Annotated in this window: 54 protein-coding genes (2 of these 54 only partly in view); 23 read left to right on the top strand and 31 right to left on the bottom strand. The window is 71.4% G+C overall.

Features of this window, described 5'->3' with window-relative positions; all coding sequences use genetic code 11:
- From ABZ930_RS21385 to ABZ930_RS21355, 7 genes are all read right to left on the bottom strand, one after another.
- On the bottom strand, positions 1-248 hold the 5' portion of the coding sequence (locus tag ABZ930_RS21385; RefSeq protein WP_361549975.1) for a hypothetical protein. It extends 82 nt beyond the left edge of the window; the window shows 248 of its 330 coding nt (coding positions 1-248); the start codon lies at positions 246-248; the stop codon falls past the left edge of the window.
- 45 nt (positions 249-293) lie between these two features.
- Positions 294-1142 (bottom strand): class II fructose-bisphosphate aldolase, encoded by an 849-nt coding sequence (locus ABZ930_RS21380; RefSeq protein ID WP_361549973.1) that lies wholly within the window; start codon positions 1140-1142, stop codon positions 294-296.
- A gap of 97 nt (positions 1143-1239) precedes the next feature.
- Complete coding sequence (locus ABZ930_RS21375) at positions 1240-2013, bottom strand: DeoR/GlpR family DNA-binding transcription regulator (protein WP_361549971.1); 774 nt, start codon at positions 2011-2013, stop codon at positions 1240-1242.
- The gene (locus ABZ930_RS21370; protein WP_361549969.1) at positions 2003-3022 is read right to left on the bottom strand and encodes a D-2-hydroxyacid dehydrogenase; all 1020 of its coding nucleotides are present in this window, start codon (positions 3020-3022) and stop codon (positions 2003-2005) included. The genes ABZ930_RS21375 and ABZ930_RS21370 overlap by 11 nt, the downstream gene beginning before the upstream one ends.
- Entirely contained in the window at positions 3019-3879 is an 861-nt protein-coding gene (locus tag ABZ930_RS21365) for a carbohydrate ABC transporter permease (RefSeq protein WP_361549967.1), read from the bottom strand. The genes ABZ930_RS21370 and ABZ930_RS21365 overlap by 4 nt, the downstream gene beginning before the upstream one ends.
- A gap of 54 nt (positions 3880-3933) precedes the next feature.
- Positions 3934-4887: a sugar ABC transporter permease gene (locus tag ABZ930_RS21360; RefSeq protein WP_361549965.1), complete on the bottom strand. Its 954-nt coding sequence runs from the start codon at positions 4885-4887 to the stop codon at positions 3934-3936.
- A 29-nt stretch (positions 4888-4916) separates the two neighbouring features.
- On the bottom strand, positions 4917-6218 hold the full coding sequence (locus ABZ930_RS21355) for a sugar ABC transporter substrate-binding protein (RefSeq protein WP_361549963.1): 1302 nt from the start codon (positions 6216-6218) through the stop codon (positions 4917-4919).
- Between the two features lie 214 nt (positions 6219-6432).
- Here ABZ930_RS21355 and ABZ930_RS21350 point away from each other — a divergent pair, with 214 nt between their 5' ends.
- Positions 6433-6759, top strand: a complete 327-nt coding sequence (locus ABZ930_RS21350) for a hypothetical protein (RefSeq protein WP_361549961.1) — start codon at positions 6433-6435, stop codon at positions 6757-6759.
- 10 nt (positions 6760-6769) lie between these two features.
- On the opposite strand, the gene ABZ930_RS21345 is transcribed toward ABZ930_RS21350, so the two are convergent.
- Together ABZ930_RS21345 and ABZ930_RS21340 are read right to left on the bottom strand one after the other, a co-directional pair.
- Positions 6770-7528, bottom strand: a complete 759-nt coding sequence (locus ABZ930_RS21345; RefSeq protein WP_361549959.1) for a DeoR/GlpR family DNA-binding transcription regulator — start codon at positions 7526-7528, stop codon at positions 6770-6772.
- A 192-nt stretch (positions 7529-7720) separates the two neighbouring features.
- Positions 7721-8338, bottom strand: a complete 618-nt coding sequence (locus tag ABZ930_RS21340) for a hypothetical protein (RefSeq protein WP_361549957.1) — start codon at positions 8336-8338, stop codon at positions 7721-7723.
- 171 nt (positions 8339-8509) lie between these two features.
- On the opposite strand from ABZ930_RS21340, the gene ABZ930_RS21335 reads away from it, so the two are divergent.
- The 7 genes from ABZ930_RS21335 to ilvD all read left to right on the top strand — a co-directional run bounded on the left by ABZ930_RS21335 (position 8510) and on the right by ilvD (position 17098).
- On the top strand, positions 8510-9493 hold the full coding sequence (locus ABZ930_RS21335) for a hypothetical protein (RefSeq protein WP_361549955.1): 984 nt from the start codon (positions 8510-8512) through the stop codon (positions 9491-9493).
- Between the two features lie 61 nt (positions 9494-9554).
- Positions 9555-10757, top strand: a complete 1203-nt coding sequence (locus ABZ930_RS21330) for a saccharopine dehydrogenase C-terminal domain-containing protein (RefSeq protein WP_361549953.1) — start codon at positions 9555-9557, stop codon at positions 10755-10757.
- Between the two features lie 92 nt (positions 10758-10849).
- Positions 10850-12016: an SIS domain-containing protein gene (locus ABZ930_RS21325; protein WP_361549951.1), complete on the top strand. Its 1167-nt coding sequence runs from the start codon at positions 10850-10852 to the stop codon at positions 12014-12016.
- A 23-nt stretch (positions 12017-12039) separates the two neighbouring features.
- Positions 12040-12993: a BadF/BadG/BcrA/BcrD ATPase family protein gene (locus tag ABZ930_RS21320; protein WP_361549949.1), complete on the top strand. Its 954-nt coding sequence runs from the start codon at positions 12040-12042 to the stop codon at positions 12991-12993.
- An 81-nt stretch (positions 12994-13074) separates the two neighbouring features.
- The gene (locus ABZ930_RS21315) at positions 13075-14448 is read left to right on the top strand and encodes a hypothetical protein (protein WP_361549947.1); all 1374 of its coding nucleotides are present in this window, start codon (positions 13075-13077) and stop codon (positions 14446-14448) included.
- Between the two features lie 33 nt (positions 14449-14481).
- On the top strand, positions 14482-15330 hold the full coding sequence (locus ABZ930_RS21310; RefSeq protein ID WP_361549945.1) for a fumarylacetoacetate hydrolase family protein: 849 nt from the start codon (positions 14482-14484) through the stop codon (positions 15328-15330).
- 121 nt (positions 15331-15451) lie between these two features.
- Positions 15452-17098, top strand: a complete 1647-nt coding sequence (gene ilvD / locus ABZ930_RS21305; protein ID WP_361549943.1) for a dihydroxy-acid dehydratase — start codon at positions 15452-15454, stop codon at positions 17096-17098.
- 145 nt (positions 17099-17243) lie between these two features.
- On the opposite strand, the gene ABZ930_RS21300 is transcribed toward ilvD, so the two are convergent.
- Positions 17244-18113: an alpha/beta hydrolase gene (locus ABZ930_RS21300; RefSeq protein WP_361549941.1), complete on the bottom strand. Its 870-nt coding sequence runs from the start codon at positions 18111-18113 to the stop codon at positions 17244-17246.
- Positions 18114-18177: 64 nt separating this feature from the next.
- Here ABZ930_RS21300 and arr point away from each other — a divergent pair, with 64 nt between their 5' ends.
- The gene (gene arr / locus ABZ930_RS21295) at positions 18178-18588 is read left to right on the top strand and encodes an NAD(+)--rifampin ADP-ribosyltransferase (RefSeq protein ID WP_361549939.1); all 411 of its coding nucleotides are present in this window, start codon (positions 18178-18180) and stop codon (positions 18586-18588) included.
- Positions 18589-18608: 20 nt separating this feature from the next.
- Here the strand turns inward: arr and ABZ930_RS21290 are convergent, their stop codons facing one another.
- From ABZ930_RS21290 to ABZ930_RS21270, 5 genes are all read right to left on the bottom strand, one after another.
- Positions 18609-20504 carry a S9 family peptidase gene (locus ABZ930_RS21290; RefSeq protein WP_361549937.1) on the bottom strand — a complete coding sequence of 632 codons (1896 nt, stop codon included), beginning with the start codon at positions 20502-20504 and terminating at the stop codon, positions 18609-18611.
- Between the two features lie 74 nt (positions 20505-20578).
- Positions 20579-21349, bottom strand: a complete 771-nt coding sequence (locus ABZ930_RS21285) for a DUF3159 domain-containing protein (protein ID WP_361549935.1) — start codon at positions 21347-21349, stop codon at positions 20579-20581.
- A gap of 155 nt (positions 21350-21504) precedes the next feature.
- The gene (locus ABZ930_RS21280) at positions 21505-22155 is read right to left on the bottom strand and encodes a helix-turn-helix domain-containing protein (protein WP_361549933.1); all 651 of its coding nucleotides are present in this window, start codon (positions 22153-22155) and stop codon (positions 21505-21507) included.
- Between the two features lie 143 nt (positions 22156-22298).
- On the bottom strand, positions 22299-23048 hold the full coding sequence (locus ABZ930_RS21275) for a helix-turn-helix domain-containing protein (RefSeq protein ID WP_361549931.1): 750 nt from the start codon (positions 23046-23048) through the stop codon (positions 22299-22301).
- A 62-nt stretch (positions 23049-23110) separates the two neighbouring features.
- Positions 23111-23650, bottom strand: coding sequence for a GNAT family N-acetyltransferase (locus ABZ930_RS21270; RefSeq protein ID WP_361549929.1), 540 nt, complete (start codon positions 23648-23650; stop codon positions 23111-23113).
- 236 nt (positions 23651-23886) lie between these two features.
- Here ABZ930_RS21270 and proP point away from each other — a divergent pair, with 236 nt between their 5' ends.
- Positions 23887-25353, top strand: a complete 1467-nt coding sequence (gene proP, locus ABZ930_RS21265) for a glycine betaine/L-proline transporter ProP (RefSeq protein ID WP_361549983.1) — start codon at positions 23887-23889, stop codon at positions 25351-25353.
- 124 nt (positions 25354-25477) lie between these two features.
- Positions 25478-26452 carry a helix-turn-helix domain-containing protein gene (locus ABZ930_RS21260; protein WP_361549927.1) on the top strand — a complete coding sequence of 325 codons (975 nt, stop codon included), beginning with the start codon at positions 25478-25480 and terminating at the stop codon, positions 26450-26452.
- Between the two features lie 34 nt (positions 26453-26486).
- Here ABZ930_RS21260 and ABZ930_RS21255 read toward each other — a convergent pair whose 3' ends face one another.
- From ABZ930_RS21255 to ABZ930_RS21240, 4 genes are all read right to left on the bottom strand, one after another.
- A complete protein-coding gene (locus ABZ930_RS21255; protein WP_361549925.1) occupies positions 26487-27089 on the bottom strand; it encodes a GPP34 family phosphoprotein in 603 nt (200 codons plus the stop codon).
- Between the two features lie 96 nt (positions 27090-27185).
- Complete coding sequence (locus ABZ930_RS21250; protein ID WP_361549923.1) at positions 27186-29072, bottom strand: cellulase family glycosylhydrolase; 1887 nt, start codon at positions 29070-29072, stop codon at positions 27186-27188.
- A 132-nt stretch (positions 29073-29204) separates the two neighbouring features.
- Positions 29205-30377, bottom strand: coding sequence for a hypothetical protein (locus ABZ930_RS21245; protein WP_361549921.1), 1173 nt, complete (start codon positions 30375-30377; stop codon positions 29205-29207).
- A 227-nt stretch (positions 30378-30604) separates the two neighbouring features.
- Positions 30605-31729, bottom strand: a complete 1125-nt coding sequence (locus tag ABZ930_RS21240; RefSeq protein WP_361549919.1) for an NADH:flavin oxidoreductase — start codon at positions 31727-31729, stop codon at positions 30605-30607.
- Positions 31730-31891: 162 nt separating this feature from the next.
- Here ABZ930_RS21240 and ABZ930_RS21235 point away from each other — a divergent pair, with 162 nt between their 5' ends.
- From ABZ930_RS21235 to ABZ930_RS21225, 3 genes are all read left to right on the top strand, one after another.
- Positions 31892-32185, top strand: a complete 294-nt coding sequence (locus ABZ930_RS21235) for a hypothetical protein (RefSeq protein ID WP_361549917.1) — start codon at positions 31892-31894, stop codon at positions 32183-32185.
- 62 nt (positions 32186-32247) lie between these two features.
- Positions 32248-32772, top strand: a complete 525-nt coding sequence (locus ABZ930_RS21230; RefSeq protein ID WP_361549915.1) for a GNAT family protein — start codon at positions 32248-32250, stop codon at positions 32770-32772.
- Between the two features lie 77 nt (positions 32773-32849).
- Positions 32850-33869 (top strand): YdcF family protein, encoded by a 1020-nt coding sequence (locus tag ABZ930_RS21225; RefSeq protein WP_361549913.1) that lies wholly within the window; start codon positions 32850-32852, stop codon positions 33867-33869.
- An 18-nt stretch (positions 33870-33887) separates the two neighbouring features.
- Here the strand turns inward: ABZ930_RS21225 and ABZ930_RS21220 are convergent, their stop codons facing one another.
- Positions 33888-35702 carry an FAD-dependent oxidoreductase gene (locus tag ABZ930_RS21220; RefSeq protein WP_361549911.1) on the bottom strand — a complete coding sequence of 605 codons (1815 nt, stop codon included), beginning with the start codon at positions 35700-35702 and terminating at the stop codon, positions 33888-33890.
- Between the two features lie 192 nt (positions 35703-35894).
- Between ABZ930_RS21220 and ABZ930_RS21215 the strand changes: the two genes are divergently transcribed.
- Positions 35895-36932: an SMP-30/gluconolactonase/LRE family protein gene (locus ABZ930_RS21215; protein WP_361549909.1), complete on the top strand. Its 1038-nt coding sequence runs from the start codon at positions 35895-35897 to the stop codon at positions 36930-36932.
- Positions 36933-36962: 30 nt separating this feature from the next.
- On the opposite strand, the gene ABZ930_RS21210 is transcribed toward ABZ930_RS21215, so the two are convergent.
- The 5 genes from ABZ930_RS21210 to ABZ930_RS21190 all read right to left on the bottom strand — a co-directional run bounded on the left by ABZ930_RS21210 (position 36963) and on the right by ABZ930_RS21190 (position 42903).
- Positions 36963-37541: a helix-turn-helix domain-containing protein gene (locus ABZ930_RS21210; protein ID WP_361549907.1), complete on the bottom strand. Its 579-nt coding sequence runs from the start codon at positions 37539-37541 to the stop codon at positions 36963-36965.
- A gap of 56 nt (positions 37542-37597) precedes the next feature.
- Entirely contained in the window at positions 37598-38425 is an 828-nt protein-coding gene (locus ABZ930_RS21205; protein ID WP_361549905.1) for an aldo/keto reductase, read from the bottom strand.
- A gap of 53 nt (positions 38426-38478) precedes the next feature.
- The gene (locus ABZ930_RS21200; protein WP_361549903.1) at positions 38479-39894 is read right to left on the bottom strand and encodes an NAD-dependent succinate-semialdehyde dehydrogenase; all 1416 of its coding nucleotides are present in this window, start codon (positions 39892-39894) and stop codon (positions 38479-38481) included.
- Between the two features lie 208 nt (positions 39895-40102).
- The gene (locus tag ABZ930_RS21195) at positions 40103-41281 is read right to left on the bottom strand and encodes a PP2C family protein-serine/threonine phosphatase (RefSeq protein WP_361549901.1); all 1179 of its coding nucleotides are present in this window, start codon (positions 41279-41281) and stop codon (positions 40103-40105) included.
- Between the two features lie 146 nt (positions 41282-41427).
- Positions 41428-42903 carry an MFS transporter gene (locus ABZ930_RS21190; protein WP_361549899.1) on the bottom strand — a complete coding sequence of 492 codons (1476 nt, stop codon included), beginning with the start codon at positions 42901-42903 and terminating at the stop codon, positions 41428-41430.
- A gap of 140 nt (positions 42904-43043) precedes the next feature.
- On the opposite strand from ABZ930_RS21190, the gene ABZ930_RS21185 reads away from it, so the two are divergent.
- Positions 43044-44132, top strand: coding sequence for a glutamate--cysteine ligase (locus ABZ930_RS21185; protein ID WP_361549897.1), 1089 nt, complete (start codon positions 43044-43046; stop codon positions 44130-44132).
- Positions 44133-44159: 27 nt separating this feature from the next.
- Here the strand turns inward: ABZ930_RS21185 and ABZ930_RS21180 are convergent, their stop codons facing one another.
- Positions 44160-44606: a DUF1772 domain-containing protein gene (locus ABZ930_RS21180; RefSeq protein WP_361549895.1), complete on the bottom strand. Its 447-nt coding sequence runs from the start codon at positions 44604-44606 to the stop codon at positions 44160-44162.
- Positions 44607-44697: 91 nt separating this feature from the next.
- Between ABZ930_RS21180 and ABZ930_RS21175 the strand changes: the two genes are divergently transcribed.
- On the top strand, positions 44698-45276 hold the full coding sequence (locus ABZ930_RS21175; RefSeq protein WP_361549893.1) for a TetR/AcrR family transcriptional regulator: 579 nt from the start codon (positions 44698-44700) through the stop codon (positions 45274-45276).
- Between the two features lie 5 nt (positions 45277-45281).
- Here ABZ930_RS21175 and ABZ930_RS21170 read toward each other — a convergent pair whose 3' ends face one another.
- Positions 45282-46190, bottom strand: coding sequence for a helix-turn-helix transcriptional regulator (locus ABZ930_RS21170; protein WP_361549891.1), 909 nt, complete (start codon positions 46188-46190; stop codon positions 45282-45284).
- A gap of 219 nt (positions 46191-46409) precedes the next feature.
- Between ABZ930_RS21170 and ABZ930_RS21165 the strand changes: the two genes are divergently transcribed.
- Both ABZ930_RS21165 and ABZ930_RS21160 read left to right on the top strand, forming a co-directional pair.
- Positions 46410-47384, top strand: coding sequence for an aldo/keto reductase (locus tag ABZ930_RS21165; RefSeq protein WP_361549889.1), 975 nt, complete (start codon positions 46410-46412; stop codon positions 47382-47384).
- Between the two features lie 42 nt (positions 47385-47426).
- Positions 47427-48455: an alcohol dehydrogenase catalytic domain-containing protein gene (locus ABZ930_RS21160; RefSeq protein WP_361549887.1), complete on the top strand. Its 1029-nt coding sequence runs from the start codon at positions 47427-47429 to the stop codon at positions 48453-48455.
- Positions 48456-48482: 27 nt separating this feature from the next.
- Here ABZ930_RS21160 and ABZ930_RS21155 read toward each other — a convergent pair whose 3' ends face one another.
- Positions 48483-48968 (bottom strand): DUF3291 domain-containing protein, encoded by a 486-nt coding sequence (locus ABZ930_RS21155; protein ID WP_361549885.1) that lies wholly within the window; start codon positions 48966-48968, stop codon positions 48483-48485.
- Positions 48969-48999: 31 nt separating this feature from the next.
- Positions 49000-49683 carry a transcriptional regulator gene (locus ABZ930_RS21150; protein WP_361549883.1) on the bottom strand — a complete coding sequence of 228 codons (684 nt, stop codon included), beginning with the start codon at positions 49681-49683 and terminating at the stop codon, positions 49000-49002.
- A gap of 431 nt (positions 49684-50114) precedes the next feature.
- Here ABZ930_RS21150 and ABZ930_RS21145 point away from each other — a divergent pair, with 431 nt between their 5' ends.
- The 4 genes from ABZ930_RS21145 (at position 50115) to ABZ930_RS21130 (ending at position 54261) form a co-directional block, all read left to right on the top strand.
- Positions 50115-51479, top strand: a complete 1365-nt coding sequence (locus ABZ930_RS21145) for a bifunctional o-acetylhomoserine/o-acetylserine sulfhydrylase (RefSeq protein ID WP_361549881.1) — start codon at positions 50115-50117, stop codon at positions 51477-51479.
- Positions 51476-52660, top strand: a complete 1185-nt coding sequence (locus ABZ930_RS21140) for a homoserine O-acetyltransferase (RefSeq protein ID WP_361549981.1) — start codon at positions 51476-51478, stop codon at positions 52658-52660. The genes ABZ930_RS21145 and ABZ930_RS21140 overlap by 4 nt, the downstream gene beginning before the upstream one ends.
- Before the next feature lie 139 nt (positions 52661-52799).
- Positions 52800-53840 carry an NADP-dependent oxidoreductase gene (locus tag ABZ930_RS21135; protein ID WP_361549879.1) on the top strand — a complete coding sequence of 347 codons (1041 nt, stop codon included), beginning with the start codon at positions 52800-52802 and terminating at the stop codon, positions 53838-53840.
- 28 nt (positions 53841-53868) lie between these two features.
- Positions 53869-54261 carry a MerR family transcriptional regulator gene (locus ABZ930_RS21130; RefSeq protein WP_361549877.1) on the top strand — a complete coding sequence of 131 codons (393 nt, stop codon included), beginning with the start codon at positions 53869-53871 and terminating at the stop codon, positions 54259-54261.
- 29 nt (positions 54262-54290) lie between these two features.
- Here ABZ930_RS21130 and ABZ930_RS21125 read toward each other — a convergent pair whose 3' ends face one another.
- On the bottom strand, positions 54291-54698 hold the full coding sequence (locus tag ABZ930_RS21125; RefSeq protein ID WP_361549875.1) for a four-helix bundle copper-binding protein: 408 nt from the start codon (positions 54696-54698) through the stop codon (positions 54291-54293).
- A gap of 130 nt (positions 54699-54828) precedes the next feature.
- Positions 54829-55294 carry the 3' end of a tetratricopeptide repeat protein gene (locus ABZ930_RS21120; protein ID WP_361549873.1) on the bottom strand. The gene runs 1778 nt beyond the window's last position, so 466 of the gene's 2244 nt are visible here — the last part of the coding sequence; its start codon lies off the right edge, out of view; the stop codon is at positions 54829-54831.

The raw sequence follows: 55294 nt of genomic DNA, 5'->3' as shown, positions 1-55294 counted from the left end.
AGCGCGGGTTCGGAGTCGTCCGGGGCCTCGGGGACGAGGACGCCCCGGTAGTGCCGGAGCAGCGCGGCGAGTTCCTCGCCCTCCGCGTCCGTACGGGCCGGTTCCCGCGGCTCGTCGCTGTCGCGTGGGGGGACCTGGAGTGCCAGGAACATGGGGATGCCCTCGCGTTCGAGGACGCGCTCGCCGAGTTCGGTGAGCAGGGCACGGGGGTCGGGGACGGGTTCATGACGGGGTGCGGGGGTGGGCACGCTCGCAACTCCTGACGCTTCGTGGTTCGTTGGGTCTCTTCGTGCTCAGAGAGCGGCCGGGGCGGGGGCGAGGAGCTTCAGGCGTTCCTCGGTCGCCGCGGCCACTGCCTCGCGGCCGGCCGAGAGGTAGCGCCGGGGGTCCACTCCGGTGTACTCGTCGAGGCCGGCGCGGACGGCCCGGGTGAAGGCCGCGCTCAGATGCGTACCGAAGTTGATCTTCCGCATGCCGTGGGTGATCGCCGCCCGGAGCGCTGCGTCCGGGACACCGGACGAACCGTGCAGGACGAGCGGGACGTCGACGGCGTCGCGCAGCCGGGCGATCAGGTCCTGGTCGAGCGAGGCGGTGCGTTCGGTCATCGCGTGGGAGCTGCCGACGGCCACCGCGAGGGCGTCGATTCCGGTGGCGCGTACGTAGTCGGCGGCTTCGGCCGGGTCGGTGCGCGCGGTGGCGGAGTGGACGCCGTCCTTGCCGCCGATCTCTCCGAGTTCGGCCTCGACCCAGATGCCGTCGTCGTGGAGGCGGGCCGTGATCGCGGCCGTCCTGGCCATGTTCTCCGCGTGGGGCAGGCGGGACGCGTCGAACATGACGGAGCCGCAGCCCAGTTCCCGCGCGCGCAGGACGAGTTCCTCGTCCTCCACGTGGTCGAGGTGGAGGGCCAGCGGGACGCCGCAGCGGCGCGCCACCGCGCCCGCGGCGGCGAGGAGCGGTGCCGGATCGTCGCGGTGGTAGCGGACGGCGTTGTGGCTGACGGCGACGACGGCCGGTGTGTCAGCGGCCTCGCAGGCCTGGGCGACGGCTTCGGCGTGCTCCAGGGTCACGATGTTGAAGGCGAGGACGGCGGAGCCTTCGCGGACGGCGTGGTCCACCAGAGCGGCGGTGGGGACTAGGGGCATGGGGCACCTCTGTCGTGCGTGGAGCGATGGGTTCCAGGGCGTGTGTCGAAAGCCCTGCCGTCCGCCCGGAGGGCGAGCAGGACTTTCGACACGCGCCCTAGGCGTGGACGACCGTGCTGCCGTGGTCGTCGAGGGCGCGGCACACGGGGTGTTCGGGGCCGGCGTCGGTGACCAGGGTGGCGACGCGGTCGAGTGGTGCGAGGCGGACCGGTCCGCGGCGGCCGAGCTTGGAGTCGTCGGCGAGGACGACGACGCTGCGGGCGGCGGCGAGCAGCGCTCGGTCGGTCTGCGCCTCGTCGACGTGGGCTCCGGTGAGTCCGGCGTCGACGTCGAGGCCGTACGCGCTGGTGATGATGTGGCCGATCTGCAGTTCGTGCAGGGCGTGCTCGGTGAGGTGGCCGAGGAGGGACTGCTCACGGTGGCGCAGGACGCCGCCGAGCACGATGACGTCGACGTGAGTGGTGGCCGACAGGGCCTGGGCGATCGGCAGCGCGTTGGTCACCACGGTGAGGCCGCGGCGCTCCCCCAGCCTGGCGGCGAGGGCTTCGGTCGTGGTGCCGCCGCTGATGAGGACGGTGCTGTGGTCGGGGATCAGCCGGAGGGCGGCCTCGGCGATGCGGCCCTTCTCCTCCAGTTGGGTCGAGGCCCGCTGCGGCTGCTCCGGTTCGAAGACGCCGTCCACGGTGGTGGCGCCGCCGTGCACCCGGCGCAGCATGCCCTGGAGTTCGAGGTCGCGCAGGTCGCGGCGGACCGTGGAGGCGCTGATGCGCAGCAGGTCGGAGAGCTCCTGGACGTTGACGGTGCCGCGGCGGCGCAGCCGGGTCAGTACGGCGTGCCGGCGCTGCGGGGCGAGGAGGTATTCAGTAGCCACGATTGCGGTCCACCAGGTTGATGAGTTCGCGGCCTGCGAGGAAGCGCTCGACGTTCGCGGTGACCAGTTCGAGGGTCTGCTCCTCGTAGTCCGGGGCGAAGCCGGCGACGTGCGGCGTCAGGATGACTCCGGGCTCGGTCCACCAGTGATGGTCGGCGGGCAGGGGTTCCTCGTCGAAGACGTCGAGGGCGGCGCCCGCGATGCGGCCGGAGCGGAGTCCGGTGCGCAGGGCGGCCTCGTCGACGATGCCGCCGCGAGAGACGTTGACGACCATCGCGCCGTCCTTGAGGGCGCCGAGCGCGGCGGCGTCGATCATGCCGCGCGTCTCGTCCGTCAGGGGGCATGTCACGACGAGGTAGTCGCAGCGGTTCATGAACGCGTGGAGTTCGTCCGGGGTGTAGAGCTCGGCTTCGTCCGCGCCCTCGGCGGGGGTTCCGAAGAACTCGCCGGAGCGGGTGCTGCGGCCCCGCTTGAGACCGAGCACCGTCATGCCGAACTCACCGGCGAGGCGGCCTATTTCGCGGCCGATGCGTCCGTAGCCGACGACGCCGACGGTGGCGCCGCGCAGCCGCCGTGGCATCAGCGTGTTCCAACGCTCGCTCAGGGACGGCCACTTGCCACTGTGCTGCACCTCGATGGCGCGGGGCAGCCGGTGCGCGAGGCCGAGCAGCATCATCATCACGTACTCGGCCATCGGGACCGGCGAGATGCCGCCGATGGAGGTGAGCGGCACCGGGAGATCCCACACGCTGGTGTCCTTGAGATGGTCCGCGCCCGAGGTGTCGAGCTGGATCCAGCGCAGGTCCGGTGCCGCTTCAGGGGTGTTGGGGAAGACGGAGCCGGTGTGCAGGATCCGCGTACGGCGCCACACCTCCTCGGGCACGTCCGCCGGGTCGGCGGCGGGTATCTGCGTGACGGTGAGCCCCGGATGACTCGCGCGCAGCCGGTCGAGCCACCAGTCGGGGAAGGAGAGGGTGCTCAGGTAGTGGACGGGGGACGAAGAGGTCACTTGATTCCCGATCGTGCGAAGCCCTGGACGAAGTACTTCTGGAAGCAGAGGAAGAGAACGACCATGGGCAGTACGGAGATGAGCGCGAGCGCCATGATGGCGCCGTAGTCGGCGGTGTACTGGCCGTTGACGAACTGCATGCCGACGGCGAGCGTGTACAGCCGCTCGTCCTTGAGGACGGTCAGCGGCCAGGCGAAGTCGTTCCACTGGTAGAGGAACGTGAGCAGCGACAGCACCGCGATGAGCGGCTTGCACAGCGGCAGGACGACGGTGAAGAAGGTGCGCAGCTGGCCCGCGCCGTCCATCCGCGCGGCCTCGATGACCTCGTCGGGGATGCCGAGCATGAACTGCCGGGCGAGGAACACCCCGAAGGCGGTCGAGGACGCGGGGACGATGACGGCCCAGAAGCTGCCGAACATGCCGAGGGCGCTGACGAGCTTGAACTGAGGCACCATCAGCACCTGTACGGGCACGGTCATCGTGCTGAGCATGACCAGGAAGAGCAGGTTGCGGCCGCGGAAGCGCATCTTGGCGAAGGCGTAGCCGGCCAGCAGGTTGCAGGAGACGGTGATGAGGACGACCAGGCAGGTGATCACGGTCGAGTTCATCGCCCAGGTGCCCACGGGCAGCCGGAACACGCGGCGGAAGTTGTCCAGGGTCGGCGCGCTCGGCCAGAAGCGCAGCTGCGAGGTGTGCAGGTCCGCGATGGGCGAGAAGGCGACCAGGATCATCCAGAACAGGGGCAGGGCCATGGCCAGGCCGATGACGACGGCCGCGGCCACGCGCAGGTGGCGCCCGCGATCGCGTCGTCCCGGGCGGGTCGTTCCGGGGAGTCGGGCGGAGGAGGTGACGGACATCGGTGTCCTTAGGAGAGGGGTGTCCTTAAGGGAGAGGGGCAGCCGGGTGTGGGATCAGCCGACCGTGTCCCTGTTGCGGCTGAAGCGCCACTGCAACGCCGTGAAGATCATGACGATGACGTAGAGGACGATGCCGATGGCGGCCGCGTAGCCCTGCTGCCGTCCTTCGAAGCCGTTGCGGTACGCGTAGGTGATCATGACGTCGGTGGCGTGTCCCGGCCCGCCGAGCGTCATCACGTAGACGGTGTCGAAGACTTGGAACGAGTAGATGACGTTCATGATCAGCAGGAAGAACGTCGAAGGGCCGAGCAGCGGGATGGTGATGTTGCGCAGGCGCTGCCAGGGTCCGGCGCCCTCGACCTCGGCCGCCTCGTACATCTCGGGCGAGATGCCTTGCAGACCGGCCAGGTAGATCACCATGTTGAAGCCGATGCGCATCCACAGGGTGATCAGGACGACGGAGAGCATGGCGGTGCTGCCGCTGGTCTGCCAGGGCGCGGCGGGCAGGCCGAAGGCCGCCAGGAGCTTGTTGAGCAGGCCGATGTTCTGGTCGAACATCAGGGTGCCGATGAGGGCGGTGGCCACACCGGAGATGACCATGGGCAGGTAGACGAGGGTCCGCCAGAGCGGGCGCGCGGGCATCACCTTGTTGAACAGCAGGGCGACGCCGAGTCCGAGCGCCATCTCCACGGGCACGGTCGCCACGCAGAAGACGCCGGTGTTCAGGACGGTGCGCCAGAAGACCGGATCACCGGCCAGCTGACGGTAGTTGGCGAGCCCGGCCCAGGTGGGCGAGGCGAGTCCGGTGCTGTACTGGAAGCTCAGCACGAGCGCCATGACCAGCGGGACCAGCAGGAAGAGCGTGACGAGGATCAGGTTCGGGCCGAGCGTGCAGTACGCGGCGAGTGTCTCGCGGAAACGCGCGGCTCTGCGTTCGCGGGGCGCGGGCGGTGCGGGCACCGGTGCGGGCGGGCGCACGTCGCGCGGCGACGAGGCGAGGGTGGCCATGGCAACTCCTGTGTGCGGTGGGGAGGGCCTTAAGCGGAGGCCAGCGCGGTCCGGGTCGATGCGGCGATGTTGCGGAGCGTGACCTCGGCGGGCTGCCGGTTGACGAAGGCGGCCTCGAGTTCGTCCTGGAGCGCCGAGTTGATGCGGCCGAAGCCGGGGATCGCGACCTGTTCGGTCATGCCCGGGGTGAGGGCCGTGGCCTGTTCCGCGTACACCGGCATGAGGTCGGGCCGTACCGCGTAGTCGAGGGGCTGGGTGAGCAGGGACCGGCGGGTGGGCAGGACGACCGTCTGCTCGCAGAAGCGGGCCATGTTCTCCTCGTTCGCGAGGAACTTGAGGAAGTCGGCGGCGAGTTCGGGGTTCTCGGTGGTGCGGGTGGCGACGACCGCGTTGCCGCCGAGGTCGGTGGCCGCCGTGCGTCCTCGTGGCTGGAAGGTGACGCCGTACAGGTCCTTGTCGAGCGCAGGGTCGATCGTCGGCAGCAGGAAGTCGCCGGCGAAGCTCATGGCGACGGTGCCCGCGGTGAACAGGGAGTCGGGGAACGCGGCGCTCTTCACCGAGCTGTTGGGCGGGACGAAGCCCTCCCGGAAGAAGTCCTGGGTGAAGCGCAGGGCGCGCAGTCCCGCCGCTGATTCGATGGCGGGCGCCGTGAGGCTGTCGTCGAGGATCCTGCCGCCTGCCTCCCACAGCCAGGTCAGCCAGCGGAAGGCGCCGGTCTGCTGCCAGCCGTAGACGAAGGGGTAGACGCCGTGCAGCTTCTTGCGCAGTCGTGCGCATATCTCGCTGAACTCGTCCCAGGTCCATGCCTCGTCCAGCGAGGTCGGCACCGAGGTGATGCCCGCCTTCCGGAACATGTCCTTGCGGTACAGGACCGCCGTGGTGTCGGTGTGGTGGGGAACCGCGTACGGCTTGCCCTCGTGGCAGACGGCCTTCCACAGGGCTGGCAGGAACGCGTCGCGTTCCTTGTCGCCGAAGTAGGGGCTGAGGTCGAGGAGCTGACCGCTGGCGCTGTACATGCCGAGGTTCGCGTAGTCGCAGCGGAACAGATCGGGGGCGCGGCCGCCGGCGAGCAGCGCGTCCATGTTCGTGTACATCTGCTGGTAGGACTCCAGCCGGATCTGTACACGGATGCCGCGGTGGCGCCGTTCGTAGGCGCGGGCGAGGGCCTGGAAGGCGGCGATCTCGGTGTCGGCCCCCCACAGCGAGAAGGTGAGCGTGTCCGCTCCTGCCGAGCCCGTGCTGGAGGGCGAGAAACCGGACCGGCGGGCGAAGCCGACCGCTCCGGCACCTGCCACTGCGGCACCCAGCACGGCTCGTCTTGCGACAGCCATCGTGCACAACCTCCGTCGTCAAGGGGGGAGATTCGGCCGCGTAGGCCTTGATGCCTGCTTTTTAGTCGCCCCGGCCAAGGTCAGTCAATAACAAGCAAGCCATGATTTTTATTGCTCGTTTTTTCTTGACGGGGTTCGGGGGCGCGCCTAGCCTCGGCCCGGCGCCCGGCCTGTCCCGACGCCGCCACCTGCACTTTTCAGAAGGAGCCCCCGTATGCCCGTGATCCAGGTGACCGCGCCGAAGGCTTCCGTGGGAGGGGACGACGCGGCGCGGCTGAAGCATCTGTGCGGCGAGGTCGCGACGGCGCTCGGGCTACCGCCCTCCGGGGTGGTCGCGGTCCTCTGCGAGGCAGCTCTGACCAGCACGGGCGACGGGCCCGTACCCGCGTGGCCACTGGCCGTCGTCCACGGTTCCGACCGTGGACCGGACGCGACGCGTCGGGCCCTGAACGCGGCGGCGGCAGCACTGGCGCAGGGCTGGAGCGTCCCGCGCGAGGAGGTCTGGGTCGAGTGGGCGGGTTCGCGGACCCCGGGAGACTGACGGGGTCCGGTCAGACCTGCACGACGTCCACCCCGGCGGCGCGCAGCGCCCGCACCTCGTCCTCGGGCGCCGAGGCGTCGGTGATCACCCGGTGGAGCCGGCCGGCGGAAGCCACCCGGACCGGGCCCGAGCGGCCGAACTTCGAGCCGTCGACCAGGGCCGTGATCCGCCGGACGCGCGAGAGCAGCCAGCGGTCGGTCTCCGCCTCGTCCACGTGCGCGCCGCTGACCCCCGCGTCCGTGATGCCGTACGCGCCCACGAACGCCTCGTCCACCTGCAACTCCTCCAGCGCCTGCCGGGTCAGGTGGCCGAGCAGCGACATCTCGCGGTGGCGCAGGTAGCCGCCGAGCACGACCGTGCTGATCTCCTCGAACTGGGCGAGTTCACCGGCCAGATGGAGCGAGTTGGTGACGACGGTCAGCCGCTCGATCCCGTCGAGCAGCGGCACCATCGCGGCCGTGGTCGTGCCACCCGTGATCAGGATCGTGGCGCCGGGAGCGACGTGCTCGACGGCGGCGCTCGCGAGCTTGCTCTTCTCCCAGGAGGCGACCGAACTGCGCTGCGGCCGGTCCAACTCGTCGGCCTGGACCGCCTCGGCCATCGCGCCGCCGTGGGTGCGGTTCAGCAGGCCCTGGGACTGCAGTACGGACAGGTCCCTGCGGATCGTCGACGGGCTGACGTCCAGCCGCTCGGCGAGCGTGCCCACATGGGCGACGCCTTCCGCGCGCACCACGTGAAGCAGCCTCTTCCTGCGCTCGGCGCCCAGCATGGCCCGGTCCCACTTCCCTCGGCAGGGGTGTGTCGGCCGGCTCGGCCTCGGCACCCGCGGATTCTTCGGCCGACGGTGGTCCGGCGGCCTCGCATGAAGCAGCTTACTGGCGTTGCTCATCCTTGCCGGAAGTTGACTCCGGTGCGTGCGGCGGATCGCCGCACGTCCGGTCTTTTCGGTCATGGATCGCGGTCACCTCGGACGTGCCGACCAGGGGCGGACGGCGCCGAGCACCGCGTCGCGGTCGTTCGGGGCGTCCAGCAGGGCGAGGGCGGCGGCGGAGATCTCGTGCGGAGTGTGCCACCGCGTCGCCGACCCACCCTCGTGCCAGCCGAGCAGGAGAAGCCTGCTCGCCGGTCCCGAACGGGCGGCCGCGGGAAGGTCGTTGGGTGTCCACCCATCGGCATCCGCGCCGGGTACGGGCGGCGCGGCCCATGCACTCGTCGCGAGGACGACGACCGGACCCTCGACGGCGGAGCCGACCAGTTCCGCCAGCTTCGCGGGCGGGACGGCTGGGGCGTACACCACGGCTCCGGTCAGAGGTGCGCGTTCGGCGGCGCCGCGCAGAACCGAGCCGAAGTCGAGCGCCGTGACGTCCGCGGCGAGCGGGGTGACCCGGCCCGGGTGCTCGGCGGCGAGCTCGCGCAGGCCGGCCGCCGAGCGGGCGACAGCCGTCACGGACACGGCCCGCTCGCTCAACGCGGTGACGGCCGGGCGCAGGATGCGGGTCGCGCCGACGACCAGCACCTGACCGCCCTGCGACGACTCCGGTACGGGTGCGCGGCGCCCTGACGCGTTCCGTTCTGGCATGGTCCCGGCCTTCCTCTCGGGTACTGACTCACCGCCATCATCGCTCACTCTTGCTCGTTTATGCTCATTGACGCTTGTTAATGAGAGTGAATAGGCTGCCGATGTGGCGCTCCCGGCCGATGGCCCGGGATCGACGCCGATGTTCTCGTTGCCCGGCCCTGAAGGTGTTCCATGGCTGCTTCCCCTTCCTCCTCCCTCCGCGTGGCGTCACCCCCGGTCTCCCGGGGAGGCATCGGTCTCGCGCAGGGACGCTACGGCGTCCGCGGGAACCTGGAACTCGTGCTCTGCGACGACCAGGACGGACTGTGGGTGCTCTGGTTCAACGGCGACCCGCAGGACATCGCTCCCGAACCCGGCGGGCCGCCGCCCGGCGAGTGGAGCGGAGCGCTGCGCTTCGCGCCCGGCCACCGCTACGACGAGGTCGGCGTCCTGCAGAGCCGACACGGCCCGCACCACCTCGAACTGGTGGCCCGCTGCGGCGACACGCCCCATCGCCTGCGCTGGAGCCCCGAGGCGGCGTTCACCACGGAACCGTCACCGCCCAGCGGCCCCGCCCGTGCGGTCACATCGGCGGAGACCACGAACGGCGCGCTGTGGACCGGCGTCCTCGGAACCGACGGCGAACCGCGCGTCCTGCGCGCGGATCCGACCGCCTATCCGCACCTCGCGTGGTCCGACGACACACCGGCGCACGCCCTCCTCACCGACTCCAGGTGGAGCGCGATGGCCCTGGTGGCGGTCCGGGACGCCACACGCCCCGGGGTCGTCCTGTCGGGCGACCGCGAAGGCCTCTACCTCTCCCCCACCGGCGAAACGCACCCCGTTCCGGCGGGAACGATCGCGGCCGCGGTCCCCGACGGCGACAGCGCGCGGGTGTACGTGTGGGCGGAAGGCACCTGCCTCGACGTCCTCACCCCCGGGCAGCCCGGCCGGACGCGCCGGCTGCCGCTCCCGGGATCCGGGGACGTAACCGCCGTCGCGGCCACGCCGGTCTCCTACGAGCCGGGCCGCACCGACCTCGTCGTCCGCCGGGGCGGACAGCTCTGGCACCTGCGGGACCACGGCGCCGAGGGCACCGCCTTCACCGCGACCGCGCTCGTGAGCAGACTGACGCCCGCGCCGGGAGCCGGACCCCACCCGGTGCACCGGGGCTGACCCCGCCCGCAGCACGACCGACTCGACACCCCTTCACAGCGAAGAGACCCGAGGAATCATCATGCGCATTCTCATCGTCGGCGCCGGAGGCGTGGGCACTGCCGCCGCGGCGATCGCCGCCCGGCGCTCCTTCTTCGACCACTGCGTGATCGCCGACTACGTCCTCGACCGGGCCGTACGGGCCACGGAGGCCACCGAGGACGCCCGTTTCGTCGCCGCACGGATCGACGCCTCCGACGAGGAAGCCGTCGTCGCCCTCCTGCGTGAACACCGCTGCGACGTCCTGCTGAACGCGACGGACCCGCGGTTCGTCATGCCTCTCTTCCGCGCGGCCCTGGCCGGCGGAGCCCACTACCTCGACATGGCGATGTCGCTGTCCCGCCCGCACCCCGAGCGGCCGTACGCCGAGACCGGCGTCATGCTCGGCGACGAACAGTTCGCCCTCGCGTCCGAGTGGGAGAGCGCCGGCCGCCTCGCCCTGGTGGGCATCGGGGTCGAGCCCGGCCTCTCCGACGTCTTCGCCCGCTACGCCGCCGACCACCTCTTCGACAGCATCGACGAGATCGGCGTGCGCGACGGCGCGAACCTGACGGTCGACGGGTACGAGTTCGCCCCGTCGTTCTCCATCTGGACGACGATCGAGGAGTGCCTGAACCCGCCGGTCGTCTGGGAGAAGGACCGCGGCTGGTTCACCACCGAGCCGTTCTCCGAGCCGGAGGTCTTCGACTTCCCCGAGGGAATCGGCGAGGTCGAGTGCGTCAACGTCGAGCACGAGGAGGTCCTCCTCATCCCGCGCTGGGTGGACGCCCCGCGCGTCACCTTCAAGTACGGCCTCGGGCAGGAGTTCATCGACGTCCTGCGCACTCTGCACAAGCTGGGCCTGGACCGCACCGAGAAGGTGCGCGTCGGCGACGTCGAGGTCTCCCCGCGCGACGTGGTCGCCGCCTGCCTCCCCGACCCGGCGGGCCTCGGCGACCGGATGCGCGGCAAGACCTGCGCCGGCACCTGGGTGAAGGGAGTCCGCGACGGCGCTCCCCGCGAGGTGTACCTCTACCACGTGGTCGACAACGAGTGGTCGATGGCCGAGTACGCCTCCCAGGCCGTCGTCTGGCAGACCGCGCTCAACCCGGTCGTCGCCCTCGAACTGCTGGCGGGCGGCCGGTGGAAGGGCAGCGGCGTCCTCGGCCCGGAGGCCCTGCCCGCCGAACCCTTCCTCGGCCTCCTCGAGGAGTACGGCGCCCCGTGGGGCATGCGCGAGCAGTGACCCGCCGGCGGGTCACTGCCGCCCCCTGAACCACGCGCGGGCCCGAGCCGTACAAGATCCGCGCCAGTACCCCCACGCTTGAAGGAGTTCGTGTGAAGACCGCCGTCCCCGAGACCGCCGACCGTCAGCAGGTGCCGCAAGGCGCCACCCACACCCACCGCGAGATCCGCCAACAACCGCGCCTGTGGGCCGAGATGACGACGCGACTCAGCGAACAGCGCGACTGGCTCGACGCGTTCCTGGGCCCCGTGCTGGCCGAACCGCGGCTGCGGATCGTCCTCACGGGCGCCGGGACCTCCGCCTACGCCGGGCAGGTCGCGCGCTCGGCGCTGGCGAGAGCCACGGGCCGCACGGTCGAGGCCGTCGCCACGACCGACATCACGGCCGACCCCACCTCCTGCTTCGCGGAGCGCGACCGGCCGACGCTGCTCGTGTCCTTCGCCCGCTCCGGGAACAGCCCCGAGAGCCTCGCCGCGACGCAGATCGCCGACCAACTCCTTGACCGCTGCGCCCATTTGGTGATCACCTGCAACGCGGACGGTTCGCTCGCCACACGTCATCAGAACCGCGCCGACTCCTACGTCCTGCTGACGCCGCCGGAGTCCGAGGACCAGGGCTTCGCGATGACGTCGAGCCTGACCTGCATGCTCCTCGCGGCGCTCCGGGCGCTCGGCGGTACCCACATCCGGGGCCTCGACGCCTGCCCCGAGGCGGCCACATCCCTGCTCGCCGGCGGCACGCCCGACCGCGTCGCCGAGCTGACCGACCGCGCTCCCGAGCGGTTCGTCTACCTGGGCAGCGGCGCGCTGGCCGCCCTCGCCGGTGAGTCCGCGCTCAAGCTCCTCGAACTGACCGGAGGCGCGGTCACGGCCCTCTCCGACTCGTCACTGGGCTTCCGCCACGGCCCCAAGGCGTTCCTCACGCAGCGCACCGCGGTCGTCGTCTACATCTCCAACGACCCCTACACGCGCCGCTACGACCTCGACATCTTCCACGAGATGAGCGCCGCGCTGCCCGCCGGACACGTCGTGGCGGTCGCGGCCCGGCCCGACGGTCTCCCGGCCGAACACACCTGGCTGATCGAGGGCATGGCCGACGCGGAGGACACCGCGCTGGCGCTGCCCGCCGTGCTGTGCGCCCAACTCGTCGCGCTCAACGCCTCGTTGGCCTGCGGGGTACGCCCGGACAACCCGTTCCCCGACGGCGAGGTCAACCGGGTCGTGCAGGGCGTCACCATCCACCCCCTGCCTCAGCACTGAACCAGTCGGAAGGAAGACACCCCATGTATCTCGGAGTCGACGGCGGCGGCACCAAGACGGCCTTCGCGATCGTGGACGCCTCCGGCACGGTGCTGGGCACGGTCACCCGGCCCTCCACCTCGCCCGCGCTCGGGGATCACGGCATGGACACCGCGCGGAGCGTGCTGCACGACGGCATCCGGGCCGTCTGCGAACAGGCCGGCATCGACGCCGAGCGGCTGGAGTCCGCCTACTTCGGACTGCCGCAGCACGGTGAGTCCCCCAGGCTCACCGAGGCGCTGGACGCGCTCCCCAGGGAGCTCCTCGGCCACGACCGGTACGCGGTCGGCAACGACATGATGTGCGGCTGGGCCGGTTCCCTCGGGCTCGCCGACGGCATCAACGTGATCAGCGGCACGGGATCCATGGCGTACGGCGTCCTGCGCGGCCGCGACGAGCGCACCGGCGGCTGGGGCGAACTCTTCGGCGACGAGGGCTCCGCGTACTGGATCGCCGTCCAGGGCCTGAATCTGTTCACGCGCATGAGCGACGGCCGCGCCCCGCGCGGACCGCTGCACACGGTGCTGCGGCACCGCCTCCAACTCGACTCGGACCTGGACCTCGTCGACGTCATGCTCCTGGGCCGCCCGGACCGCACCGCCGTCGCCGCGGTGAGCCGGTACGTGTCCGAGGCCGCGGCGGAGGGCGACGAGCAGTGCCTGCGCATCCTCACCCGGGCCGGCGAGGAACTGGCCGCACTCGCCCGCGCCGCGCGGCACGCACTGGCGGCCGCTCCCGAGGAGGCGGTCCCCGTCTCCTGGTCGGGCGGAGTGTTCACCGAGGACCGGGTGCGCGAGGCGTTCACCGACGCCCTGGCCTCCTTCCCCGAGCCGTACGACACCCGCCCGCCGCTGGGCACGCCCGTCGTCGGGGCGGCGCTGCTCGCCGCCCGGCTCGCCGGTGAACCGGTCGTCCCGGGCCGCCCCGGCACCGACTGACCTGCCGCCGCTCCCACCTCACCCGCTCCGCCGCCCGCTCCTCTCGGAAGGGCCGCCGGACGCACCCGAAAGGACAAGCCCGTGTCAGCCAGCACCTCCGACCGCCGCTCTCTCGTGCTCATCGGCGCCGGCAGCGCCGTCTTCACCCGCGGCCTCCTCGCCGACCTCATCGGCGCGGACGACCTCGGCTCCTGGGAGATCCGGCTCGTCGACGTCAACCCGGAAGCGCTCTCGATCACCGCCCGCCTCGCCGAGCGCATGGTGGAGGCCCGCGGCGCCGAGAAGCGCATCACCGTACGCTCGTCCACCGACCGGCGCACCGAACTGCCGGGCGCCGACTACGTCGTGACCTGCGTGGGCGTCGGCGGCCGGCCCGCGTGGCAGACCGACCACGAGATCTGCCAGCGGCACGGCGTCTTCCAGCCGGTCGGCGACTCAGTGCTGCCCGGCGGGATCTCCCGGCTGCTGCGCACCACGCCCGTCATGGTCGACATCGCGCGCGACATCGTCGAACTCGCCCCGGACGCCTACTTCTTCAACTACAGCAACCCGATGACCGCCAACATCCAGGCGATGACCCGCTACGCGGGCGCCGAGGTCATCGGCCTGTGCCACGGCATGCACCACGTGCAGCGCGAGCTCGCCGCGTTCGCCGGACTGCCGTTCGAGGAGACGTCGACGCTGTACGCCGGCATCAACCACCTCACGTTCATCTACGACTTCCGCCACCGCGGCCAGGACGCGTGGCCCGCCGTGCGGGAGCGGATGGAGCGCGAACTCGCCGAGCCGCCCCACCCGGACGACATCGGCGCGATCTGGGAGAACGGCAAGGCCTGGCACAACCCGTTCTCCTGGGAGTTCTTCCGCACCTACGGCGCGTACCCGGCGGCCAACGACCGGCACGTCGTGGAGTTCTTCCCCGAGCGCTGGGCGAGCGGCGACTACTACGGCAAGAAGCTCGGCGTCGACGCGTTCTCCGTGCCGGAGATCCTCGCGTGGGGCGAGGAGCGCTACCAGTCGATGCGCGTCCAGGCCGAAGGGGACGCGCCGCTCGACGAGACGGCGTTCGACCGGTCCACCGGCGAGCAGGAACAGCTCCTCGCGATCATCCGGTCGATCACGTTCGACCGGCGCGAGATGTTCTCCGTGAACGTGCCGAACCGGGGCAGCGTCCCGGGCCTGCCGGACGGGGCGGCCCTGGAGATCCCGGCCGTGGCGACGGCGCGCGGTCTGCGTCAGCTGCGGGTGCCCGATCTGTCCGCCCCGCTGACCGCGATCCTCGCGCGGCGCCTGGCCCCCGTCGAGCTGGCGGTCGAGGCCGCGATGACGGGCGACCGCGACCTGGTGGTCGAGGCCGTCATCTCCGACGGCGCGGTCACCGACCGGGACGCGGCCGCAGCCCTGACCGATGACCTGCTCAAGGCTCAGAGCCGTTTCCTGCCCCGCTTCAGCTGACACCCGCACACCGACGACGAGCCTGGAGAGACAGTGAAGATTGCCCGAGTGCGGTACGAGGGACGGGTCCTGGCGGCCCGCGTGGACGGCGACACCGTGTTCCCCGTGGTGGTGGAGGACCAGCGGCACATGTCCGACGCGGTCCGCGATCTCATCGCCGACGGGACGGCCGAAGAGACGCTGAGCGCCGAGGTGGCCGGGGTTCCGCTCGCCGACGTGGAGCTGCTCAGCCCGCTCGCCGCCCCGCAGAAGATCGTCTGCATCGGCCTGAACTACGCCGACCACATCCGCGAGACCGGCCTGGAGACCCCGAAGGTCCCGCTGGCGTTCGTCAAGACCGCGCACTGTCTGACGGGTCCCACGGCTCCGGTTCGCGTACAGAACGGCACGACCGAGCAGCTGGACTGGGAGGCCGAGCTGGCCGTCGTCATCGGCCGCACGGCGCGCGACGTGAGCGCCGAGGACGCGGCGTCGTACGTCTTCGGCTACACCGTCGCGAACGACGTGTCCGCACGGGACGCGCAGTTCTCCGACGGGCAGTGGTTCCGCGGCAAGAACTTCGACGCCTTCTGCCCGCTCGGCCCCTGGATCGTCACCGCGGCCGACGTGCCGGACCCCCAGGCCCTCGCCATCTCCGCCCGCGTCAACGGCGAGACGGTACAGGACAGTTCGACCAAGGAGATGATCTTCGGGGTGGCCGAGACGATCTCCTACCTGTCCCGGTACATGACCTTGCACCCCGGCGACGTCATCGCCACGGGTACCCCGCACGGCGTCGGCATGGGCCGCGATCCGCAGCTGTGGCTGCGGGACGGGGACGTCGTGGAGGTCGAGGTCGAGGGCATCGGCCTGCTGCGCAACCCGATCCACGTCACCGACTGACGGCGGCAGGACCTGCCGCCGTCCTCCGCGGCCTCCTCCGCCCCACCCCCGGCCGGAGGAGGCCGCCCCCGACCACCTGTTTCGCACTCCGCATTCCGCACATCGCGACGAAGGAGCCGCAATGAACATCGCAGACGACCCCGACCGCGCACCGGCCCGCTCGCACCTGTACGCGATGGGCCTCAGCGACGAGGAGATGCGCCGTCCCACCGTCGGCATCGCCTCGACCTGGACCGGGACGATGCCCTGCAACCTGACCCACCGCGATCTGGCGCGCCACGTCGCCGCCGGAGTGCGCCGGGCGGGCGGTCAGCCCATGGAGTTCAACACCATCGCCGTCTCCGACAACCTGACGATGGGCACACCCGGCATGCGGGCCTCGCTCGTCAGCCGGGAAGTCATCGCCGACTCCATCGAACTCATGGGCCGTGCCCACCAGTTCGACGCGATGGTCTGCATCGTCGGCTGCGACAAGACGGTCCCCGCCGCCATGATGGCGATGGCCCGCCTCGACATCCCGTCCGTGCTCCTCTACAGCGGCAGCATGATGCCGGGGACGTGGCGCGGCCGCGAGGTGACCATCCAGGACATGTGGGAGGCCCTCGGCGAACGGGCCGTCGGCCGGGTCAGCCAGGAGGACGTGGACGACCTCGCCCGGCACGCCTGCCCCGGCGCCGGGACCTGCGCGGCGCAGTACACCGCGAACACGATGGGCACCGTCGCGGACTTCCTCGGCCTCGCGCCCTTCGGCGTCGGGGACATCCCCGCCACCGCGCGGGAGAAGACGGCAGCGGCCGAACGCGTCGGCGAACTCGCCCTCGACGTCCTCTCCCGTGACGTGCGCCCGTCCTCGCTCCTGACGGAGGACGCCTTCCACAACGCGATCGTCTCCGTCGCCGCCATGGGCGGGTCCACCAACGCCGTCCTGCATCTGCTCGCCATCGCGCGCGAGGCCGGGATCGACCTGCCCATCGACCGGATCGGCGAGGTGTGCCGGCAGGTCCCGATCATCACGGCGCTGAAGCCCGCCGGGCCGTACACGGCCGCGGATCTGTGGCGGGCCGGCGGTACGTCGCTGGTGGCGGCGCGGCTGCTGGAGGCGGGCGTGCTGCGCGACTCGGTGACCCTGGTCGACGGTCGCTCACCGGCGGACGTGGCGGCGCAGGCCGCCGAGGCGGAGGGGCAGGAGGTCGTCACCTCGGTGAAGTCGCCCGTGAAGCCGGCGGGCGCGCTCGCGATCCTGCGCGGCTCGCTCTCCCCGGACGGATGCGTCCTGAAGCTCGGCGGGCGTCCCGACTTCGTACGCCGGGGCACCGCCAAGGTCTTCGACTCCGAGGAGGAGTGCTTCGAGGCGATCCAGGGCGGCCGGATCGCGGACGGCGACATGGTGATCGTCCGCTACGAGGGCCCGGCCGGCGGCCCCGGCATGCGCGAGATGCTGTCGATCACCGGTGCCCTCGTGGGCCAGGGACTCGGCGACTCCGTCACCCTGGTCACCGACGGACGCTTCAGCGGCGTCTCCCGCGGCCTGGTCATCGGCCATGTCGCACCGGAGGCCTGGGCGGGCGGCCCCATCGCGCTCGTCGAGGACGGCGACACAGTCGTCGTCGACTCCGCCCGCAACGCCCTCGACCTCGACGTCCCGGCCGAGGAACTGGCCGAGCGCCGGGCCCGCTGGACCCGCCCCGCGCGTCCTCTCGAGCGTGGGGTCCTCAGCAAGTACGCGGCGGTCGTCGGTTCGGCGTCGGACGGCGCGGTGACGTCCTGACTCCCTGACGCGCCCCGAGCCGTGGGGCGTCTCCGTGCGGCGTGCCCGACCAGGCACGCCGCACGCCGCCGCCGAGTGCGGCCGAGTCACCTCCGACGCACCTCGACGCCCAGACCGTCCGGCTATCCGCGCCGGCCCGTGCGGATCACCTCCCGCCGTCAAGGACCTCCCGCAGTCGATGCGCGAACTCGTCCGGCTTCCCCGGATATCCGAACTCTCCGTCGCAGAAGCCGCCGTGATGGCTCGGGAACACGGTCACCCGCTGCCCGAGCAGCTCGGCGGTCGCGACGGAAGTGCGTCCGGTCAACAGGTCCGCGGACTCCTCGCCCACGGCGATCACAACGCGGGTCGGCGCCGCGGCGAGCGCTTCGGCATCCGGTCGGTAGCCGCTGACCGCCCACGACCGGTCGGACAGCAGCGGATCGTCACGCGATCCGTCGTCGCCCGTGGGCATCCCGTAGGCGGCGGGATCCGCCTCCGGCTGCGCGAAGTACGCGTCGGTGAACTCGCCCTTCCACGACGTCATGGCCACGAACGCAGCCATCCCGGCCCCCCATCCCCGCTTCTCGTACGCCTCCCGCACCCCGGCCCGCGCCCGCACGGCCGCCGGACCGTCCGTGGTGAGCGTGATGAGCGGCGGCTCGTGCGCGACCAGGGTGGTCACGTCCCCCGGGTACTTCGCCACGACCGCGAGCGCGGTGACCGCGCCGCCGCTGCTGGCGAACATCTCCACCGGCCCGGCCCCGAGCGCCTCGATGACGGCGTGCACGTCGTCGGCCTGGAGCCGCGGCGTGTGGTCGACGCGGCCGTCCTTGCGCGTGCTGCGACCGAGCCCGCGCGGGTCATAGGTGACGACCGTCCGCTCGGGGAAACGTGCCGCGAGCGCGGCGAAGCCCGAAGCGTCCATGGGCTGCCCGATCATGACCAACGGCGGCCGCCCGTCCGCGGTCGGCAGGGGCCCGCGAAGGTCAAGGACGAGGTTCGCGCCGGCTGTCTCAAGTGTTCGAGTCTCCATACCCGTACAGACCGGCCACGGCCCGAGAAATCATCGCGGCAGCTTGATTTGATAATCTCGCCCGATGGACGAGGTGTTGGACGCGGGGCCTTTCTTTCACGGCACAAAAGCTGAATTGCAGGTCGGAGAGCACCTCACCGCCGGTTTCCGTTCCAACTACCGGCCCGAGATCGTGATGAATCACATCTACTTCACCGCGTTGCGCGACGGAGCGGGGCTCGCCGCCGAGCTCGCCGCCGGAGACGGAACTCCGCGTGTGTACGCCGTCGAACCGACCGGCGCATTCGAGAACGACCCCAACGTCACCGACAAGAAGTTCCCCGGAAATCCCACCCGCTCCTATCGCAGCAGGGAACCCCTCCGGATTGTCGGCGAGGTCACCGACTGGACGCGGCAGACACCCGAGGCCCTCCGGGCGTGGCAGGACCGGCTCGCGGCGATGCGCTCGGACGGCCGCGCCGAAATCATCAACTGACGGCGCCGTGAGAGGGCGGGCTACCCTTCACGGCGCCCGCCGAGATGCGTGGCGAAGAAACGGTCGACGTCGAGGTACAGCTCGCGATTGTTCTTCGGGTTCACGAAGCTGTGCCCCTCGTCACCCATGACCCTGTACTCGACGACGGCCCCGTGAGAGCGCGCCGCCTCGACGAGGCGGTCCGACTGGCCCCGCACGACGCGTGGGTCGTTGGCACCCTGGACCACCATCAGCGGGGTACGGATCCGGTCCGCGTGGGTGAGCGGGGAACGGGCGCGCATGTCCGCCTCCTGCTCCGGATCATCGGGGTCGCCGACGAAACGGAACCAGTTGTCGGCCAGCGAAGGCCGGGTGAACTCCGGGAGGCTGCGCAGGAAGCCGGGGAGGTCGGAGACCCCGACGAGGTCGACGGCCGCCGCGAACAGGTCCGGCGTGAAGGTGACGCCGACCAGCGCGGCGTACCCGCCGTAGGAGGCGCCGAAGACGCCGACGCGTTCCGGATCCGCGTAGCCCTCCCGCACGGCCCAGTCGACACCGTCCACCAGGTCGTCGTGCATCCTGCCGGCGAACTCACCGACCGCGGCCTGCGTGAAGGCCTTGCCGTAGCCGGTCGAGCCGCGGAAGTTGACCTGGAGGACGGCGTAGCCGCGATTGGCGAGCAACTGGACCACCGGGTGGTATCCCCAGCTGTCGCGGGCCCAGGGACCACCGTGCACCAGCAGCACCATGGGCAGGCGCACCGGTTCCACGCCGACCGGCAGCGTGAGGTACGAGGGGAGGGTGAGCCCGTCACGGGAGGTGAGGGTGACGGAGCGCATCGGGGCGAGGGTGTCGGGTGCGAGGTGCGGGTAGGGCCTGAACAGGAGGCGGCTCTCGCCCGTGCGGTGGTCGTAGAGGTAGGTGCGTCCCGGGTCCCGGTCGTGGGTGAAGGCGGCGACCCAGAGCTGTCCGCTCTCGTCGCTCGACAGGGTGCTCAGATCGCCGTCGCACAGGGCGTCGAGCCGTTCCAGGACATCGGCGAAGTGCGGGGCGACGGCGTTGACCGTCTGGCGGTCGCCGAGGTAGCGCGCGCCGATCAGCTCGCCGGTGCGGCGGTCGAGGATGAGCGGCGGGGGCAGCGTGGGGAAGACCTGCGCGCGGGTGTCGAGTTCGAGCCGGGGGTGGCTGTCGGCCTCCGTCTCCGTCCCGGTGGTCAGGTCCAGGCGGGCGACACCTGTGAGGTCGCCGTCCAGGTGCGAGCCGATCCACACACCGGTGCCGTCCGGAGTCGCCTGAACCGGGTACATGCCGTAGGGCAGTTCACTGTTGTCGAACTCTGCGATCGTCTCGGTGGGACCTCGCTCCGCGTCCCATCCGGTGAGCAACCGGGCGCCGCCCTCCGCGCGGACCAGCGCGTACAGCTCGCCGGTGCCGCTGTGGATCCAGTCGTCGATCCGGCCGTCGTTGCGGGCGAGCAGGGTCAACTCCGCTGTCGCGATGTCGAGTTCGTACAGGTCGAACTCGACGGGGTCGCGGCTGTTGAGGCGGAGGATCGCCCGCCCTGGCCGACCGGGGGCCGCCGGCTGATAGCCGGCGGCACGGACTCCGGGCGGGAAGGGCGTCAGGTCGAGCGCCGGGGCCTCGGGGTCGTCCAGGTCGACGCGGTAGAGGTGCCAGTTCTCGTCGCCCTCGCCGTCCTGCTCGTAGAGCAGCCACCGCGGGTCGTCGGTCCAGTGATACGTGTGCACACCCCGATGGGCGTCGGCGGTCACGGGCCGGGCGTCCGGCGGGCCTTCGAGGTTCTCCGTCCAGACGTTGAGGTGGTCCTTCCACGGCGCGAGGTAGGCGATCCTGGTGCCGTCCGGGGAGATCGTGGCCCTGGTGCGCTCGGGCGGCCGGAAGAACTCCTCGGCGGTGATGAGGGGCGGCAGCGGCATGGTGGGTCCTTCGGAACCGTGTGTGCTTCACAAGGGTGGGGGGACGTGTGCTTCGCCGGGGCGGCGGGCCGCGATCAGGCGCGGGGCGCGGTCCGGCGGGTCCGGGCGTCGGGGGTCCGGAATCGCAGGGTCCGCTCGTCGTGCGTGTCATCGGCCGGGGCGGCCGGGGCCTCGGTCCGCTCCAGCGCGGCGAGACGCTTGCCCGAGCGGCGGGCCGCCCAGACGACGACGAGCAGGGCCAGGGCGAGCAGCGGGTAACCCATCGCGATCTTCGCCACGGCCAGCCAGCCGGTGGAGTCCGCGTCGTAGAGCCACTGCTGCACGACGAAGCGGGCGGCGAAGACGGCGGTCAGGGCGAGGGTGGCGATGTCGTAGTAGCGCACCGAGGGCTTGTCGCGCAGCCAGCGGGAGCCGGCGCTGTTCAACGCGCCCCAGACGAGACCGGCCAGCGGTCGGCGGACCGCCACGGACAGCAGGAAGAGGGCGCCGAGCACCAGGTTCGACCAGATGCCCAGCAGGAAGTAGCCCTTCGCGGAGCCGGTCTTCCAGGCCACGAAGGAGGCGACCGCTACGCCGAACAGGCCGGAGATCGCGGGCTGGATCGGTTCCTTGCGGATCAGCCTCAGCGCGGTGATGCCCAGAGCGACGGCGAACGCGACGACGATCGCGGCGGTCAGCCCCGCGGACGCGTTGGCGACCACGAACGCGACGACGGGCAGGGTGGTGTAGACGAGCCCCGTGGTGCCACCCATCTGTTCCAGGGCGGTGGGCTTGGCCTTCTTCTCGGGCGTTTCGGGTGCGGTTTCGGTGTCGGTGTCGGTGTCGGTGTCGGTGTCGGTGGCCATGGTCGTTCACTCCGTTCATCCGTTGGCGGTCTCGCTCTGTCCGTGTCCCGGTGCTTCTGGGCCTGTCCCCGAAGTGGCGTCACATGCTTCGTGTCGGCTGAATGACACCAAGTGCCAGACAGCCGGGGTGGGGCGCGGATCCGTGGGCGCCGACGTCAGTTCGCGGAATCGGTCCCACCGCGGACCGGGTCGCCGACGACTCCCCCGGTGGCCCGGCGGATCGCGCCGGCGAACTGCCGCGCCAGCAACTGCGGTTCGCCGAACTCCCGCTGTGCGGTGCCCGCGAGGACGGCGGCGCCCACGTGTTCCTCCAGCACCCGGACCACCCCGGCGGCAGCCGCGGCGTGCAGTCGTATCTCCAGGTCCACGGCCGGGCGCTCCAGCCGGGCGGCGAGGATCGCGCGCAGCTCGCCCTCGATCCGGTCGCAGGCCGTCAACCACACCGTGCGCAGCACGGGTTCGGTCTCGGCGAGGGAGATCATGCGCAGGGCGAGCACCTCGTCGGCCCGCTCCTCGGGGCGCGACTTCCGTGCGTACTGCGCGACTTCGGCGGCGAGGTGGTCGGCGAGCGCGGCATCGAGGGGCCAGTCGCGTACGACCGACATGAACCACTCGACGCCGTACATCACGACCGGCTCCGCGCAGCTCTCCTTGGTGCGGAAGTGGCGCCAGACAGTACGTACGGAGACGCCGACGTCGCTCGCGATCCGCTCCCCGCTCGTGGCCTCCACGCCCCGCTCCCAGAAGAGCCGGCAGGCCGCTCGGGAGACGTTCATCCGCAGCATCAGGCGGCGGTGGTCGCTCATGCCGCCTCTCGTCCGCCTCGGTGTCGCCATGAGGTGTCACCTCCTCGGTGGCTTCGCACATTCAGGAGCGTCACTAGACGTCATAATGTCACTAAGTGACGCTCCTGACAATGACGTCTCCCCGGGTTCGGCGAAACGGCTGGTCAGGCGGGTCGGGCGGCGACCGGGTCGCCCACGGCTCCCCCGGTGGCCCGGCGCACGGCCCGGGCGACGCGGTCGGCGGCGTCGGCGAACTCCCGGGGGTCGGCGCCCCCGAGCAGCGCCGCGCCGATGTCCTCGTTGACGACCCGCAGCGCGGAGGAGGCGGCCGCCGCGTGCAGCCGGACGTCCAGGTCGTCCGGCGTGAGTCCGAGGCGGTCCGCGACGATCCGGCCCATCTCGCGCTCCACCTGGTCGCACGCCATCAGCCACGCCGTGCGCAGGGCGGGCTCCTTGTCGGCGAGCAGGATCATCTTCATCGCGAGGTCGTTGTCGGCCCGCGTGAAGGCACTGGCCTCCCGGGAGTACACGGCCATCTGCTCGGTGAACTGCTCCTCGAGGGAGAGATGCGGGGGCCAGTCGCGCAAGGTGGCCATCTCCCACTCCAGGCCCTGCGCCACGATCGGCTCCGCGCAACTCTCCTTGCTGCGGAAATGGCGCCAGATGGTGCGCGTCGACAGCCCCACCGCCTCGGCGATCTGGTCGCCGCTGGTCGCGTCGACACCCTGTTCCCAGAAGAGCCGCGCGGCCTCTCGCGAGATCTCGAGCCGGACCCGGTGGCGCCGCTGCTCGCTCATCCCGCCACCGCGCCCCTCCTCGGCCCGCCCCGCTCCGCCGGACTTCGTGCCCTTCGCCTTCTCGGACGCCGACCCGACCATCACCGCTCCTGCCTCCGCGCTCCCGTTCTCCACCATGCTGTCATCAAGTGACGCGCTCCCGGGCGCGGCGCGGTGCCGGGAACCTCCTCAGGGTCCGGTCACCGGGCCGGGGGCGCCGGGGGCCGCATGCCCAGCCACTGCTCGGCGTCCCATGCCTCGAAGCGCTCCACTTCGGTGAACCCCAGGAGCGCCGCGAGAGCCAGCGAGCGGGTGTTGGCGGTCTGCGTGGTGAGGACCACCGGCTCGTCGGGGAGCACCTCCGCCAGCCAGTCGAGCGCCGCCGTGCACGCCTCGGCCGCGTACCCGCTCCCCCACGCCCGCGGCAGGAACAGATAGCCGAGATCGACCTTCCCCACCGCCGCCGGGCAGCGGTGCTCCGTCACTCTTCTGAGGAGGATCTGGCCGATCATCGCGCCGTCGAGCTCGACCACGAAACTCCCCCGCCACCCTCCGGGCACCGCGGGCATCTCCCGCTCGAGGTCTCCGCGCGGCCTGGGGCCGCCGAGGTAGGTGTGCACCTGTGCCGAGGAGAACAGCTCGATGAAGACCGGCCGGTCCCTGGCCTCGGCCTCGCGCAGCAGCAACCGCGCCGTCCGGATCGGGGCGGGCGGCCAGTCAACGGATCCAAGATCAGCCATGTCGGCCAGCCAACCAACAAGCCCGGCGGGGAACAAGCCCCTGTCCCCAAGCCCGAACGCCGAGGGACACACCCAAAGGCCCTCCTCAGAGTGCGCCGGGTGATCGATGGGGCAGAGACTTGGCCGAGGCGGACAGGAAGAACAACCGGGAGAGGCGGCACCGGCACGTGGCCCACACACCCTCCGACGGCCCGACCAACGCAGGCCGCAAGCGGATGCCCCAGACCATCGCGGACATGCCCCGGCACGTACGGGAGGAACTGGCCCGCCGACTGCGCCGCACCAAACGGGCCTACCGCGAACAGGACGTCCAAGTCGTCGAGAAACCCCTGCTCAAACGAGCCGTCGGGGCATCGGCACTCGGCAACTGCATGGAGTGGTTCGACTTCGGGGTCTACAGCTACCTCGCCGCGACCATCGGCAAGGTCTTCTTCCCCGGCGCCTCCCCGGGCGCCCAGCTGATCTCGTCCTTCGCGACCTTCGCCGCGGCATTCGTCGTACGCCCGCTCGGCGGGCTCGTCTTCGGCCCCCTCGGCGACCGCGTCGGACGGCAGAAGGTCCTCGCCACCACCATGATCATGATGGCGGCCGGCACCTTCTCCATCGGTCTCATCCCCAGCTACTCCACCATCGGCATCGCCGCCCCGATCCTTCTGCTCCTCGCCCGCATGGTGCAGGGCTTCTCCACCGGCGGCGAATACGGCGGCGCGACCACCTTCGTCGCCGAGTACTCGCCGGACCGCCGACGCGGCTTCCTCTCCAGCTGGCTCGACTTCGGCACCTTCGTCGGCTACGCCCTCGGATCCGCGCTGGTCACCGTGTTGAACGCGGCCCTCACCGACGACCAGATGCTGTCCTGGGGCTGGCGCCTGCCGTTCCTGATCGCCGGTCCCCTGGGGGTCATCGGCCTCTACATGCGGCTCAAACTGGAGGAGTCCCCGGCCTTCCAGCAGCAGCTCGACGAACACGAGAAGAACCTCGCCCAGGACTCGGTCGGCAGCGAGTTCAAGACCATCGTCCGCGAGCACTGGCGTCCCCTGCTGGTCTGCATGGGCCTGGTCCTGCTCTACAACGTCACCAACTACATGGTCACCGGCTATCTGCCGACCTACCAGACGGAGACACTCGACCGCTCCAGCAGTTCGGCGGACGTCCTGGTCCTCATCGGCATGGTGTGGATCGTCATCCTCATCACCTTCCTCGGACGCCTCAGCGACCACATCGGCAGACGCCCCCTGTACGCCGGCGCGGCCATCGCCATGATCATCCTCGCCATCCCCGCCTTCCTCCTCATCAAGGCCCACGGCACCTGGCCCCCCATCTTCGGCGTGCTGATCCTGTCCACCCTGCTCGCCTGCTTCGCCGCCCCCAGCGCCGCCACCCTCCCCGCGCTCTTCCCGACCGCGGTCCGCTACGCCGCCATGGGCATCGGCTTCAACTTCGCCGTCGCGGCATTCGGAGGCACCACTCCCCTGGTCACCGAAGCGCTCGTCAACGCGACCGGCGACAAGCTGGTACCCGCCTACTACCTCATGGTCGCCGGCGTCATCGGCCTCATCACCGTCAAGTTCCTGCCGGAAAGCGCACAGCTGCCCCTCAGCGGCTCCCAGCCGATGGTCGCCTCCGCGGAGGAGCAGCAGGAACTCATCGACACCTCACAAGACCTCTACCGGTACGCCAAGGAACAGTCCTCGTCCCACTGACCCGTCAGTGCTCGCAGGTCAGAGCGGCGAGAGGGAGCGAGCGGCGGCCTGCCCGACGCGAGTACTGTTCCCTGTGGCGACTCGCCCACCGGGTCGTTCCTCAGCAGACAGGCAGGTTCACCCGTTGGTCGACGTCGACGACTCAGCCGACAGCCCGGGCCCGCGCGAGGCCATCGTGGCGCGGGGCGAGAACCGGGTCCTGGAGACTCTGCACGACCTGTACGGCATGGGGGTCGGGCTGCGGAACCTGCACAGCGGTTCCCAGTTGATGATCCAGCGCTCCCGGCGCGGGGCCGTCGCCGTGGACCGCGTCGTGTCGAACAGCACGTTCTCCTTCGACGCGGGCCCGATCGACAGCCTCATGGTGCTCTATCTGCGCGACGGAGGGTACGAGACCACCACGGGCGGTGTCTCCGCGCAGGTGGGCGGCTGGGAACCGCTGATCGCCTTCCAGCCGGGCGGCAACGCCATCGGCACGGTGGATCGCATGGACACCCGCACCATCACCATCGACATGCACGTCGTGCGCGCCGTGAGCGACACCGTGCACGACGACCGGCGGCGCCTGCACTTCACGAGCCTCACCGCGCCCACGCCCGGACTGCGGCAGGCCTGGATGGCGACAGCCGACTACGCGGCGCGCGCCCTCGAAGGGGAGAGCGCGACGAACGCGCTGTTCCAGGACAGCGTGGCCCGCGCCCTGGCCGGCGCGGCGCTCGCCGTGTTCCCCAACACCTTCCAGGCGGACGACCTGCACTACGCGCGGGCGCGGTTCACCGGCGCGGCCACCGTGCGGCGCGCCCAGGCGTTCATCGAGGCGTGCGCCGCGGAACCGCTGACGCCCGCCGTCGTCGCCACGCACGTCAGTCTGTCCGCGGCGGCGCTCGAGAACGGCTTCCGTCAGCACGCCTCCTGCTCCGTCATGGACTTCGTCGCGCGCACCCGACTGCGCAGGGCCCACGACGACCTGACCGCCGGTACGGCCGGGACGTCCGTCGCGCAGGTGGCCGCCCGCTGGGGCTGGACCAGTCGGCAGCAGTTCCTGAGCGACTACCGCAGGGCGTACGGCGAGATTCCCCAGCAGCGCACCGCACCGTAGGCCGGCGTCGTCGGACCCGGGCTCTCCGGCCGTCTCAGAAACCCCGCCAGACGTTGTCGAACGCGGCGTCCTCGATCTCCCGGCGCTGCCGCACGGCCTCGAGCTCCATCACCGCGTTGCCGACGGCCGCGAGGACGGTGGTGACCGCGTCGTCGGCGATGCCCTGTTCCGCCTCGGGCTTCTCGTCCTGTGCCCCGGCCGCCGCCGCCAGGACGGACAGGACGGGCTCGCCGGACGCCCGGCGCCGCTCGGCACGGTCACGCGCCGCGGGGTCCACCTCGGGGCGACGCCCCAGCAGCGGGTTGCGACGGCCACGCCCCCGAGCCCCCGGCCCGTCCGCCTCCAACTCGTCGACGTAGGCGGCGGCGAGTCCGCGGCCGCGCCGCCACAGCCAGTCCTCGACCGTCTCGAAGGGCTCCTCACGGACCAGCGCCGTGGCGGCCTCGTCCAGGAGCCGATCCCCCGTCCGCACGGGCGCACCGGGCACCATGCGGTCCTCGTCCAGAGTGAGCGCACCGGCGCCGACCAGGTCGATCACCTCGGCGGCCGCGAGCGCGAGCGACAGGTCGCCCTGCTCCACCGTGCGGCCGGGCGTCACGCCGAGAGCGACGAGGGCGAGATCCTGCGCAGTGGTCATCAGCACTCCAGGTCGTTCGTGAGCCCCGTTCGAGCCGAGTCTGTCACGACCGCTCGCCCAGCGCTCCTGACAGATCCCTGCCCCCACCCCGACGTGTCAGATCTTGCGGCAGTACAGCGCGTCCGGGGTGCCGCCGCGGCCGAGGGCCGTCGAGAAGGCGATGCCGGCCGCGTACTCGTCGGCGTCGCACTGGGCCTTGTAGAAGCCGCCTGCGTAGTCGCCGCCCTCTCCGGACGCGGGGCGGGAGTCGCCGCGGTCGTCCCACAGGGTGCGGCCGGCGCCTGCGAGGGGGATGCGTGCGGCGGAGCACAGGGTGGCGGAGACCTTGTTGCCGCGGACGCTGTATCCGCTCATGAACTGCCCCGCGGCGCACTGGTATTTGGTGAAGCCGCGCGCCCAGTCCGTGGTGACGTTCACCTCGGAGGTGACCTTGACGGGTGTCGCGGAGGTCGCGAGGTCCGCGGTTCCGGCGTCGGTGCACAGGCCGCCCTGACCGCGTTGGCTGATGCCGATCAGCCGCTGGTCGTCGGGGCAGGACAGTTTCCGGGCGCCGCCGTCCCAGTCCGCGGCCGCCCTCAGCGAGCGGTTGGCGTCGGTGTGGGTGGCCTTCAGCATCGACCATGTGCGCACCCGCGGAACCGGTCCCTGGCGGCCGTCGGCGGCGGTGAGCTGACGCCATGCGGTGCCGCGCCAGTCGTCGGCGTCCAAAACGCTGCGTGCGGCGCCGGTGGTGTCGTAGCGGATCAGGCCCCACGGGTTGCCCTGGTCGCCGTCCTGGAAGCCGACGGCCGGCCAGTACGCGAAGTCGAGGTCGTGGTCGACGAGGAAGTCGACGGTATTGGCGAACCAGGCGCGTTCCTTGGTGTCGGCGTCCTTGCCGACACCGAACTCGCTGATCCAGACCGGTGCGGTGAAGTGGCGGTCGGGGGTGTCGGCGACGTAGGAGGCGGTGTCGCGCATGGTCTGGAACAGCTCGTCCCTGCTGAGGTCGCGGTAGCGGGCGTCGGTGGTCTCGCCGATGCCGGTCGCGCCGCTGTGCCGGGGGCCGGTGTACCCGTAGAAGTGGGCGGCGTAGACCAGTTTGTGGCTGCGCACCAGTGTGTTCGACAGCGTGGCCAGGGGTTTGAGGAGGGGGCGGTCGTGCCAGAATCCGTCGACCGGGATGCCCGCCCAGTTGATGCCTTCGACCATGACGAGCAGGTCCGGGTTGGCGTCCTTGAGGATCAGATCGCCGGCCTGCTGGGCTGCCGCGGCCCAGTCGTGGGAGTCGCCGAGTCCCCAGTTGGGGTCGTCCAGGACGTCACGGCGTACCTCGTTGCGCAGGTCGGCGCCCACGACGCGCGGGTTGGACCGGTAGCGCTTGGCCATGAAGACCCAGTCGTCGAGCCATTTCTGGAGGCTCTGGCCGCTGTTCCAGCGTTCGTTGCCGTCGACGCCGCAGCACCAACGGGTCGTGGTGGTGTGGTTGTTGAGGATCACCGCGAGTCCGGCGTCGGTGAGCGCGCGGACGGTGCGGTCGAACACCTCCAGCGGGCGCAGTCCGTTGAGCTCCGGGTTGGCGGTCAGTCCTGTCACCGGGCGGGTGTCGCCGATCATCTCGTTGGAGAAGGGCAGACGCACGCTGTTCAGTCCGAGGCCGCGGAAGTCGGCGACGACGCGGCTCATCGGCACCCGGTCCAGGCCGAGCGGCGCGCGGTGCCCGACCTCTCCCGCGTGGTTGTGTGCGGGGTCGTCGTCGGAACCGGAGCCGTCCCAGGTGCCGCTGGCGCCGTGCCAGTTCCCCGACTTGAGCTTGAAGCGTCGTCCGTCGGCGTCGACGATGTAGCGGCCGCGCGTGCTGAGCGGCGCGGTCCACTCCGCCGTCGCGGGCGCGGCCGCCGGGAGGCTCGGCGACGGTGCGGTGCGTCTCTCGTCCGCGGTGGCGGGCGCCTGTACGGCGAACGCGATCAGCAGAGCGACGACCGCACAGGAAGGAAGGCGCACGACATCACCCGTCTGCCGACGATTCGGGCCTCGACGATAGGGCAGGCCGGTCCGGTTTTGAAGATCCGGGCAGTGGGGCCTTCAGAACCGGACCCGGCTGCGTGGCGGGCGCTGTGCCCGCCCGGACAGGTCCTAGCGGTTGTCGAGGACCGCGACGGCCTCGGCGAAGTCCGCGTGCGCGGGCTCGAAGGTCCGCGCGGCGACCCAGAACATCGAACGGTCCGTCAGGGCCCGGGCGAGGCGCACGGGATCGTCCGGCAGCCGCCGGGCGACGGCCACTCCCTCGTCGAAGTGCGGTGCGAGCCGCTCCTCGAACCGGTAGGGGTGGTCACCCTGGCGCAGGACCTCGCGGACGGTGATCCTGCGCCGTACGTCGGCCAGTTCGGGAACGCGGCCGGCCTCGCGCAGTTCCAGGGCCTCCGTCTCCAGCCGTGGCAGCGTGGCGAGGAAGGCGTCGCGCGTGGCGCCGACCCGGTCGAGGTCGGTGCCGAACGCGGGCATCGGGGACGCGGCGCTCGCCACGGGTTCGTCGCCCCGCCCGGACAGGGCGAAGAGAGTGACCCACCAGCCGAGGATGCAGCTCCAGTTCTTCGGTTCGCCGGTCGTTGCCAGCTCCGCCAGGACGGCCAGTGCCTCACGTCTGGCGTCCGCCGCCTGCGTGCCCCGCCCCGCCGTGTCGTACATCCGCGAGAGGTGCACCAACTCCCAGGTGAGGATGGCCAGGGCCGTGCGCTGCCCGGCGACTTCGCGCCGTGTCCCGTGCAGCAGGTCCCGGACGACGGCCGTCGCCTCGTCGTGCCGACCGGCCCCCTCCAGGTTCGCCGCCCACTCGACCGTGCCCCAGAAGTCCGGCTCCGATCCGGCGCCGCGAACCGCCTTCCCGTTGAGTTCCGCGGCCTCCAGGAAGCGTCCCTCCTCGGCCAGGACGGTGGCCAGTCGCCCGCTCCGTCCCGCCTCGGCCATCTCCTCGCAGACCGCCCGTCCCTCGTCCCGGCGCCCGAGGGCGAACAGCGCGCGCTGGTGACCGTCCAGCGCCGAGCCGAGCCGTTCGTCCCGGCGCGGCGCCCCGGCGTCGATCCTCCGGGCCGCAGCGACGGCCTCGTGCGTCAGCAGCAGGTCCACCTCGGGATCCCGGCTGCGGTAACTCATCAGCAGAAGCCCGTCGACCAGCTTCGGGAGGTAGGCCTTCGGGCTCACCTCCGCCAGAACCCGGTACGCGTTGACCTCTTCGAGCGGACTCAGCCGCCCTGACCCCAGCAGCAGCACCCGCGCCCGCAGCACCGCGTCGTGATCGATTCTTCCCATGTGCCCCCTGTCTCCGGGTGATTCACGAGGGAGATTCTGCGAGTCGGAGACCGGACCGGACAAGGTTCGCGAACTGTGCTTTCCGTCCTACGAAAAACGCCGCTGACCTGTCATGATGGCCATGGTTGCTTGTTTCGGCATGCGTGATCGCCGCGGCCACCGGACCGGGCTCGTCCGCGATGCGCGGGAGCGGCCGCCCCCTGCTCCGGGGGCGGCCGTGTCGCGGCTCAGCTGAGCGTCTTCAGCGCGGCGGCGTCGTAGGGCTTCAGCTCGTCGAAGCGGTCGGCGAGCACCTTGGCCGCCCATTCGGGGTCCTGGAGCAGGGCGCGGCCGATCGCGACCATGTCGAACTCGTCGGACTCCAGGCGGTCGAGGAGGTTGTCGATGCTCTTGACCGGCGAGCCCTCGCCCCGGAACGCGTTCACGAAGTCGCCGTCGAGGCCGACCGAGCCGACGCTGATGACCTGCTTGCCGGTGAGCTTCTTCGTCCAGCCGGCCAGGTTCAGGTCGGAGTCGTCGAACTCGGGCAGCCAGTAGCGGCGGGTGGAGGCGTGGAACACGTCGACGCCGGCCGCGGCGAGCGGGGCGAGGATCGCCTCCAGCTCCTGCGGGGTCTCGGCGAGCCGGGCGGTGTAGTCCTGCTGCTTCCACTGCGAGTAGCGGAACAGGATCGGGAAGTCCGGGGAGACCTTCTCCCGGACCGCCGCGACGATCTCCGCGGCGAACCTCGTCCGGGCCACCGGGTCGCCGCCGTAGGCATCGGTGCGCCGGTTCGTGCCCGCCCACAGGAACTGGTCGAGGAGATAGCCGTGGGCGCCGTGCAGTTCCACTCCGTCGAAGCCGATGCGCTCGGCGTCCGCGGCGGCCTGGGCGAACGCGGCGACGACGTCGTCCAGGTCCTGCTGCGTCATGGCCTTGCCCGTGGCCTCGGCACCCGCGGTGACCAGGCCGGAGGGGCCGACGGCGGGAGCCTGCGGGTACGGGGCGTCGCCCTGGTTCCGCACCATGCCGATGTGCCACAGCTGGGGCACGATGGTGCCGCCCGCCGCGTGCACGTCCTCGGCGACCTTCGCCCACCCGGCCAGCTGGTCCGCACCGTGGAACCGGGGCACGCGGTCGCTCTGGCCGGCCGAGTCGTGACCGACGTACGTCCCCTCGGTGACGATGAGGCCGACTCCGGCGGCGGCCCGCCGCGCGTAGTAGGAGCGCACGTCCTCGCCGGGAACGCCGCCCGGGGAGAACATCCGCGTCATCGGTGCCATCACGATCCGGTTCGGAACGGTGAGACCGCCCAGCGCGATCGGGCGGGACAGAAGGCGAGCCGCGCGGGAGGCGGGCGTCGTGGCGGTCACATGGACTCCTCGGAGGATGCAGGGCTAACCGGTTGGTATGTGAGCATGCATTGTTACAGCCTCTGAAGTAACTGGTTCATAGGGGCCCCCATTCCCGGCCCGCACGATCGCGTCCTGACGGCGCCGTTCGCTTCGCCGCGGGCGCGCTCGTAGCGTGGGGGCATGATCGGAATGACGCAGATCGAGAGCGACGAGGCCCGCCGGATCGTGGAGTCGGAGCTGGTGCTCCCGGCCGGTGAACTCCTCGACATCGCCGAGGCGCGGCACCCCGGCGGCAGGGGCGCCCTGGGACTCGAGTTCGGCCGCTACGAGGGAAGCGCGGATCGCTATCTCTTCTCGACCGAGGTCGAGGACGAGGAGGGCGCCGTCTGGTCCCTGCTCCTGGACGCGCACTCCGGCGAGATCGTCCAGGACCTCGAGGCGCCCGAGGAGGAGACCCCGCCCACGCCCCAGTGACGTCGTGGTATCACTTCAGACTTCGCACGACGATCACGAGATGGCACGAGGAGTCGCTGGGCATGGCGCTTGGAGAACTGGTGAGACTGCGGGCCATGGGTCCCGCGGACGCCGAGGCACTGTGGCGCTGGAACCACGACCCCGAGGTCATGCGGTGGATGGACGACACCTATGCCCAGCCGGTGGAGCGCGTCCGCACCTGGCTTGCGGAGCGTCCCCGCAACAGCTACGACGACCTGCTCCTCGGCATCGAGGCGCTCGCCGACGGCACGCTCATCGGCCTGGTGATGCTGCACGACGCGACCCCGGAGAAGGGCATCGCGAAACTCGACATCTACGTGGGCGAGAAGGCCTACTGGGGCCGCGGTTACGCCACCGACGCCGTGCGCACGGTCTGCCGCTACGGCTTCGAGGACATGCGCCTGCACAAGGTGACGCTGACGGTCGTCACCGAGAACCACGCCGCACGCAAGGCCTACGAGAAGGTCGGATTCGTGGAGGAGGGACGGCTTCGCCAGGTCTTCCGCCGTGACGGCGAGTGGTACGACATGTTCACGATGGGCCTGCTGTCGAGCGAGCTCCGCTGAGGCCGGCCGACTGGCGGCCCGGGTTTCGCTGACAGGGCTGGCGTCGGCGCCGGACCACGCGTCATTAGCATGTGCTCATGGTGTCCTTCGTTCCGTCGCTCGTCTGCTTTTTCTTGTTCTGTGCAGGGGTGGCACGGGACCGCCGCCGGTTCGGCAATGCCGTTCTTCTGGGGCTCTCGGTCGTCTTCGCCGGGATAGCGCTGTTTCTCAAACTGACTTCCGAACGAGAGCAGTTGGGGCGCGCCCTGGCGCTCGCGCTCCTGATTCTGGCGGTGCTGGGGGTCATCACGCTCGCGTGGTTCCTGATCGCCAACGGGATCACCATGGTCCGCAAGGAGGGCCGGAGCCCCGCGAACCTGCTCTCCCTCGGCGCGGGGCTCGCACTGGTCGCGCTGCTCGCCCTGCTGGCCACAGCACTGGCCCTGCACACGCACACGCTGCTGGTGGCCGCCGCCACCGCCATGGCGCTCTGCGGATACGTCGCCTTCCTGTTCCTGTGCTTCCTCATCTACGGCGGGCTGTACGCGCGGCTGCGCATCCGGCGCCGCGCGGACTTCGTGGTGGTCCTCGGCTCGGGTCTGATCGGCGGGACCACGGTGCCTCCGCTGCTGGCCAGCCGTCTCGACCGGGCCCGCAAGGAGCACGCCAGGCAGTCCCGCAGAGGGCGACGGCCGGTCCTGATCACCTCCGGCGGGCAGGGCCCCGACGAGAAACTGCCGGAGTCCCACGCGATGGCCGACTACCTGACGGCCGAGGGATTTCCCGCCGACCTGATCACGCGCGAGGACCGGTCGACGACCACGGACGAGAACCTGGCGTTCAGCAAAGCCCTGATGGAGAAGGCGAATCCGGCCTACCGCTGCGTGATCGTGACGAACAACTACCACGTCTTCCGCGCCGCGGTCATCGCGCGCCGCACCGGTGTCCGGGGCCACGTCGTGGGCGCCCCCACGGCCGCGTACTTCTGGCCGAGCGCCATGCTCCGCGAGTTCGTGGCCCTTCTCGTCTCCTACCGTCGCACCAATGCGGCCCTCTTTCTGCTCGTCCTGCTGAGCGGCCTGTTCATCTGGTGGCTGGGGTGGCCGCCCACCCCCTGACCGGCTCCGTACGGGCCATCAGCCCGCATTCGCCCCTTTGCCGCGCAGCACGTCGTCGATGTGCCGCTCGCGCCAGCGGCGCAGCATGTCGTGGAAGGCGACCGCGCCATACGGGTAGGCGGTCGGGCCGTTCGGGCGGCCCCGTCCCTCCCGGTTGTAGTAGCCGGGGGTGCACTCGGCGTGGAACCACTCGTGGTCCGGGGCGTCCTCGGCGCAGACCGCGAGCCAGGCGTCCACCGCCTCGGGGGTCGGCTCCAGGACGGCGTCCCTCTTCTCTGCGGCGGCGATCAACGCGGCGGCGTGGACGGCCTGTTCGTCCAGGATGTGGGTGAAGTTGACGCTGCTGGCGTTCTGCAGGGGTCCCATCATGAACAGGTTCGGGAAGCCGTGGCTGGTGAAGCCGTGCAGGGTGCGCGGGCCGTGCTGGAGAAGCGTGTCCAGGAAGCGGAGGCCGCCGCTGCCGGTCACGGGCAGCTTTCCGGAGGTGATGCCGGAGACGCCGACGGAGAACCCGGTGGCGAGGACGAGGCAGTCGACCTCGTACTCCACACCGCCCACGACCACGCCGTTCTCGGTCATGCGCTCGATGCCGTGGGTGTCGGCGGTGTCGACGAGGGTGACGTTGTCCCGGTTGAAGGCGGGCAGGTACTTGTCGGAGAACGTGGGTCGTTTGCAGGCGTACCGGTACCAGGGCTGGAGGGCAGTGGCGGTGTCCGGGTCGGTGACCTCGGCGGTCACGCGCGCCCGTATCCGGTTCATCGTGGTGTGGTCCGCGGCCTCGTAGGTCGCCTCGAAGTCCGGTGCTCCGTCGCGGCGGAAGCTGGGCAGGAGCTTTTCGAGCAGGTCGGCCGATTCCGTCCAGCCGTCGGCGACGAGGTCTCGCCCGGCGTCCTCGCCGGACACGATCCGCAGGAAGTTCTCGCGTCGTTCGGCGGCCCAGCCGGGACGGTCGGCGCCGACCTCACGTGGCGTCACGCGCCGCTGGCCGCGCACGTCGACGGCGGACGGGGTGCGCTGGAAGACGTAGAGGTGTCCGGCGTCCGCAGCCAGCATCGGGATCGCCTGCACGCCGGTGGCGCCCGTGCCGACGACGCCGACGCGCTTGCCCGCGAGCCCGGTCATTGCGCCGTCGGGGCCGCCGCCCGTGTAGCCGTAGTCCCAGCGCGAGGTGTGGAAGGTGTGGCCCTTGTAGTCCTCGATGCCGGGGATGCCCGGCAGTTTGGGCTCGGAGAGGGTGCCGGTGGCGGTGACGACGTAGGTGGCGCGGAAGTGGTCTCCGCGGTCGGTGCCGACCACCCACTGATGGGCGCTCTCGTCCCAGGTGAGGGAGGTGACGGTGGTGGAGAACAGGGCATCCTCGTACAGGCCGAACCGCTCGGCGATCCGCATGGCGTGCTGCCGGATCTCCTCGCCCGGCGCGTACTTCCACTCCGGTACGTAGCCGGTCTCGTCGAGCATCGGCAGGTAGACGTGCGACTCGATGTCGCAGTGGATGCCGGGGTAGCGGTTCCAGTACCAGGTGCCGCCGAAGTCGCCGCCCTGCTCGACGAGGCGCACCTTCGCCACGCCCTCGCGGCGCAGTCGGGCACCGGCGAGGATCCCGCCGAAGCCGCCGCCGACGACCGCGACGTCCACCACGTCGTGCAGGGGGTCGCGCGGCGTCGGCTCCTCGATGTACGGGTCCTCGGCGAAGTAGCCGAACTCGGCGGTGGTGGAACGGTATTGGCGCGTGCCCTCGGGGCGGATCCGACGCTCCCGCTCGATCCGGTAGCGCTCGCGCAGGTCTGCCGTCGCCTGCGAGGTGGGGGGTGTGTCGCGCGGGGGCGGGGTCATCCGGCGGATTCCTCTCGTGGGGGGGGGAGTTGCGGTCCGCGCCGCGCGGTGGGAGCACTGGCTGGGCCTTCCGCAGCGGCACCGGTACCGTAACCCAACAACCGGACAAGGCTGTCCGGTAGGGGTGAGGTTTGCGCCATGCGGCCCCGCCCGAGGACCACGAACCGGACCAAAGGAAGGAGCACGATCCCCATGACCACGTCCCGTGCATCCCGCCGCGCCCTGGCGGGCCTCGCTGCCGTCGGCCTGCTGGCGCTGACCGGCTGCGGCACCCAGACCGCCGCGGGCCCGGGCTCGAGGCCGGCAGCGGCCCCGGGCGAGGGCCGCACCATCAGGGCCACCCAGCTCTCCCACGTCACCGACGTGCACGAATCCACCGGCATGACCCTCCTCGAAGGCCCGGTCCTGATCGGGGACGACGAGCTGTACGTCACGGACGTCACCGCCCCGCCCGGCGAACCCAAGCTCATCTCGGTGGACGTGAGAACGGGCCGGCACCAGGGCGTCTACACGGACAAGTCCGGTGCGTACACGTCCGCGCAGCTCAGTCCGTACGACGGCCGCGTGTATCTGACCGAGTACCGGACGGGGGCCGTCGTCAGCCTCGCCCGCGACGGCTCGGACCGGCGCACGTTCTTCCCCGGCGAGGTCGACGGCTCGGCGATGAACCCCGACGACATCGTCTTCGACGACGACGGCAATCTGTACGTCAGCGATCTGCACGGCATGGAGACGGGCAAGGCCGACGGCCGGATCGTGCGCATCGACCGCGACGGGAAGAAGGCCACGGTGCTGGCCGACGGGCTCGCCCATCCCAACGGCGTGATGCTCGACCCCGAGCAGCGCGGTCTGTGGATCAGCGAACTCGCGCGGAACACCGTCTCGTATCTGCTGCTCGACGCCGACAAGAAGGCGGTGACGTCCCGTCACGAGGCGATCCACGTCGACGGCGGCGTGGCCCAGACGGACTCCATCGCCGTGGACGCCGACGGCAATCTTTACCAGGCGCTGCACGGCCGGCCCGCCATGGCCGTCTTCAGCAAGTACGGGGAGCGTCTGGGCACGGTCGAGGTACCGGCCCGGGCGGCGAAGGGGCTGACGTCGGCGACCAATGTCGCGATCACCCCGGGTGGCAGGGCCGCGTACATGACGGTGAGCGGCCCCTCGGGCGGCTACGTGTACACCTTCACGGCGCCCGCGAAGGGCATCCGGCTGTCGAACGGCGGCTGACGGCCCGCCCGGCGTGCGACCGGCGACCGGTCACACGTCGGCGTCCGTCTCCACGGGTCGCAGCGGCCCCACTTCGATGCCGAGCAGCCGCCAGGCCGCCAGTGCCTGACGCTCGCGCTGTTCGAGGGGGCCCGCGACGGCTCCCGAGACCATCGCCACCGCGAGCATGAGATCGTCGGCGGCCAGTTCGCGACCGTCGGTCGAGCACCCGGCCAGGACGCCGCGGACCCGCTCGGAGAGTTCTCTGCCCTCCGTGTCGTCGCCCCGCAGCCGCAGGAGGTCGACGAAGGCGGTCGACCGGGTCACGTGCCAGGTGACCACGCCGAGCACGCTCCTCAGCGTCGCGCCCGGCTCGCCCGCGGCCTGCTCGATCTGCCGGACGTTCTCCCCCAGGACGGCCGAGGCCAGGGCCGTCCGGTCGGCGAAGTGCCGGTAGAGGCTGCCCTGGCCGACCCCGGCGCGGCGGGCCACGGCGGACAGCGGGGCGTTGAGCCCCTGCTCGGCGAAGACCTCACGGGCGGCGGCGATGAGCGCGGCCCTGTTGCGGGCCGCGACCCGGCGCCCCTGGTTCGCGGGGCGGGGCGGCACGGGGTCGGAGGGGTTCGTCACCTCGGCAGCGTAATACGGACCTCATCAGCCTGAACGGGCAGGAAACCGTCGGCCGGTCAGCCCGTGAAGCGGTCGGGGTCGGGGCCGGTGCGCTCGTTGCGGTCGAGCGCGGAGATCTCTCCGATGTCGCCCTCGCTGAGCTCGAAGTCGAAGAGGTCGAAGTTCTCCTCGATGCGCTTCGGCGTCGAGGACTTCGGAAAGACGATGTCCCCACGCTGGAGGTGCCACCTCAGGGTGACCTGGGCGGGGGTCTTGCCCACGCGTTGAGCGATGCGGCCGATGGTCGGGTCGTCGAGCACCTTGCCCTGCGCGATCGGGGACCATGCCTCCGTGGCGATGTCGTGCTCGGCGCCAAAGGCCCTGACGTCGTCCTGGGTGAGGTACGGGTGCACCTCGATCTGGTTGACCGCGGGGACCACCTCGGAGTTCTCCAGGAGCCTGCGCAGGTGGTGGGGCTGGAAGTTGGAGACGCCGATGGCCTTGGCGCGGCCGTCGCGGTAGATCTCCTCCAGGGCCTTCCAGGTCTGCGTGAAGTCACCCTTGTCCGGCACCGGCCAGTGGATGAGGAAGAGGTCCAGGTGGTCGAGGCCCAGCTTCTCCATGGTGCCGTCGAAGGCGCGCAGGGCGTCGTCGTGCGCGTGGGCGTCGTTGTTCAGCTTGCTGGTCACGAAGACGTCGGCGCGGTCGAGCCCGGAGTCCCGGACGGCCTGCCCGACCTCCTTCTCGTTGCCGTACATCTGCGCCGTGTCGATGTGCCGGTATCCGGCCTTCAGCGCGGCCAGCGTCGTCGCGCGGGTCTCCTCCGGCGGGATCTGGAAGGTGCCGAAGCCCAACTGCGGGATCTGGACGGCGTTGTTGAGGGTGATGGTCGGTACGGAGCTCACGCGAATCTCTCCTGTTGGTTGTACGAGTGTGTGGGGAAGGGGCGTCGGCGGTCTCAGCCGGCGATGCCGCGCAGCGGTGCGTCGGCCGGCAGGACGCGGACGAGCTTGCGGTTCACGAATTCGCGCATCCCGAGCGCGGACAGTTCACGTCCGTACCCGGAGCGCTTGATGCCGCCGAAGGGCAGGTCGGCCTGGGTCGAGGTCGGGTGGTTCACCCAGACCATGCCGGTCTCCACCCGCTCGGCGACGCGGCGGCCGCGCTCCGGGTCGGAGCAGAAGACGGAACCGCCGAGGCCGTACTCGCTGTCGTTGGCGAGGGCGATCGCCTCGTCCTCGTCGGCGACGCGGTAGATCACCGCGGCCGGGCCGAAGAGTTCCTCCGCGTAGGCGCGCATGCCCGGTTCGACGCCGGTGAGGATCGTGGGTTCGACGAAGGCGCCCGGGCGGTCGATCCGGTGGCCGCCGATGACCAGTTCCGCGCCCTGTTCGACCGTCTCGCGGATCTGGTCGGCCAGGTCGGCGGCGGCCTGCTCGGAGGAGAGCGGGCCCAGGGTCGTCGACTCGTCGGCGGGGTCGCCCGGCTCCAGCGCCTCGAACCTGCGGCGCATGCCGTCCACGAAGTCGTCGTAGACGTCGTCCAGCACGATGAAGCGCTTGGAGGCCACGCAGCTCTGGCCGGTGTTCGCCATGCGGCCCGCGACGGCGGCGTCGATCGTGCGGTCGAGGTTGTCCCGGTCGAGGACGATGAAGACGTCGCTGCCGCCGAGTTCGAGAAGGCTCGGTTTCATGTTGCGGCCGGCCCGTTCGGCGACCTTGGCGCCCGCCGCCTCGCTGCCGGTCAGCGAGACGCCGCGCACGACGGGGCTGTCGATGATGCGCTGGATCTCGTCATGGCCCACGAAGAGGTTCACATAGACGCCCTCGGGAGCTTCGGCGTCCCGGAAGAGCTTCTCCAGGGCCAGCGCGGACCGCGGACAGATACCGGCGTGTTTCACCAGCACCGTATTGCCGAGGACCAGATTGGGGCCCGCGAAGCGCACCACTTGGTACAGCGGGAAATTCCAGGGCATGACCCCCAGCAGCACGCCGAGCGGCTCGCTGAGGAGATACGCCTCTCCCTCCTTGGTCTCGAGCGGCTCGGCGGCGGCGAAATCGGGGCCGTTCTCCGCGTAGTAGTCGAGGATGGACGCGGCCAGATCGACCTCGCCGCGGGCCTCGGATATGAGCTTGCCCATTTCCAGGGTGATGGTCCGAGCGAGCTGTTCCTTGCGTTCCCGCATCAGTTCGGCGGCGCGTCCGACGACGGCGGCGCGTTCCGCGATCGGCCGCTGCCGCCACGCCTGAGCGGCCTGTTCGGCCGTCGCGAGGGCGGCGTCGACTTCCTTTCCCTCGACGGCGGGAAACTCCTCGACGGTTTCCCCGCTGTACGGATCGACGATCGCGAACCGGCTCTTGCGCTGCTCCGACATGAAAACTCCAGAACGAATAAGACGACTGGCGGGAGTGGGTCCGGAGGCTGTGCTTCCGCCTTCCACCCCGGGGTTCCCCTGCCTATCGGGGGCAAACCCCGCATAGCGGCTCCTCCGGATTCCTTCTGTTGTTCGGTCTGCCCCACGCACCGCTTGGGCATATCGGGACTTTGGTCCTCTTTCGCGCAGGGCCGCTGGAATCGGTCCGTCAGGCCGTCACGGGGCGCCATTCGAACATCAGGATCGTGGCGTCGTCGCGCAGGCGGTGTTCCTCGGCGTCGAGCAGGGAGTGGATGAGACGGCGCAGCGTCTCCGGCGCGAGTTCCCCGGTGGCGGTGGCGCGGATGATGTGGTCGGCGAAGCGGTCGAGGCCGAGTTCGCTGCCGTCGGCGGTGCGCGCCTCGGTGACGCCGTCGGTGTACATGAGGACCCGGTCACCGGGCTTCAGGGCGAACTCGTGGGCCTCTCGCGGACCGGAGACGAACCGTGACGGGTACCCCATCGGCGGTTGCGCGGGGCGCTCCAGGGCGCCGGCGAGGACGTTCCGGTCGCGGATGAGCAGCGGCGGCGGATGCCCGCAGTTCACCCAGCGCATGAGGCCGGTGGACAGGTCGACCCGCGCGAGCACCGCGGTGCAGAACTGGTCGGGCAGCCACTCGATCAGCGCCTCGTCGACCGCCCCGGCCAGGTCGGGCAGGTCGGCCCCGGTGCGCCGCGCGTTGCGGCACGCGGCGAGGGACACCACGGCGGTCAGCCCCGAGGCGAGGTTGTGGCCCACGGCGTCCACGATCCCGGCGTGCAGGGCGTGCTCGGACAGCGCGTGGTCGTAGGCGTCGCCTCCGACCTGGTAGGCCGGTTCGAGCACCGCGGTGGAGACGGTGTGCGTGGTGCCGATCGTGCGCGGCGGGAGGTAGGCCCGCAGCAGTTCGGCGGGCAGTTCCATGGGGGCCGTACGGGAGCTGCGCACGAAGCTGTCCTTGTACGTCCGCTTCGACGTGACCATCATCGCGAGCAGCGCCGCCAGGGCCCGTCCGCGCCGCAGGACGCCCGGATCGAGGGACGGCGCCCTGACCGCGAGGACGCCGAGCCGTTCGGACCCGTCGATCAGGGGCAGCCATGCGGTGAGCCCGTCGTCGTCCTCCTCGACGCGCAGCGACTGGGTGCGGTAGCTCCACCCGGCGAGCGAGTCGTCGATCACCAGGGCTGACGCCGCCGCGTTCAGCGGCGTCAGCCGGCGCTGCTGGATGTCCGCGATGTAGACCACGGCGCCGCGCAGCCCCAGGGCCCTGGAGGCGCTCGCGACGGATGTCGCCAGGTCGAGAGGCAGGTTGCGCGGATCGGCGAGGAATTCGCCCAGCAGACCTTCGGCCGATTCGGGGACCGTCATCTCGCCTCTCTCGGTCGTTGCGTCGAGCTCGGAGCGGTGTCGGGCGCTCGCGTCACCGGGTTCGCCGGGCGGTGCCGGGCCGCGGCTCCGGTTGTCCGATGCGCACTGGATATCAAGGCTCGTGGAGGGCCGCCACGCGGGCCGGTTCAGTTCTGCGAGAAGTGGACCGGGGTGTTGACCACCTCGTCCGGACAGTTCGCGCGCCGCATGTTCCGCCGGTCCCTCAGCCAGTCGAACGTGGCGAGTGCGAGCGAGGCCAGCATCGCGACAAGTGCGGCGATCAGCGCCACGAAGAGGGCGCTTCGGTAGTCGTCGTCACGTCCCAGGACCAGGTAGAACAGGCCCGGCAGGGCCGCGGTGCCCACCGCGGCGCCGAGCCGCTGTCCGGTCTGCAGCGCGCCTCCCGCGGCGCCCGCCATGCGGACCGGCACGTCCCGCAGGGTCATGGTGATGTTGGGAGAGACGACGAAACCTCCGCCGATGCCGCCGAGGAAGAGCGCCGGCGCGGCGAGCCAGGGAGCCGTGTCCACGGGCGCGTAGCGGAGCAGCAGTGCCGTGCAGCCCAGCCCGACGATGACGCCCGTGAGACCCCACACGGTCAGTCGGCGCCCGAACCTGTCCACCAGGCGTCCGGCGATCACCGCCGCGCTCGCGGAGCCCAGGGCGAACGGAGTGACGGCGAGCCCCGAGCGCAGCGGGGAGAAGTCGAGGCCGTGCTGGTAGTAGAGCGCGAAGACCAGCCAGACTCCGCTGAACCCGATGAAGTACAGCGTGCCCACACCGGCGCCGATCGCGTAGCCGCGCACGGTGGTGAACAGGCGCGGGTCGAGCAGCGGCTGCCTCTGCCGGGCGACGAGGCGCCGTTGCCACCAGGTGAAGACGGCGAGGACGGCGGCGCCGACGGGGAACAGCCACCACAACCGTCCGATGCCGCCGGAGTCGGCCTGGACCAGCGGATACATGACGGCCAGGACGCCCGCACCGAGGAGCAGGATGCCCGGAACGTCGACGGAGCCCTTGCCGGTCCGCCGGACCCGGGGCAGGAGGCGGCGTCCGAGCAGGATGGCGACGACACCGATGGGGACGTTGACGTAGAAGATCCAGCGCCAGCCCTGCGGTCCCGAGGCCAGGGCGAGGATGGCGCCGCCGGTGATGGGGCCGACGGCGGAGGAGATGCCGACGATCGCGCCGAACAGGCCGAACGCACGGCCGCGCTCGGCGCCGCGGAACAGCTGCTGGATGAGCGCCGAGTTCTGCGGGGCCATGCAGCCGGCGGCCAGGCCCTGGGCGAGCCGGGCCAGCACCAGGGACGTGACGTCGGGCGCCGCGCCGCAGGCCGCGCTGCACAGGACGAACGCTCCAAGCGCCAGCAGGAAGATGCGCCGTCTGTCCAGGGCGTCCCCGAGGCGTCCGGCGGTGACCAGTGCGAGGGCGAAGGTGAGGGCGTAGCCGGACACCACCCACTGCACCTGTGCGGCCGAGGCGTCCAGATCGCGCTGCACGGTCGGCAGGGCGACGGCGACGATGGTGACGTCGAGCAGGCTCATGAATCCGGCCACGAGAGTGACCCAGAGCGCCTTCCACCGTCGCGGATCCGGTACGTATGTGTCCGACCCGGGCATGGTCATCAGGCTCCGCTCTTCGGGGTACGCGTGCCGGGTTCCCCACTGCGTGCAGACCTCATGCTCCACAGTCGAACAAAGATCGCAAAGCGGCGCACCCGGAACCGGAGACGCGACAGAGACGTGAAGGGACGTGACGTATGCGCAGTGTCGGGGTGGAAGAGGAACTGCTGCTCGTGGACCGCGACAGCAGCGAGCCGCGGGCCCTGTCGAGCGCGGTCATGGCCGTCGCTGCCCGTGAGGGCGACGGCGATTTCGAGGCGGAGCTGCACCGCGAGCAGTTGGAGTTCAACACCCGCCCGCACCGGTCGATGTCGCAGCTGGCCGAGGAGATCGTCCGGTCGCGCACGGCGGCCGCCGATCACGCGGAGAGGCTGGGCGGCGCCGCCGTCGCGCTCGCCACCTCTCCCCTGCCGGTGAGTCCCACCGTCGGCACGGGTCAGCGCCATCAGTGGCTGGCGCGGGAGTTCGGTCTGACCACGCAGGAGCAGCTGACGTGCGGCTGCCACGTCCATGTGGAGGTCGAGTCGGACGAGGAGGGCGTCGCCGTGTTGAACCGGCTGCGCCCCTGGATGTCCGTACTGGTCGCGCTGAGCGCCAACTCGCCCTTCTGGCAGGGCCAGGACACCGGGTACAGCAGCTACCGCAGCCGGGTGTGGGGGCGCTGGCCGACCGCCGGCCCCGTGGAACTCTTCGACGACGCCGCCGCCTACCACCGCGAGGTCCGGGCCATGGTCGCCACCGGGGTCGTACGGGACCGGGGCATGGTCTACTTCGACGCGCGCCTCTCCGCCGCCCATCCGACCGTGGAGGTGCGCGTCGCCGATGTGTGCCTGGAGCCGTTCACGACGGTCCTGCTGGCCATGCTGGTACGCGGCCTGGTCGAGACGGCCGCCCGTGACTGGCGGGCCGGGGAGCCCGCCGCGACGCACCCGGTGTCGCTGCTGCGCCTCGCCGGCTGGCGCGCGGGCCGGTCGGGGCTGGACGGCGACCTGGTGTGCCCGCGGCTGATGCGTCCCGTACCGGCCCGGACGGCGGTCGAGTCCCTGCTGGAGCACGTGCGGCCCGCACTGGAGGACGCCGGTGACCTCGAGGAGGCCCGTGCCCTGCTGTCGCGGCTGCTGCGCGACGGGAGCGGTACGCGCGTGCAGCGCGAGGTCTTCCGGCGCACCGGCGGTCTGCGCGAGGTCGTGACGGAGTGCGCGCGCCGCACCCACAGCGGCATGTGACGCGAGGCACCGTCGCGGCCCGTGGGCTCAGACGAGGGCCACGACCAGCAGGGCGAAGGCGGCGATGATGACGGCGACGCGGACGTAGTGGTAGCGGTCCCAGCGGCTCATCTGCTCCTTCCAGTCCTCGGGCCGGTTCTCCGGGGTCCAGGTCTTGCCACGGTTGTTGATCGGGACGAGCAGCAGGACCGACATGGCCACGCTGACGAGCAGCAGCGCGCCGGAGGTGATGACGAGGCCCGTGCCGCCGTGGTGCCGTCCGGCGAAGGCCCAGATCGCGACCAGGACGAGCGAGCCGATGTACCAGAACGGCATCACGGCACCGAGCATCCTGCCCCCGTGGGCGCGGGCGAGCTGGCCGCTGTCCTCGGGAAGGGCGTTGAAGATCCGGTTCATGACGAAGGCGACGGAGAACTCCACCCCCACCATCACGCCGACGGTCACGGTGGTGAACACCTCGAGTGCGTTGAGCATGACGATCCCTCCGAGAATCTAGCGTTGCTAGCCGATGTGGCAACGCTAGCGCTACTGCCGCTCGATTGTCTAGCAGTGCTAGGATCGCTGCATGTCGGTACAGGAACGCAAGGAGCGCGAACGGGCGGGCCGCGAGCGCCTCATCGTGGCCACCGCCCGCGAACTCGCCGAGCAGCAGGGCTGGGACGCGGTCACCACCCGCCGGCTCGCCGAGCGCATCGAGTACAGCCAGCCCGTCCTCTACAGCCACTTCCGCGGCAAACGCGAGATCATCGGCGCCGTCGCCCTCGAAGGCTCCACCGAGCTGGCCGCGGCGTTGCGGGCCGCGACCGCCACCGCGGAGGACGCCCACACGCGGGTCACCGCTCTCGCCCGCGCCTACCTCGACTTCGCCGCACGCAACCCGGCGGTCTACGACGCCATCTTCCAGCTCGACGGCGGACTGGCCTTCGCGGACGAGGACACGCCGGAGCCGCTGAAGGACGCCTTCGCCGCCCTGTTGGAGAACCTCGACGAGGTCGCCGGGGACGACGTCCCCCCTCCCCTGTTCACCGAGACGTTCTGGGCGGCCCTGCACGGACTGGCCACCCTCACCCGGGCGGGACGGCTGCCCCCGGCCGACACCGAGCGGCGCGTGGCGCTCCTGGTGGACCGGCTCGCCCTCCGCTGAGCGCCCTACGACTCCCGGCCGGTGACTTCGGGGGTGGCCGTGGGCCGTTCACCGGGACGGGGCGCCGTCATGTCGAGCAGCAGCAGGGCGTCGTGGTCGGGGCTGCCGGGTTCGGCGGTGTAGACCCCGATGCGCTGGCCGGGGGTGCCTTCGACGTGCAGTGACTGCGAGGTGAGCGTGACCGTGCCGACCCGGGGGTGCTGGAAGACCTTCTGCGCGGGCTTGCGGCCGGTCACCTCGTAGCGTTCCCACAGGCCCGCGAAGTCGGGGCTCTTCAGGAGCAGTTCACCGACGAGGGTGGTGAGGTCGGGGGCGTCGGGAGCGGTGCCCGCGACGGCGCGCAGCCGGGCGACGCACCCGGTGATCTGGCGATCCCAGTCCGGGAACAGGTCGCGCGCGGCCGGGTGGAGGAAGAGATAGCGGGCGAGGTTGCGGTGCTTGGCAGGCCAGTCCTCCATGCCCGCGTACAGCGCGAGCCCGCCGGGGTTCCAGGCCAGCACGTCCATGCTGCGGCTGATCACCATGGCGGGGTGGGGGCGCAGCGACTCCAGCAGCAGCTTCAGGTGGGGCCGCACCGTGCGGCTGGGAGCCGGGGGCGGTTCGGACACGTAGCGGGCCGCTCGGGCGGCGAGTTCGCGCAGGTGCTGGTGTTCCTGGTCGTCCATGCGCAGGGCGCGGGCGAGGGAGTCGAGGACGGCCGGGCTGGGCCGGGTCTCCTTGCCGCGCTCCAGACGCACGTAGTAGTCGATGCTGATACCGGCGAGGGTGGCCAGCTCCTCGCGCCGCAGACCGGGGGTGCGGCGGACCCCGGCGCCGACGGTGAGGCCGACGTGCCCGGGACTGGTCTGGGTGCGGCGGGCGCGCAAATAGCGGCCCAGCTCGGCGCCTTCGCTGTGCGCGCTTGCGGTTGCCATGACTCCAGTCTCCCCCGTGGGGCGTCCGCCGCGCGGACGGAAGGGGGGCCCTGTCATGACCCCCGAAGGACGCGGCCTGCCACACCGGAGCGATCCGCGCGAAGGTGAGTGCGGGAAGACGCCCGCCCCTTCGGTGCCGCCCGCGTTCCGACCGGCACGACCTGCCGGTCCGGGCGAGACTGAGAAGCCGGGCACCACTCTGGATCGGAAGAGGACGAGATGCGGTACGTCAAACTGCGTGACCTGGAGGTTTCCCGGATCGGCCTGGGCGCCATGGGCATGTCCCACGGCTACACCGGCGCGGGCACCGATGACGCGGAGTCGATCAGGACCGTGCACCGGGCGCTGGAGCTCGGCGTCACCCTCGTCGACACCGCCGAGGTCTACGGCCCGTACACCAACGAGGAACTGCTGGGCCGGGCGCTGAAGGGACACCGCGACAAGGTGGTGCTGGCCACCAAGTTCGGACTGATCTCCCACAGCGGCGGGACCGGGCCGCTGGATTCCAGCCCCGCCAACGTCCGCGCCGCCGTCGAGGGCTCCCTGAAGCGGCTGGGCACCGATCACATCGACCTGTACTACCAGCACCGGGTGGATCCGAACACGCCGATCGAGGAGACCGCGGGTGCCGTCGGCGAGCTGATCGCCGAGGGGAAGGTCCGGGCCTTCGGTCTCTCGGAGGCGGGCCCGGACACGATCCGCCGCGCGCACGCCGTGCAGCCGGTCACCGCGGTGCAGTCGGAGTACTCCCTGTTCACCCGCGGAATCGAGCAGCGTGTGCTGCCCGTCCTGCGCGAGCTGAACATCGGGCTGGTTCCGTTCTCCCCGCTGGGCCGCGGCTTCCTGACCGGGGCGGTCCGCTCCGTCGACGAGTTCGACGAGAACGACTTCCGCCGTGACAACCCGCGCTTCACGGGCGAGAACTTCCGGCACAACCTCGCGCTCGCCGAGGAGGTCAAGGCCCTGGCCGCCGAGGCCGCCGTCACGCCCGCACAGGTCGCGCTGGCCTGGCTGCTCGCCCAGGGCGAGGACATCGCCCCGATCCCCGGCACCAAGCGCGTCGCGCGGGTCGAGGAGAACACCGCCGCGGACGCCGTCACGCTGACCGCCGAGCAGCTCGACCGGCTCACCGGCATGCCGCCGGCCGCGGGCGACACCCACAACGCGGCCCAGGCGCGGATGCTCGAACGCTGATCGACCACCCCTTCAGTACGACCCCGTTGGGAGCCCCCACCGATGCGTGCAGCAGTGATGTACGGAGCCGGCGACGTCCGCGTCGAGGACCGGCCCGACCCGAAGATCGTGAAGCCCGCCGACGCCGTGGTCCGCGTCGTCGCCGCCTGTGTGTGCGGCAGCGACCTGTGGCCCTACCGGTCGATGCCCGCAACCGACACCGGCCGCCCCATGGGGCACGAGTTCCTCGGCGTCGTCGAGGAGACCGGCGCGGACGTGCGCGGACTGACGGCGGGTGACCTGGTCGTCGCCCCGTTCACGTACAGCGACAACACGTGTGACTACTGCGCCAGGGGGCTGCACATCTCCTGCCGGGACGGGGGCCGGTACGGCTTCGACGGCGTCGACGGCGGGCAGGGCGAAGCGGTCCGTGTCCCGCACGCGGACGGCACCCTGGTGAAGCTGCCGGTGGCCGCCGACTCCGCGCTGCTGCCCTCCCTGCTGGCCCTGTCGGACGTGATGACCACCGGCCACCACGGCGCGGTCACCGCCGGCGTCGGCCGCGGCGACGTGGTCCTCGTCGTCGGCGACGGCGCGGTCGGACTGTGCGCCGTGATCGCCGCGCGGCGGCTCGGCGCGGAGCGGATCGTGCTCGCCGGACGCCACGAGACCCGGACCGAGCTGGGCCGTCACTTCGGAGCCACCGACGTGGTCGCCGCGCGCGGCGAGGAGGGCGTCGCCCGCATCCGGGAACTGACGGGCGGCGTCGACAAGGTGATCGAGGCCGTCGGCACCCGCCAGTCCCTCGACACCGCCCTCGGCGCGGTCCTGGACGGCGGCACGATCAGCCGTCTCGGGGTGCCGCAGTACGAGGAGGGCCCGATCGGCCCGGCCGAGTTCATGCGGAACATCACCCTGACCGGCGGCGCCAGCCCCGCCCGTGCCTACATCGAGCAGCTGCTGCCCGACGTCCTGGACGGCACCATCGCCCCGGGCCGCGTCTTCGACCGGGAGTTCCCGCTCGCTCACGTGCCGGACGCCTACCGGGCCATGGCCGACCGCCAGGTGCTCAAGGCACTCGTCCGCCCCTGACCCCGACCGCTCCCCCTCCGGCCCCGGCTACAGCGCAGCCGGACGGGGAGCGGCTTCGGCGGCGGTGTAGGAGGAGGAGAAGGTGAACGCGCGGGCGGACGGCCCGTCGGCGCGCAGGGCCGCCAGCCGGGCCAGGGCCTCGTCCACGGTCGGGATGTGTCCTGCGGGGATCCACCAGAGCACCAGGTGCGCCTCGACGTGCCGGGCGAACCACTCGCGCCGCCGGCGCATCACTTCCAGGTGTCCGCTGCGGTAGGTGAAGTCCCACAGGGCCTCCTGGGTCTCCCACACCGACAGGTTGACGACGACGTCCTCGCCCGCCGGGCGCAGCCCGGTGGCGTCGGGCGCCCCTTCCTCCACCAGCCGCCACACGAAACCGGGGGCGCTGTCGGCGGCGGCGTTGATCGGGTTCAGCTGTTCGACGAACGACGCCATGCTCGGGTCGTCGAAGGGCTGGCGCAGCGTGACGACATTGAGCTCGGCGAGGTGGGCGGCGCGCGGGGATGTGGTCATGGTTCATCCCAGCACGGCCCGCATTTCTATGTCAATGCTCGTTGTTTTTAGAATCTTCCAGCACGACGCAGCACTCCCCGGGCCGGGCGTCCATGCGGGCGCGGACCGGGCCGTCCTCGCCGATCAGCCCTTCGAGGAGTGCGAGATTCATGCCGCAGACGAGCGGCGGGAAGCGTTCGGCGACGGAGTGGAAGGGGCAGTTGCGCATCCGGACGACGCGCGGGCCGGCGTCGGCGTGCTCCTCCAAGTCCCCTTCCAGGTACGGCTCGTAGCCACGCGCGGCCAGCACCTCCATGACCTCGTCGAAGCCGCCGCACGGCGCCGCGGAGTCGCGGAGCGCCTCGCCGCGTCGGCGCGCCGACGCGAAGAGCCCGGTGTCCAGGCCGGCCTCCTCGGCGGCCTCGGCGAGCAGTTCCGCGGCGGTGCGGTAGTCGCGGGCGGGCAGCGACACCGACCGCTCGACCGCGGCCCGGGTGTACACCTTGGCCGGGCGGCCCGCCCCCGGGCCCGAGCGGCCGGTCAGACGACGACTGCCGCTGTCCAGCAGCCCGGCCTCGGTCAACCTGTCCAGGTGGTGGGCGGCGAGGGTGCGCGCCACTCCGGTCGCCTCGGCCGCCTCGTTGCGGCCGACCTCGCGGCCCTGCGCCGCCACGTACTCGTACAGGCGGCGCCGCACCGGATCCTGCAAGGCCGCGATCGCATCGATGTTCTCCACCCGCCCAGTCTATGAACAACACATGTTGGCGGTAGAAAGACCGGGGCCCGTCCTGGCGCCCGACGTCCGCGCTGTGGTTACCTGACGGCATGACCGTGCTCGTGACCCGTCGCCACGTCGACTACGTGCGTGTCACCACCACTGGTTGTCACGCCGCGAGCTGACGACGCGCTCCGGCCCCGGACCTGCCTTCTGACCAGCGGAAGACAGGTTTCCGACAGGTCCGCGCCCCGTCTCTGACCGGGTCCTGACCGGCCTCCCCCCCCCCGCCGTACGGCACTCAGCGGCACCCGCATGCCGGGTGGTCCGCCGCCCGTGCGCGGCCCCACGGTCCCGGCCCCGCGTCTCCTTCCTCCCGGAGCTCCGACTCCGGTGTTCCCGACTGCTGTTCGGCCGTCCGTCCGCCCCACCTCCGTCCAGGGAGCTTCGCCATGAGCCAGCCCATCGACTCCGTCACCGCCGGCCACACCCCCGAAGAAACGCCCGCCGGGCCCGACACCTCGGCCTGGTCGTTCGAGACCCAGCAGATCCACGCCGGGGCGGTGCCCGATCCGGCGACCGGCGCCCGCGCGACCCCGATCTACCAGACGACATCGTTCGTCTTCCGCGACACCCAGCACGCCGCCGACCTGTTCTCACTGGCAGAGCCCGGCAACATCTACACGCGCATCCACAACCCCACCCAGGACGTCCTCGAGCAACGGATCGCCGCACTGGAAGGCGGTGTCGCCGCCGTCGCGCTGGCGTCCGGGCAGGCCGCGGAGACGCTGGCTCTGCTGACCCTGGCCGGCTCGGGGGACCACATCGTCTCCAGCACCTCGCTGTACGGCGGCACGTACAACCTCTTCCGTCACACGCTCCCCAGGCTCGGCATCGAAGTGTCCTTCGTGGACGACCCCGACGACGCGGAGGCGTGGCGGGCCGCGATCCGGCCGCGCACCAAGGCGTTGTTCGCGGAGACGCTGGGCAACCCCCGCGGCAACGTGCTCGACGTGCGGGCGGTCGCGGACGTCGCCCACGAGGCCGGTGTGCCGCTGGTCGTCGACAACACGGTCCCCACGCCCTATCTGCTGCGGCCCATCGAGCACGGCGCGGACATCGTCGTGCACTCCGCGACCAAGTTCCTGGGCGGACACGGCACAGCGATCGGCGGTGTCGTCGTCGACGGCGGCACCTTCGACTTCGGCGCGCACGCCGAGCGGTTCCCGGACTTCACCGAACCCGACCCGAGCTACCACGGCCTCCAGTACTGGCCGGCCCTCGGCCCCGGCGCCTTCGCCGTCAAGCTCCGGGTCCAACTGCTGCGCGATCTCGGCCCTGCGCTGTCCCCGCACTCCGCGTTCCTGCTGCTGCAGGGCGTGGAGACGCTGAGCCTGCGCATCGAACGGCACACGGAGAACGCGCTCGCGCTCGCCCAGTGGCTGGAGCAGCGGGACGAGGTCGCCGCCGTGCACTATCCGGGGCTCGAGTCCAGCAGGTGGTACGAGGCGGGGCGGACGTACCTGCCGCGCGGATCCGGCGCCGTCGTCTCCTTCGAGCTGCGGGACGGCGTGGAGGCGGGCCGCAGGTTCGTGGACGCGGTCGAACTCTTCAGCCACCTCGCCAACATCGGCGACGTCCGCAGCCTCATCATCCATCCGGCCTCCACCACCCACAGCCAGCTCGACGAGGAGCAGTTGGCGGCCACCGGCGCCTCCCCCGGCCTGGTGCGTCTCTCGGTCGGCATCGAGAACCTCGCCGACCTGAAGGCGGACCTCGAAGCGGGATTCCGCGCCGCGAAGGGCGCGTCCTCCTGAGCACCGCACCGACGCCCTCCGGGGTTCCCCTCCCGCCGGCCACCGGGGCCTGGCAGGAGGGGGACCCGCCCGGTCGCCGCCAGTGGTACGAACACCCGGCTCCGCTGCCGCTGGAGGCGGGCGGTGAACTGGCGGGCGTACGGCTCGCGTTCGAGACGTGGGGGCGGCTGGCGCCGGATGCGTCCAACGCCGTGCTGGTGCTGCACGCGCTCACCGGCGACAGTCATGTCGCGGGCCCGGCAGGACCCGGGCATCCCACGCCGGGCTGGTGGGACGGTCTCGTCGGCCCGGGGCTCGCCCTGGACACGGACCGCTGGTACGTCGTGGCCCCGAACGTCCTCGGTGGCTGCCAGGGCAGCACGGGACCCGCGTCCCGCTCGCCCGACGGACGGCGATGGGGCGGCGCCTTCCCGTTCCTGACCCAGCGCGACCAGGTGGCGGCCGAGGCCCACGCGGCCGACGCGCTCGGCATCGACCGCTGGGCCCTGGTGGTCGGCGGCTCGATGGGCGGGATGCGGGCGCTCGAATGGGCGGTGTCGCGCCCCGAGCGCACCGGCGCGCTGCTCCTGCTCGCCACGACGGCCGCCGCGAGCGCCGAGCAGATCGCCTGGGCCTCGATCCAGTTGCACGCCATCCGCTCCGACCCGCACTGGCGGCACGGCCACTACCACGACACGGGCCGCGGGCCGGCCGTCGGACTGGCCCAGGCCCGGCGGCTGGCCCACCTCACCTATCGCAGCGAGCCGGAGCTCCACGTCCGCTTCGGCCGCCTTCCCCAGGGCACGGAGGACCCGTGGGACGGCGGTCGCTATCAGGTCGAGTCGTACCTCGACCACCACGCCGCCAAGCTGGTGCGCCGATTCGACGCGGGCAGCTACGTCGTGCTGTCCGAGGCCATGAACAGCCATGACGTCGGGCGCGGCCGCGGTGGCGTGCGGCGCGCCCTGCGCCGGGTTACCGCCCCGACTCTCGTGGCCGCCGTCGGTTCCGACCGCCTCTATCCGCCCTCTCAGCAGGCGGAGTTGGCATCCGGCATTCCGACGGCCGACGCCGTCCGCTCGATCGACTCCCCTCATGGGCACGACGGTTTCCTCATCGAAGGGGAACAGGTCGCCTCGCTCGTGGGCGAGTTGCTCCCTCACTCGCGCAGCAACCTGAAGTCGGGCCCCAGGGCGGGGTGATGGCGCGCACCACGTCGGCCGCGCTGCGACGTGGCGGTGTTCGGTGGCTCCCTGGGCGAGTCCGTCGCTTGCCCCTCACCCGCACGTCAAGGGTTAGCGTCCGCGCAGCGTGCTCGGTCAACGGCTCCGGAGGTCAGCCATGTCCACACCGTCACCCTCGTCGCCCTCGTCGCTCAGTCGCGAGATCCACCTGGTCAGCAATCCCGTCGGGCTGCCGGCTCCGGAGCACTTCCGGGTCGCCGAGGTTCCCGTGCCTCGCCTCGCCGAAGGACAACTCCTCGTACGAAACCGGCAGTTCCTCGTCTTCGCGGGGCTGCGCACGCTGGTCTCGCGCCAGGGCGAAGGGTTTCCGTTCCCGCCGCTGAAGCCCGGGGAGCCGTTGTTCGGCCCGGCACTCGGTGAAGTGGTGGCCGCGGGGCCGGGGGCCACCGGCGTACCTGTCGGAGCTCTGGTCAGGCACCTGCGGGGCTGGCGGGAGTACGCCGTGGTCGACGCGGACGCGGTGCAGATGGTGCCGGAGGGGCATCCCGATCCGGTGGCGCTGCTCTCCACGGCGTCCGCCGCGTACGGGACGCTGACCCGGCTGACCCGGTTGCGCGAGGGCGAGACGGTTCTCGTGACGGGAGCGGCGGGCGGGGTCGGCTCGCTGGCAGGGCAGGTGGCCCGGCTGCTCAGTGCCGGACGGGTGGTGGGCACGACTCGCAGCCCGGACAAGGCGGAGCGGCTGCGCAAGGAACTCGGGTACGACGCTGTCGTGGTCCCCGGAACGGATTCGCTGACCGACGGCCTGGCCGAGGCCGCGCCGGACGGCTACGACGTGATCGTCGACAACGTCGGGGGCGAACAGCTCACCGCGGCTCTGGAGGTGGCCAGGCACGGTGCCCGGGTCGGCCTGGTCGGAGCGCTGTCCGGGCAGTTCGACCCCGCGCTCTCCGGCGGCACCTCCCCCGCGCTGATCGACACGTACCTGCTCCTCAGGAAGTCGGTGTCGCTGCACGGCTACCAGGGTGGCGACCACCCCGGTGTGGAGGAGGAGTGGCGCGAGAAGCTGGCGGACTGGCTGCGTACGGGGGACATCATCCATCCGTACGTGACACTGCCGGGCATGGACCGGGCGCCGGGGGCGTTGCAGGAACTGCACCAGGGACGGCACTTCGGAACCCTGGTGGTGCAGATCTGACCGGAGCGGGCCACGAGGGGGACCCTGGATGCGTATCGGAGACGCCGCGGCCGCCGCGGGCACCACCCCGCGCGCACTGCGCTTCTACGAGGAGCGCGGTCTCCTCCCGCCCGCGCACCGCACGTCGACGGGCCAGCGGGTCTACGCCGAGCGGGACCTGGCCCGGATCCGGGTCATCCGGCGCCTGCTCTCCCTCGGCCTGACCGTGGAGGACGTGCGCGCCTGCGCGGACCGCATCGACCTGCTCGTCACCGATCCCGGCCGACGGTGCGGCACGCCTGCCCCCGGCGCGGCGCCGGGCGTCGTGCGGCTGCGGATCGACGCGCTCGACGCGGAGATCACCCGGCTCACCGCGCTGCGCGACAGCCTCGCGCGTCAGGTCGCGGCGCCGGAGCGGGCGGCCGGGCCCGCGGGGCACTGACGACACGCGGTCTCCGGGGCCCGCCGCGGTCACAGCAGCGCGATCAGCCGCTCGCAGGCCTCCACGCACGCCGTGGTGGCTTCGACGCACCAGCGGCAGTGGTCGTGCATCAGCTCGTGCTCGCGGCACTCGCGCTCGCAGCGCAGACACGCGCCGGTACAGCTCTGCAGCAGGGCGATGACACCCTCCCGGTCGGCGTGAGCGCTCTGGCGCAGGAGGGTGGAGGCCGTCGCCGCGCAGATCGTGGCGCAGTTCTCGGCGGCCGCCGCCGCGCGGGACAGGCTCGCCGTGTCCTCCTCGGACAGGCAGCCGTCGGCGCACGCCGTACAGGCGGCCGCACAGCCCAGTGCGGCTTCCACCGCCCCGGCGAGCGCTGCGCGCGTCTCCGGCGCGACGGAGAGGGGGTGGGCCTGGAGAAGCCTCTCGGCAGAGAACATGAGCTTTCGTCTCCTGGATCGAGGTGACGCGGAGCAGAGACAACGACCGTCGACCCACCCATCGTGTTCGATGGCCCGAACCTTCGCCACCGGTCACGAGCCGTGGGGCGCCCCCCGCTGGGCCGCGCTCTCAATCGCGGACGAGGCCGACGTCCCGGGCCTTGGCCGTCATCTTCTCGGCGAGCGGGCTGCCGAGCGACTGGAGCAGCGCGGCCGCCCGCAGCCAGCAGGCGCGTGCCTGCTCGACGTCCCCCAGTTCCAGGTGGGCCGTCGCGAGGTGGTCCATCACGTCCGCCTGGTTGTAGGGGTCGAAGACCTCTTCCAGGATGGCGAGGCACTTCTCGTAGTCCGCGATCGCGCCGCTGACGTCGCCCAGGCTCTGCCGGGCGTAGGCGATGCTGTCCCATGTCGCGGCCTCGTCGCAGAGGTTCCCGTTGGACTGGAACACGGGGAGTGCCTCCTCGCAGCAGGCGAGGGCCTCCTCGTACGCGCCGATCTGGGCGAGGCGCCAGCCGAGGTCGTTGAGGGCGCGGGCGACGTCGTTGCGCTGCGGGAGTGTGCGGTAGATCGCCAGGGCGCTGCGGGAGCGGCGCACG

It is taken from the genome of Streptomyces sp. NPDC046716 (assembly GCF_040645755.1).
In the GTDB taxonomy this organism is placed as follows: domain Bacteria; phylum Actinomycetota; class Actinomycetes; order Streptomycetales; family Streptomycetaceae; genus Streptomyces.
The sequence above is the reverse complement of the archived record's forward strand: the minus strand, read 5'-3'. Positions and strand labels throughout refer to the sequence as shown.

Excerpts from the sequence above, each read along its gene's own strand:
- ABZ930_RS21155 (WP_361549885.1), bottom strand. The coding sequence starts at position 48,968 with ATGACCACATCCCCGCGCGCCGCCCACCTCGCCGAGCTCAATGTCGTC.
- ABZ930_RS21275 (WP_361549931.1), bottom strand. The coding sequence starts at position 23,048 with ATGGTGGAGAACGGGAGCGCGGAGGCAGGAGCGGTGATGGTCGGGTCG.
- ABZ930_RS21135 (WP_361549879.1), top strand. The coding sequence starts at position 52,800 with ATGTCCACACCGTCACCCTCGTCGCCCTCGTCGCTCAGTCGCGAGATC.
- ABZ930_RS21255 (WP_361549925.1), bottom strand. The coding sequence starts at position 27,089 with ATGACCACTGCGCAGGATCTCGCCCTCGTCGCTCTCGGCGTGACGCCC.
- ABZ930_RS21340 (WP_361549957.1), bottom strand. The coding sequence starts at position 8,338 with ATGCCAGAACGGAACGCGTCAGGGCGCCGCGCACCCGTACCGGAGTCG.
- ABZ930_RS21355 (WP_361549963.1), bottom strand. The coding sequence starts at position 6,218 with ATGGCTGTCGCAAGACGAGCCGTGCTGGGTGCCGCAGTGGCAGGTGCC.
- ABZ930_RS21190 (WP_361549899.1), bottom strand. The coding sequence starts at position 42,903 with ATGCCCGGGTCGGACACATACGTACCGGATCCGCGACGGTGGAAGGCG.
- ABZ930_RS21195 (WP_361549901.1), bottom strand. The coding sequence starts at position 41,281 with ATGACGGTCCCCGAATCGGCCGAAGGTCTGCTGGGCGAATTCCTCGCC.
- ABZ930_RS21225 (WP_361549913.1), top strand. The coding sequence starts at position 32,850 with ATGGTGTCCTTCGTTCCGTCGCTCGTCTGCTTTTTCTTGTTCTGTGCA.
- ABZ930_RS21300 (WP_361549941.1), bottom strand. The coding sequence starts at position 18,113 with ATGGAGACTCGAACACTTGAGACAGCCGGCGCGAACCTCGTCCTTGAC.
- arr (WP_361549939.1), top strand. The coding sequence starts at position 18,178 with ATGGACGAGGTGTTGGACGCGGGGCCTTTCTTTCACGGCACAAAAGCT.
- ABZ930_RS21345 (WP_361549959.1), bottom strand. The coding sequence starts at position 7,528 with ATGCTGGGCGCCGAGCGCAGGAAGAGGCTGCTTCACGTGGTGCGCGCG.
- ABZ930_RS21220 (WP_361549911.1), bottom strand. The coding sequence starts at position 35,702 with ATGACCCCGCCCCCGCGCGACACACCCCCCACCTCGCAGGCGACGGCA.
- ABZ930_RS21290 (WP_361549937.1), bottom strand. The coding sequence starts at position 20,504 with ATGCCGCTGCCGCCCCTCATCACCGCCGAGGAGTTCTTCCGGCCGCCC.
- ABZ930_RS21365 (WP_361549967.1), bottom strand. The coding sequence starts at position 3,879 with ATGTCCGTCACCTCCTCCGCCCGACTCCCCGGAACGACCCGCCCGGGA.
- ABZ930_RS21200 (WP_361549903.1), bottom strand. The coding sequence starts at position 39,894 with ATGTCGGAGCAGCGCAAGAGCCGGTTCGCGATCGTCGATCCGTACAGC.
- ABZ930_RS21235 (WP_361549917.1), top strand. The coding sequence starts at position 31,892 with ATGATCGGAATGACGCAGATCGAGAGCGACGAGGCCCGCCGGATCGTG.
- proP (WP_361549983.1), top strand. The coding sequence starts at position 23,887 with ATGCCCCGGCACGTACGGGAGGAACTGGCCCGCCGACTGCGCCGCACC.
- ABZ930_RS21185 (WP_361549897.1), top strand. The coding sequence starts at position 43,044 with ATGCGCAGTGTCGGGGTGGAAGAGGAACTGCTGCTCGTGGACCGCGAC.
- ABZ930_RS21215 (WP_361549909.1), top strand. The coding sequence starts at position 35,895 with ATGACCACGTCCCGTGCATCCCGCCGCGCCCTGGCGGGCCTCGCTGCC.
- ABZ930_RS21360 (WP_361549965.1), bottom strand. The coding sequence starts at position 4,887 with ATGGCCACCCTCGCCTCGTCGCCGCGCGACGTGCGCCCGCCCGCACCG.
- ABZ930_RS21270 (WP_361549929.1), bottom strand. The coding sequence starts at position 23,650 with ATGGCTGATCTTGGATCCGTTGACTGGCCGCCCGCCCCGATCCGGACG.
- ABZ930_RS21320 (WP_361549949.1), top strand. The coding sequence starts at position 12,040 with ATGTATCTCGGAGTCGACGGCGGCGGCACCAAGACGGCCTTCGCGATC.
- ABZ930_RS21145 (WP_361549881.1), top strand. The coding sequence starts at position 50,115 with ATGAGCCAGCCCATCGACTCCGTCACCGCCGGCCACACCCCCGAAGAA.
- ABZ930_RS21330 (WP_361549953.1), top strand. The coding sequence starts at position 9,555 with ATGCGCATTCTCATCGTCGGCGCCGGAGGCGTGGGCACTGCCGCCGCG.
- ABZ930_RS21130 (WP_361549877.1), top strand. The coding sequence starts at position 53,869 with ATGCGTATCGGAGACGCCGCGGCCGCCGCGGGCACCACCCCGCGCGCA.
- ABZ930_RS21170 (WP_361549891.1), bottom strand. The coding sequence starts at position 46,190 with ATGGCAACCGCAAGCGCGCACAGCGAAGGCGCCGAGCTGGGCCGCTAT.
- ABZ930_RS21285 (WP_361549935.1), bottom strand. The coding sequence starts at position 21,349 with ATGGCCACCGACACCGACACCGACACCGACACCGACACCGAAACCGCA.
- ABZ930_RS21165 (WP_361549889.1), top strand. The coding sequence starts at position 46,410 with ATGCGGTACGTCAAACTGCGTGACCTGGAGGTTTCCCGGATCGGCCTG.
- ABZ930_RS21180 (WP_361549895.1), bottom strand. The coding sequence starts at position 44,606 with ATGCTCAACGCACTCGAGGTGTTCACCACCGTGACCGTCGGCGTGATG.
- ilvD (WP_361549943.1), top strand. The coding sequence starts at position 15,452 with ATGAACATCGCAGACGACCCCGACCGCGCACCGGCCCGCTCGCACCTG.
- ABZ930_RS21245 (WP_361549921.1), bottom strand. The coding sequence starts at position 30,377 with ATGGGAAGAATCGATCACGACGCGGTGCTGCGGGCGCGGGTGCTGCTG.
- ABZ930_RS21350 (WP_361549961.1), top strand. The coding sequence starts at position 6,433 with ATGCCCGTGATCCAGGTGACCGCGCCGAAGGCTTCCGTGGGAGGGGAC.
- ABZ930_RS21230 (WP_361549915.1), top strand. The coding sequence starts at position 32,248 with ATGGCGCTTGGAGAACTGGTGAGACTGCGGGCCATGGGTCCCGCGGAC.
- ABZ930_RS21335 (WP_361549955.1), top strand. The coding sequence starts at position 8,510 with ATGGCTGCTTCCCCTTCCTCCTCCCTCCGCGTGGCGTCACCCCCGGTC.
- ABZ930_RS21280 (WP_361549933.1), bottom strand. The coding sequence starts at position 22,155 with ATGAGCGACCACCGCCGCCTGATGCTGCGGATGAACGTCTCCCGAGCG.
- ABZ930_RS21175 (WP_361549893.1), top strand. The coding sequence starts at position 44,698 with ATGTCGGTACAGGAACGCAAGGAGCGCGAACGGGCGGGCCGCGAGCGC.
- ABZ930_RS21160 (WP_361549887.1), top strand. The coding sequence starts at position 47,427 with ATGCGTGCAGCAGTGATGTACGGAGCCGGCGACGTCCGCGTCGAGGAC.
- ABZ930_RS21125 (WP_361549875.1), bottom strand. The coding sequence starts at position 54,698 with ATGTTCTCTGCCGAGAGGCTTCTCCAGGCCCACCCCCTCTCCGTCGCG.
- ABZ930_RS21380 (WP_361549973.1), bottom strand. The coding sequence starts at position 1,142 with ATGCCCCTAGTCCCCACCGCCGCTCTGGTGGACCACGCCGTCCGCGAA.